General features: G+C 62.5%; 57 protein-coding genes and 1 pseudogene (2 of these 58 running past the window's edge). 24 read left to right on the top strand and 34 right to left on the bottom strand.

Features of this window, described 5'->3' with window-relative positions; translation table 11 throughout:
* The 7 genes from coaA to hisB all read right to left on the bottom strand — a co-directional run.
* Positions 1-226, bottom strand: partial view of a type I pantothenate kinase gene (coaA, locus tag ABIE49_RS21590; protein WP_192736144.1) — the start only. The gene continues 731 nt to the left of window position 1, outside the view; only the first 226 of its 957 coding nucleotides appear in the window; the start codon lies at positions 224-226; the stop codon falls past the left edge of the window.
* 15 nt (positions 227-241) lie between these two features.
* Positions 242-565 carry a phosphoribosyl-ATP diphosphatase gene (locus ABIE49_RS21585; protein ID WP_192736143.1) on the bottom strand — a complete coding sequence of 108 codons (324 nt, stop codon included), beginning with the start codon at positions 563-565 and terminating at the stop codon, positions 242-244.
* 80 nt (positions 566-645) lie between these two features.
* A complete protein-coding gene (gene hisF / locus ABIE49_RS21580; protein ID WP_192736142.1) occupies positions 646-1422 on the bottom strand; it encodes an imidazole glycerol phosphate synthase subunit HisF in 777 nt (258 codons plus the stop codon).
* A gap of 10 nt (positions 1423-1432) precedes the next feature.
* The gene (gene hisA / locus ABIE49_RS21575) at positions 1433-2182 is read right to left on the bottom strand and encodes a 1-(5-phosphoribosyl)-5-[(5-phosphoribosylamino)methylideneamino]imidazole-4-carboxamide isomerase (RefSeq protein WP_192736141.1); all 750 of its coding nucleotides are present in this window, start codon (positions 2180-2182) and stop codon (positions 1433-1435) included.
* Complete coding sequence (hisH, locus tag ABIE49_RS21570) at positions 2170-2820, bottom strand: imidazole glycerol phosphate synthase subunit HisH (RefSeq protein ID WP_192736140.1); 651 nt, start codon at positions 2818-2820, stop codon at positions 2170-2172. Before hisH ends, hisA begins: the two co-directional genes overlap by 13 nt.
* Positions 2817-3347 carry a DUF2628 domain-containing protein gene (locus tag ABIE49_RS21565; protein ID WP_192736139.1) on the bottom strand — a complete coding sequence of 177 codons (531 nt, stop codon included), beginning with the start codon at positions 3345-3347 and terminating at the stop codon, positions 2817-2819. Before ABIE49_RS21565 ends, hisH begins: the two co-directional genes overlap by 4 nt.
* A 138-nt stretch (positions 3348-3485) precedes the next feature.
* The gene (gene hisB / locus ABIE49_RS21560; protein ID WP_192736138.1) at positions 3486-4079 is read right to left on the bottom strand and encodes an imidazoleglycerol-phosphate dehydratase HisB; all 594 of its coding nucleotides are present in this window, start codon (positions 4077-4079) and stop codon (positions 3486-3488) included.
* 179 nt (positions 4080-4258) lie between these two features.
* On the opposite strand from hisB, the gene hslV reads away from it, so the two are divergent.
* The 5 genes from hslV (at position 4259) to ABIE49_RS21535 (ending at position 8549) form a co-directional block, all read left to right on the top strand.
* Positions 4259-4816 (top strand): ATP-dependent protease subunit HslV, encoded by a 558-nt coding sequence (gene hslV / locus ABIE49_RS21555; protein WP_192736137.1) that lies wholly within the window; start codon positions 4259-4261, stop codon positions 4814-4816.
* A 3-nt stretch (positions 4817-4819) separates the two neighbouring features.
* Positions 4820-5302 carry a GNAT family N-acetyltransferase gene (locus ABIE49_RS21550; protein WP_192736136.1) on the top strand — a complete coding sequence of 161 codons (483 nt, stop codon included), beginning with the start codon at positions 4820-4822 and terminating at the stop codon, positions 5300-5302.
* Positions 5299-5910: a DUF2585 domain-containing protein gene (locus ABIE49_RS21545; protein ID WP_192736135.1), complete on the top strand. Its 612-nt coding sequence runs from the start codon at positions 5299-5301 to the stop codon at positions 5908-5910. Before ABIE49_RS21550 ends, ABIE49_RS21545 begins: the two co-directional genes overlap by 4 nt.
* Positions 5911-5959: 49 nt before the next feature.
* Positions 5960-7261 (top strand): ATP-dependent protease ATPase subunit HslU, encoded by a 1302-nt coding sequence (gene hslU, locus ABIE49_RS21540; protein WP_192736134.1) that lies wholly within the window; start codon positions 5960-5962, stop codon positions 7259-7261.
* 163 nt (positions 7262-7424) lie between these two features.
* Entirely contained in the window at positions 7425-8549 is a 1125-nt protein-coding gene (locus ABIE49_RS21535; RefSeq protein WP_192736133.1) for a hypothetical protein, read from the top strand.
* A 359-nt stretch (positions 8550-8908) separates the two neighbouring features.
* Here the strand turns inward: ABIE49_RS21535 and ABIE49_RS21530 are convergent, their stop codons facing one another.
* The 4 genes from ABIE49_RS21530 to ABIE49_RS21515 form a co-directional block, all read right to left on the bottom strand.
* Positions 8909-9949: an IS110 family RNA-guided transposase gene (locus tag ABIE49_RS21530; RefSeq protein WP_192740894.1), complete on the bottom strand. Its 1041-nt coding sequence runs from the start codon at positions 9947-9949 to the stop codon at positions 8909-8911.
* Between the two features lie 176 nt (positions 9950-10125).
* A complete protein-coding gene (locus tag ABIE49_RS21525) occupies positions 10126-10683 on the bottom strand; it encodes a Smr/MutS family protein (RefSeq protein ID WP_502915921.1) in 558 nt (185 codons plus the stop codon).
* 35 nt (positions 10684-10718) lie between these two features.
* Positions 10719-12275, bottom strand: coding sequence for a murein transglycosylase A (gene mltA / locus ABIE49_RS21520; protein WP_502915920.1), 1557 nt, complete (start codon positions 12273-12275; stop codon positions 10719-10721).
* A complete protein-coding gene (locus tag ABIE49_RS21515; protein WP_192740658.1) occupies positions 12253-12957 on the bottom strand; it encodes a Tim44/TimA family putative adaptor protein in 705 nt (234 codons plus the stop codon). The genes mltA and ABIE49_RS21515 overlap by 23 nt, the downstream gene beginning before the upstream one ends.
* A 439-nt stretch (positions 12958-13396) precedes the next feature.
* Between ABIE49_RS21515 and secB the strand changes: the two genes are divergently transcribed.
* A complete protein-coding gene (secB, locus tag ABIE49_RS21510; RefSeq protein WP_192740657.1) occupies positions 13397-13885 on the top strand; it encodes a protein-export chaperone SecB in 489 nt (162 codons plus the stop codon).
* A 36-nt stretch (positions 13886-13921) separates the two neighbouring features.
* Here the strand turns inward: secB and dnaQ are convergent, their stop codons facing one another.
* The 4 genes from dnaQ to ABIE49_RS21490 form a co-directional block, all read right to left on the bottom strand.
* Positions 13922-14620, bottom strand: a complete 699-nt coding sequence (dnaQ, locus tag ABIE49_RS21505) for a DNA polymerase III subunit epsilon (protein ID WP_192740656.1) — start codon at positions 14618-14620, stop codon at positions 13922-13924.
* A gap of 93 nt (positions 14621-14713) precedes the next feature.
* Positions 14714-15313: a dephospho-CoA kinase gene (gene coaE, locus ABIE49_RS21500; protein ID WP_192740655.1), complete on the bottom strand. Its 600-nt coding sequence runs from the start codon at positions 15311-15313 to the stop codon at positions 14714-14716.
* Between the two features lie 22 nt (positions 15314-15335).
* On the bottom strand, positions 15336-15944 hold the full coding sequence (locus ABIE49_RS21495; RefSeq protein ID WP_192740654.1) for a Maf family protein: 609 nt from the start codon (positions 15942-15944) through the stop codon (positions 15336-15338).
* Between the two features lie 73 nt (positions 15945-16017).
* Complete coding sequence (locus tag ABIE49_RS21490; RefSeq protein WP_192740653.1) at positions 16018-16857, bottom strand: pyruvate, water dikinase regulatory protein; 840 nt, start codon at positions 16855-16857, stop codon at positions 16018-16020.
* 453 nt (positions 16858-17310) lie between these two features.
* Between ABIE49_RS21490 and hemJ the strand changes: the two genes are divergently transcribed.
* From hemJ to ABIE49_RS21455, 7 genes are all read left to right on the top strand, one after another.
* On the top strand, positions 17311-17757 hold the full coding sequence (gene hemJ, locus ABIE49_RS21485; protein ID WP_192740652.1) for a protoporphyrinogen oxidase HemJ: 447 nt from the start codon (positions 17311-17313) through the stop codon (positions 17755-17757).
* Positions 17758-18011: 254 nt separating this feature from the next.
* Positions 18012-19277, top strand: a complete 1266-nt coding sequence (gene rho, locus ABIE49_RS21480) for a transcription termination factor Rho (protein WP_074821153.1) — start codon at positions 18012-18014, stop codon at positions 19275-19277.
* A gap of 303 nt (positions 19278-19580) precedes the next feature.
* A complete protein-coding gene (gene mnmE / locus ABIE49_RS21475; protein ID WP_192740651.1) occupies positions 19581-20909 on the top strand; it encodes a tRNA uridine-5-carboxymethylaminomethyl(34) synthesis GTPase MnmE in 1329 nt (442 codons plus the stop codon).
* 166 nt (positions 20910-21075) lie between these two features.
* Positions 21076-22959 carry a tRNA uridine-5-carboxymethylaminomethyl(34) synthesis enzyme MnmG gene (mnmG, locus tag ABIE49_RS21470; RefSeq protein WP_192740650.1) on the top strand — a complete coding sequence of 628 codons (1884 nt, stop codon included), beginning with the start codon at positions 21076-21078 and terminating at the stop codon, positions 22957-22959.
* A gap of 227 nt (positions 22960-23186) precedes the next feature.
* Positions 23187-23852, top strand: coding sequence for a 16S rRNA (guanine(527)-N(7))-methyltransferase RsmG (gene rsmG / locus ABIE49_RS21465; protein WP_192740649.1), 666 nt, complete (start codon positions 23187-23189; stop codon positions 23850-23852).
* Positions 23852-24694, top strand: a complete 843-nt coding sequence (locus ABIE49_RS21460; protein WP_192740662.1) for a ParA family protein — start codon at positions 23852-23854, stop codon at positions 24692-24694. The genes rsmG and ABIE49_RS21460 overlap by 1 nt, the downstream gene beginning before the upstream one ends.
* Positions 24695-24836: 142 nt before the next feature.
* Entirely contained in the window at positions 24837-25721 is an 885-nt protein-coding gene (locus ABIE49_RS21455) for a ParB/RepB/Spo0J family partition protein (protein WP_192740648.1), read from the top strand.
* Positions 25722-25872: 151 nt separating this feature from the next.
* Here the strand turns inward: ABIE49_RS21455 and holA are convergent, their stop codons facing one another.
* The 3 genes from holA to leuS all read right to left on the bottom strand — a co-directional run bounded on the left by holA (position 25873) and on the right by leuS (position 30218).
* Complete coding sequence (gene holA / locus ABIE49_RS21450; RefSeq protein ID WP_192740647.1) at positions 25873-26901, bottom strand: DNA polymerase III subunit delta; 1029 nt, start codon at positions 26899-26901, stop codon at positions 25873-25875.
* A 142-nt stretch (positions 26902-27043) separates the two neighbouring features.
* Positions 27044-27595, bottom strand: coding sequence for an LPS assembly lipoprotein LptE (locus ABIE49_RS21445; protein WP_192740646.1), 552 nt, complete (start codon positions 27593-27595; stop codon positions 27044-27046).
* On the bottom strand, positions 27582-30218 hold the full coding sequence (gene leuS / locus ABIE49_RS21440) for a leucine--tRNA ligase (RefSeq protein WP_192740645.1): 2637 nt from the start codon (positions 30216-30218) through the stop codon (positions 27582-27584). Before leuS ends, ABIE49_RS21445 begins: the two co-directional genes overlap by 14 nt.
* 284 nt (positions 30219-30502) lie before the next feature.
* Between leuS and ABIE49_RS21435 the strand changes: the two genes are divergently transcribed.
* Positions 30503-31492 carry a GGDEF domain-containing protein gene (locus ABIE49_RS21435; RefSeq protein ID WP_192740661.1) on the top strand — a complete coding sequence of 330 codons (990 nt, stop codon included), beginning with the start codon at positions 30503-30505 and terminating at the stop codon, positions 31490-31492.
* On the opposite strand, the gene ABIE49_RS21430 is transcribed toward ABIE49_RS21435, so the two are convergent.
* Positions 31489-33180, bottom strand: a complete 1692-nt coding sequence (locus tag ABIE49_RS21430) for a diguanylate cyclase domain-containing protein (protein ID WP_192740644.1) — start codon at positions 33178-33180, stop codon at positions 31489-31491. The genes ABIE49_RS21435 and ABIE49_RS21430 overlap by 4 nt on opposite strands.
* Before the next feature lie 106 nt (positions 33181-33286).
* On the opposite strand from ABIE49_RS21430, the gene ABIE49_RS21425 reads away from it, so the two are divergent.
* Positions 33287-33976, top strand: coding sequence for a YggS family pyridoxal phosphate-dependent enzyme (locus ABIE49_RS21425; RefSeq protein WP_192740643.1), 690 nt, complete (start codon positions 33287-33289; stop codon positions 33974-33976).
* A gap of 46 nt (positions 33977-34022) precedes the next feature.
* Here the strand turns inward: ABIE49_RS21425 and ABIE49_RS21420 are convergent, their stop codons facing one another.
* Positions 34023-34808 (bottom strand): 2-keto-4-pentenoate hydratase, encoded by a 786-nt coding sequence (locus tag ABIE49_RS21420; RefSeq protein ID WP_192740642.1) that lies wholly within the window; start codon positions 34806-34808, stop codon positions 34023-34025.
* A gap of 24 nt (positions 34809-34832) precedes the next feature.
* Positions 34833-35402 carry a L,D-transpeptidase family protein gene (locus ABIE49_RS21415; protein WP_192740641.1) on the bottom strand — a complete coding sequence of 190 codons (570 nt, stop codon included), beginning with the start codon at positions 35400-35402 and terminating at the stop codon, positions 34833-34835.
* Positions 35403-35662: 260 nt separating this feature from the next.
* Here ABIE49_RS21415 and ABIE49_RS21410 point away from each other — a divergent pair, with 260 nt between their 5' ends.
* Positions 35663-36349 (top strand): response regulator transcription factor, encoded by a 687-nt coding sequence (locus ABIE49_RS21410; protein WP_044539278.1) that lies wholly within the window; start codon positions 35663-35665, stop codon positions 36347-36349.
* Positions 36350-36397: 48 nt separating this feature from the next.
* Entirely contained in the window at positions 36398-36838 is a 441-nt protein-coding gene (locus tag ABIE49_RS21405; RefSeq protein WP_192740640.1) for a Crp/Fnr family transcriptional regulator, read from the top strand.
* A 9-nt stretch (positions 36839-36847) separates the two neighbouring features.
* On the opposite strand, the gene ABIE49_RS21400 is transcribed toward ABIE49_RS21405, so the two are convergent.
* The 5 genes from ABIE49_RS21400 to ABIE49_RS21380 all read right to left on the bottom strand — a co-directional run bounded on the left by ABIE49_RS21400 (position 36848) and on the right by ABIE49_RS21380 (position 43812).
* Complete coding sequence (locus tag ABIE49_RS21400; RefSeq protein WP_192740639.1) at positions 36848-37663, bottom strand: exodeoxyribonuclease III; 816 nt, start codon at positions 37661-37663, stop codon at positions 36848-36850.
* Between the two features lie 151 nt (positions 37664-37814).
* Positions 37815-38597, bottom strand: coding sequence for an outer membrane lipoprotein carrier protein LolA (locus ABIE49_RS21395; protein ID WP_354067567.1), 783 nt, complete (start codon positions 38595-38597; stop codon positions 37815-37817).
* A gap of 199 nt (positions 38598-38796) precedes the next feature.
* A complete protein-coding gene (locus tag ABIE49_RS21390; RefSeq protein ID WP_192740637.1) occupies positions 38797-41253 on the bottom strand; it encodes a DNA translocase FtsK in 2457 nt (818 codons plus the stop codon).
* 12 nt (positions 41254-41265) lie between these two features.
* Entirely contained in the window at positions 41266-42492 is a 1227-nt protein-coding gene (locus tag ABIE49_RS21385) for an aminotransferase class I/II-fold pyridoxal phosphate-dependent enzyme (RefSeq protein ID WP_192740636.1), read from the bottom strand.
* Between the two features lie 912 nt (positions 42493-43404).
* Entirely contained in the window at positions 43405-43812 is a 408-nt protein-coding gene (locus ABIE49_RS21380; protein WP_192740635.1) for a GFA family protein, read from the bottom strand.
* Between the two features lie 155 nt (positions 43813-43967).
* Here ABIE49_RS21380 and ABIE49_RS21375 point away from each other — a divergent pair, with 155 nt between their 5' ends.
* Entirely contained in the window at positions 43968-44453 is a 486-nt protein-coding gene (locus ABIE49_RS21375; protein ID WP_192740634.1) for a DUF4240 domain-containing protein, read from the top strand.
* A gap of 45 nt (positions 44454-44498) precedes the next feature.
* On the opposite strand, the gene ABIE49_RS21370 is transcribed toward ABIE49_RS21375, so the two are convergent.
* The 5 genes from ABIE49_RS21370 to ABIE49_RS21350 form a co-directional block, all read right to left on the bottom strand.
* The gene (locus tag ABIE49_RS21370) at positions 44499-45311 is read right to left on the bottom strand and encodes a DUF3658 domain-containing protein (protein WP_192740633.1); all 813 of its coding nucleotides are present in this window, start codon (positions 45309-45311) and stop codon (positions 44499-44501) included.
* Positions 45312-45508: 197 nt separating this feature from the next.
* Positions 45509-46969 (bottom strand): ammonium transporter, encoded by a 1461-nt coding sequence (locus tag ABIE49_RS21365; protein WP_192740632.1) that lies wholly within the window; start codon positions 46967-46969, stop codon positions 45509-45511.
* Between the two features lie 36 nt (positions 46970-47005).
* Positions 47006-47344 (bottom strand): P-II family nitrogen regulator, encoded by a 339-nt coding sequence (locus tag ABIE49_RS21360; RefSeq protein ID WP_008142813.1) that lies wholly within the window; start codon positions 47342-47344, stop codon positions 47006-47008.
* 305 nt (positions 47345-47649) lie between these two features.
* The gene (locus tag ABIE49_RS21355; RefSeq protein ID WP_354067565.1) at positions 47650-48903 is read right to left on the bottom strand and encodes an ammonium transporter; all 1254 of its coding nucleotides are present in this window, start codon (positions 48901-48903) and stop codon (positions 47650-47652) included.
* Positions 48904-49048: 145 nt separating this feature from the next.
* A complete protein-coding gene (locus ABIE49_RS21350; protein WP_192740630.1) occupies positions 49049-49387 on the bottom strand; it encodes a P-II family nitrogen regulator in 339 nt (112 codons plus the stop codon).
* 43 nt (positions 49388-49430) lie between these two features.
* Here ABIE49_RS21350 and ABIE49_RS21345 point away from each other — a divergent pair, with 43 nt between their 5' ends.
* Together ABIE49_RS21345 and ABIE49_RS21340 are read left to right on the top strand one after the other, a co-directional pair.
* Positions 49431-49625, top strand: coding sequence for a hypothetical protein (locus tag ABIE49_RS21345; RefSeq protein ID WP_192740629.1), 195 nt, complete (start codon positions 49431-49433; stop codon positions 49623-49625).
* Between the two features lie 73 nt (positions 49626-49698).
* A complete protein-coding gene (locus ABIE49_RS21340; protein WP_192740628.1) occupies positions 49699-50613 on the top strand; it encodes a DUF4339 domain-containing protein in 915 nt (304 codons plus the stop codon).
* A gap of 20 nt (positions 50614-50633) precedes the next feature.
* Here the strand turns inward: ABIE49_RS21340 and tesB are convergent, their stop codons facing one another.
* Complete coding sequence (gene tesB, locus ABIE49_RS21335) at positions 50634-51497, bottom strand: acyl-CoA thioesterase II (RefSeq protein WP_192740627.1); 864 nt, start codon at positions 51495-51497, stop codon at positions 50634-50636.
* Positions 51498-51712: 215 nt separating this feature from the next.
* Between tesB and ABIE49_RS21330 the strand changes: the two genes are divergently transcribed.
* A complete protein-coding gene (locus ABIE49_RS21330) occupies positions 51713-52933 on the top strand; it encodes a ubiquinone biosynthesis hydroxylase (RefSeq protein WP_192740626.1) in 1221 nt (406 codons plus the stop codon).
* A gap of 107 nt (positions 52934-53040) precedes the next feature.
* Here the strand turns inward: ABIE49_RS21330 and ABIE49_RS21325 are convergent, their stop codons facing one another.
* Positions 53041-53235 (bottom strand): Trm112 family protein, encoded by a 195-nt coding sequence (locus ABIE49_RS21325; protein ID WP_192740625.1) that lies wholly within the window; start codon positions 53233-53235, stop codon positions 53041-53043.
* Between the two features lie 43 nt (positions 53236-53278).
* Positions 53279-53818 carry a TetR/AcrR family transcriptional regulator gene (locus ABIE49_RS21320; RefSeq protein ID WP_192740624.1) on the bottom strand — a complete coding sequence of 180 codons (540 nt, stop codon included), beginning with the start codon at positions 53816-53818 and terminating at the stop codon, positions 53279-53281.
* Between the two features lie 94 nt (positions 53819-53912).
* Between ABIE49_RS21320 and ABIE49_RS21315 the strand changes: the two genes are divergently transcribed.
* From ABIE49_RS21315 to ABIE49_RS21305, 3 genes and pseudogenes are all read left to right on the top strand, one after another.
* A complete protein-coding gene (locus ABIE49_RS21315) occupies positions 53913-54263 on the top strand; it encodes a hypothetical protein (protein WP_192740623.1) in 351 nt (116 codons plus the stop codon).
* Positions 54264-54339: 76 nt separating this feature from the next.
* Positions 54340-55097 (top strand): IS5 family transposase gene (locus ABIE49_RS21310; RefSeq protein WP_354066912.1). Its coding sequence is split into 2 segments (ribosomal slippage): positions 54340-54682 and positions 54682-55097, totalling 759 coding nucleotides; the frame shifts between segments, so codons are not numbered across the junction.
* Between the two features lie 192 nt (positions 55098-55289).
* A pseudogene (locus tag ABIE49_RS21305) lies at positions 55290-55479 on the top strand (enoyl-CoA hydratase); its annotated part runs 58 nt beyond the window's last position; the annotation flags it as partial.

Below are 55479 nucleotides of genomic sequence, written 5' to 3'. Positions count from 1 at the left end.
CCTGGTAGAGCCGCAAGGTCGCATCGACATAGATCGACAGCAACCGCGACAGCGGCAGGAAGATGTCCTCGACCTCCTGCAAATCGAGGCGGTCGTGCAGCGAACGCAGCCGTTCGAACTCGCCCGGCTCCAGCGTCATCGGCGTGTCGTCGCGCAATCGCGCCCACTGCTCGCGCGTGAAGATCCGGTAGGGATTGTATTGCTGGTCCGTCGCCCGAATGTCCATGGCGTCGCCTCTTGCTCAATCGCGCTTGCGCGCGGCTTTTTCTTCCAGCCCGGACTGGTTGGTACGTTGCCCGAGCGCGGTCTCGACTTCTTCCAGCGTCACGCCGCGCGCTTTGAGCAGCACCAGCAAATGAAACAGCAAATCGGCGCTCTCGGCGATCAGGTGGTCGCGATCGTTCTCGACCGCGGCGATCACGGTCTCGACCGCTTCCTCGCCCAGTTTCTTGGCGCAGTGCTCGGCGCCCTTGTCGAGCAACTTGCGGGTGTAGGACGCCTCTCCCCCCGATGCGGCCCGGGCATCGATGGTGGCGGCCAGATCATGAATGGTGAAACGTGGCATCAACTGAACTCAACACGTGCGCCGGCTGAAGGCCCGCGCCATCCCGATCACGGACTTAGCACTTTTGTGACGGGGAGTCGTCAGGGATCGAGCCGCATCGGCAGCCCGGCGCGCACCATGTGCTCCTTGGCTTGGCGAATGGTAAATTCGCCGAAGTGGAATATCGAGGCCGCCAGCACCGCGGTGGCGTGGCCCTGGCGGATGCCGTCCACGAGGTGGTCCAGGTTGCCGACGCCGCCGGACGCGATTACCGGTACGGGAACGCTGTCGGCGATGGCCTGCGTCAGCGGCAGGTCGAAGCCCTGCCTTGTGCCGTCCCGATCCATCGAGGTCAGCAGGATTTCGCCGGCGCCGAGCGAGACCACTTCCTGGGCGTATTCGATGGCGTCGATCCCGGTCGAATTGCGCCCGCCATGGGTGAAAATCTCCCAGCGGTCCGAGCCGCCGGCGCGCTTGACCCGCTTGGCGTCGATCGCGACCACGATGCACTGCTCGCCGAACTTTTCGGCGCCCTGCTTGACGAATTCGCGGTTGGAGACCGCGGCGCTGTTGATCGAAACCTTGTCGGCGCCGGATCGCAGCAGCGTCTTGATGTCCTCGATGGTCCGCACCCCGCCGCCGACCGTCAGCGGCATGAAGCAGGCCTCCGCCGTCCGCCTGACAACGTCGAGCATGGTGCCGCGGTTCTCGTGGGTGGCGGTGATGTCGAGGAAGCAGAGCTCGTCGGCGCCGGCGGCGTCATACGCGATCGCCGCTTCCACGGGATCGCCGGCGTCGCGCAGATCGACGAAGTTGACGCCCTTGACCACGCGGCCGTCCTTGACGTCGAGGCAGGGGATCACGCGGACCTTGAACATCTTGGTCTCCCTAGGCCGCGCTGCGCGCGTTGCGGATCAGCGTCAGCGCCGCGGCAGGATCGAGCCGGCCGTCATAGAGCGCGCGGCCGGCGATGGCGCCTGCGAGCTTTTTGGCGCGCGGCTCCAGCAGCGCCTTGACGTCCTCGATGGAAGCAAAGCCGCCGGAGGCGATGACGGGAATGGAGATGCTCTCGGCCAGCGCTATCGTCGCGTCGAGGTTGAGGCCCTTGAGCAGACCGTCGCGCGCGATGTCCGTAAAAATGATCGCGGCGACGCCGGCGTCCTCGAACCGCTGCGCGATTTCGAGCACGGTCACCTGCGAGGTCTCGGCCCAGCCTTCGACGGCGACCTTGCCGTCGCGGGCGTCGAGACCGACCGCGACGCGGCCGGGGAATTTTTTTGCGGCGCTCTTCACCAGTTCCGGGTCGCGCACCGCCGCGGTGCCGATGATCACGCGCGCAATGCCCTTGTCGAGCCAGGCCTCGATGGTCTTGAGGTCGCGAATGCCGCCGCCGAGCTGCACCGGCATGCTGACCGCTTTGAGCATCCCTTCGACCGCCAGCGCGTTCATCGGCTTGCCGGCAAAGGCGCCGTCGAGATCGACGACATGAAGATATTCAAACCCCTGCTCGGCGAAGGCGCGCGCCTGCGCCGCGGGATCGAGGTTGAACACGGTTGCCCGCGCCATGTCGCCCTGTTCGAGGCGCACGCACTGGCCGTTCTTCAGATCGACAGCGGGGAAAAGGATCACGGCTTCCATTTCAAAAAGTTCGAGATCAGACCCAGTCCGAAACGCTGGCTCTTCTCCGGGTGGAATTGCGTACCGATCGCGGTGTCCTTGCCGACCATCGCCGTCACCGGCCCGCCGTATTCGGCGCGCAGCAGCACATCCGCTTCATTGGAGGCGTTGAGGTGATAGGAGTGCACGAAATAGGCGTGGCGGCCCTTCGGCCCGAGCGGCAGGCGTTCCAGCACCGGATGCTCGCGCACCATGTCGAGCGTGTTCCAGCCCATGTGCGGAATTTTCAGATTCTCCTCGCGCGGCGTGATCTTTTCGACGTCACCTGCGATCCAGTTGAAGCCGTCGGTGGTGACATGCTCCTTGCCGCGCGTTGCCATCAGCTGCATGCCGACGCAGATGCCGAAGAACGGCCGCGCCTTGGACCGGACGGCTTCCGTCATCGCCTCGAGCATGCCGTCGACGGCATCGAGGCCCCTGCGGCAATCGGCGAAGGCGCCGACGCCGGGCAACACGATGCGATCGGCGCGAAACACCGCTTCGGGATCGCGCGTCACCATGATCTTCGGCGGATTCTCCATGCTCCGCGCGGCGCGCTCGAACGCCTTGGCCGCCGAGTGCAGATTGCCCGAGCCATAATCGATGATCGCAACGCTCATCGTGATCCTCCCGGCTCGGGAAACAGCCCGATGATGCCGCCCTGCGGCATCGGCGGCGGCTTCGAGAATGCCTGTCCCGGAACGTTGCGGGTCGGCGGCGGCCCGCCGCGCTCGACCGCCCATTGGTCGTTGGTGAGGCCGCGCTGCCTTGCGGTCCAGCGATCGAAGAAGCGCTGCTCGGCGGCTTCCTCATCATCGGCTACCACGATATCGAGCTGCCGCCATTTGCGCCGCGAGAACGTCCAGCGCCGCAGGCTGGCGGCTTCAAAGCCCATCAGAACCGCAATCAGGAAATTGGCGAACAGGACGGTACCAGCTCCGGCGCCGAGCGCCCTCAGGCCGAATGCGATCGCAACGGTCAGTGCGATCCAGCCGATCAGCGCCAGCCACAGACGATGCCAGACCAGCCACGGCAGGCTCACCACCGCGGCCCAGAAATGGAAGCCGTCACGGACGAAAATAAACCTGTCCGTCGCCACCAGATCGGCGCCGCCATTGACCGGGGCATGCACTGTATAGACCGGCATCGTCACTCTCCGCCGCGAACCAGATCGAGCTGATTGGTCAGTCCGATCAGCCTTTTAGTTCAAGCATGGACCGTTTCGGGAAAACCGGTTCCCACTTTTCGCCAGCGGGGCCCTCCGGGTCCAGATCATGGTCCAAAATCAGCCGCCGAGCTGACCCTTGGTGGATGGCACTTCGCCCGCGGTTTTTGGATCAATCGCAACCGCCGTCCGAAGCGCCCGGGCCAAACCCTTGAAGCAGGATTCGGCGATATGATGGCTGTTCTCGCCATATAGGGTTTCGACGTGCAAAGTCACGCCGGCGTTGGTCGTGAACGCATTGAACCATTCGCGAACCAGCTCGGTGTCGAATTCGCCGATCTTGTCGCGCGGAAAATCCACCTTGAACACCAGCACCGGCCGGCCCGAAATGTCGATCACGACGCGCGACAGCGTCTCGTCCATCGGCATGTGGATCGAGGCATAGCGGGTGATCCCGGCCATGGTGCCGAGCGCCTGCTTCACGGCCTGCCCCAGCGCGATGCCGACGTCCTCGGTGGTGTGGTGATGGTCGACATGGAGATCGCCATCCGCCTTGACCGTGATGTCGATGCGCGAATGCCGGGCCAGGAGGTCGAGCATATGGTCGAAGAAGCCGATACCGGTCGAAACCTTGGACACGCCGGTGCCATCGAGGTTTACCGCCACCTCGATGTCGGTCTCCTTGGTCTTGCGCTTGATGGTCGCTATGCGCATGAAATGTGCTTTCCTTTGCCTCTTCCCGGCCGAAAACGCGGCCCTTTTAACAGGCCAAAGTCGCCTTCGCCACTGCGGGATCGTGCTTAAAAGGCTCAACTTCCCCCTATAGTGACCAAATTCGGCCGATTGTAACGGCGCGCTCGAGCCCCTAAATCTGGTCGGACACGAGGTATTCCATGCAAGCATCCCCCAACGAGCCGTCGGTCTGGCACGGCACCACCATTTTAACGGTCCGCAAGGGCGGCAAGGTGGTGATCGGCGGCGACGGCCAGGTCTCGATCGGCCAGACCGTGATCAAATCCAACGCCAAGAAGGTCCGCAAACTCGGCAAGGGCGACGTCATCGGCGGCTTTGCCGGCGCCACCGCTGACGCTTTCACCCTGTTCGAGCGGCTGGAGAGCAAGCTGGAGCAGTATCCGGGTCAATTGACCCGCGCCGCGGTCGAACTCGCCAAGGACTGGCGCACCGACCGCTATCTGCGCCGCCTGGAAGCGATGATGATCGTCGCCGACAAGGACGTCTCGCTGGTGCTGACCGGCACCGGCGACGTGCTGGAGCCGGAGGCCGGCGTGATGGCGATCGGCTCCGGCGGAAATTATGCGCTGGCCGCCGCCCGTGCGCTGATTGATACCGACAAGGATGCCGAGGCCATCGTTCGCCGCGGGCTCGATATCGCCGCTGATATCTGCGTCTACACCAACCGCAACGTGACCATCGAGGCACTGGGCGGCTGATCGATGGCGGCTTACGTCTTTCGCCCCATGACCTCAGCGGATCTGCCGCTGACCCGGCAATGGCTCGCGCATCCCCATGTCCGGGAATGGTGGGGCGATCCGGACGAGCAATATGCGCTGGTCAGCGGCGATCTCGACGAGCCGGCCATGGATCAATTTGTCGTTTCGACAAACGGCGCCGATTTCGGCTACATCCAGTGCTATGATCTTACCGCCTGGAATTCCGGCTTCGGCACTCACCCCAAGGGCACCCGTGGCATCGATCTCTTTATTGGTGAACCCGGCATGATCGAACGCGGCCATGGCTCGGCACTGATTCGGGCCTTCGTCGACGCGCGGCTGGCGCACGGCGCGCCGCGCATGGTCACCGATCCCGACCCCGCCAACCACCGCGCTGTGCGCGCCTATGAGAAGGCCGGATTCAAAAGAGCCCATATGGTCGATACACCAGATGGTCCCGCGCTGCTGATGGTCCGCAATCCATGACCACAGGCAGCGCCGCCGCACGGCCTCCCCTCGCCAGCAGTGTTACGGCCTGGCACTGGCTGTTGATGGCCGCCGGCATCCTGGTGGTGCAGGCCTTGATCCTCTATGCGATGGGCCGCCTGCCGATCTGCGCCTGCGGCTACGTCAAGCTCTGGCACAGCGTGGTGCAGAGCTCGGAGAATTCGCAGCACATCGCCGACTGGTACACGCTGTCGCATATTCTGCACGGCTTCCTGTTTTATGGCGCGGCCCATCTTCTGTTTCCACGTCTCGCATGGCCCGCACGCCTGATACTTGCGATGCTGGTCGAAGGTGCTTGGGAACTGGTCGAGAATTCGAGTTGGATCATCGATCGCTATCGGACCGGCACCATCTCGCTGGACTATTTCGGCGACACCATCGTCAATTCGATTTCCGACAATTTCGCCATGATCGGCGGTTTCCTGTTGGCCAGGAAGCTGCCGGTCGCGGCCACTGTAGCGCTGGCATTGGCGTTCGAAATCGTGTTGGCGCTGCACATTCGCGACAATCTGGCGCTGAACATCATCATGCTGCTCTACCCCTTCGAGGCGATCAAGCAATGGCAGGCCGGGCCGCCGATAATCTAGGCGGTTTGTTCGCCTTGCCGAGAACGAGATTTCACCCTAGCTAAAGCCGATGACCAACTTTTCTCCCCGTGAAATCGTCTCCGAACTCGACCGCTTCATCGTCGGCCAGGCCGACGCCAAGCGCGCCGTCTCGATTGCGCTGCGCAACCGCTGGCGGCGGCTGCAGCTCACCGGCAGTCTGCGCGAAGAGGTGCTGCCGAAGAACATCCTGATGATCGGGCCGACCGGCGTCGGCAAGACCGAGATCGCGCGACGGCTGGCGAAATTGGCCGGCGCCCCCTTCATCAAGGTCGAAGCCACGAAGTTTACCGAGGTCGGTTATGTCGGCCGCGACGTCGAGCAGATCATCCGCGATCTCGTCGAGGTTGCGATCTCCCAGACCCGCGAGCGCAAACGGAAAGACGTGCAGGCCCGCGCTCAGCTCGCGGCCGAGGAGCGCGTGCTCGACGCACTGGTCGGGCCGGCTTCGAGTCCCGCCACCCGCGATTCCTTCCGCAAGAAGCTGCGCGCCGGCGAGCTGAACGACAAGGAAATCGAAATCGAGACGTCGTCATCGGGCGGCATGCCGATGTTCGAAATCCCGGGAATGCCCGGCGCCCAGCTGGGTGCGATTTCGATCGGCGATATCTTCGGCAAGATGGGCGGACGGACCAAGACCCGCCGCCTGACGGTCGAGAATTCACACGAGACGCTGGTGAACGAAGAATCCGACAAGCTCTTGGACAGCGATCAGCTGGTGCTGGAAGCGATCAACGCGGTCGAAAACAACGGTATCGTGTTCCTCGACGAGATCGACAAGATCTGCGTGCGCGACGGCCGCACCGGCGGCGACGTCTCGCGCGAAGGCGTGCAGCGCGACCTGCTGCCGCTGATCGAAGGCACCACCGTCTCGACCAAGCACGGCGCGGTCAAAACCGACCATATCCTGTTCATCGCGTCCGGCGCGTTCCATATCGCAAAACCGTCGGACCTGTTGCCCGAGTTGCAGGGCCGGTTGCCGATCCGCGTCGAGCTGGAAGCGCTGACCCGCGACGACATGCGCCGCATCCTGACCGAGCCGGAGGCGTCGCTGATCAAGCAATATATCGCGCTGATGCAGACCGAAGGCGTCACGCTCGACATCACCGACGGCGCCATCGACGCGCTGGCTGACGTCGCGGTGGCCGTCAACTCCACCGTGGAAAATATCGGCGCGCGGCGCCTGCAGACGGTGATGGAACGCGTGCTCGACGAGATTTCCTTTGCCGCCCCGGACCGCCACGGCGAGACCATCAAGGTCGACGCCGACTACGTGCAGAAGCATGTCGGCGATCTCGCCAAGAACGCGGATTTGAGCCGGTTTATTTTGTAGTATCAAAGCAAAGATTGTCGTCCCGGCCTCGAGCCGGGACCCATAACCCCGGTCGTCCATTGTTGAACGAAGCCATCGACCATCGTGCTAAGCAACGACGGCTGCGGCGTATGGGTCCCCCGATGCGCATTGCGCATCTGAGCTCAAGGCCGGGACGACAATGATGAATTTGCGGGTCCGGGAAAACCCCTGGCGCTTGATGCTGGCCGTCAATGCCGCCGTGTTCGTCGGGGTATTCCTGCACAAGATCGCGCTGCCCCCTTTCGTCCCCTATATCCATCTTCTCGTCGATTATCATTTCGGCTTTACCAAGCGCGCGCTGATCGGCGCCATCGTGGCGCTGTTCACCGCGAAAGTGCCGGTGTGGCTGGTGTTCGCGATCAGCGGCGCCGTCTGGCTCATCACGGCGGGCCTGTTCGTGCGACTGTTCAAACGGACATTCGGTTTCGACGACGCGCATCTGCCGCTGTTCGTGTTCATGGCCGGCTCGCCGTTCTTCCTGAAGAATTTCATGCACACGCTCGGGCATTTCGACATCTACGGATGTCTGTTCGCAATCGTCCTGTTGCTGATTCCGGCGCGCTCGCTGTTCTATGTGCTGCTCGCCACGCTGTTCTCGATGATCCTCGTGCTGATCCATCACATTCATCTCCTGATGTATGTGCCGACCATCGCGGCCATCGTGGTGCTGCGTTATTACCTGGCGCGGGAGGCAGATCGATTGGAGATCGTCACTGGCATCGCCGCGCTCGCGGCCACCGGTTTGCTGTTCGTCGCCGCACAATTTCTTGGTACCATGGCAGTGCCCGAGGCTGACTTCGTCAGCTACCTGCAGAGCCGCATGGCCGATCCCACCCGCACCAATCTGCTGAGCTTTGCCTATATCTGGTACCAGCCGCTGGCGAAGGAGGTTGCCGACACCTGGGCCCGCCTGCCGCATAATCTTCTGGGGTTTCCCGTTTTCGCGCTGTTGCTCTGGTTGCACACACCGCTGTGGCGATATTTTTCGAGTTCAATCGCAGCCCTCTCGGCCAACGTTCACCGCCGCATCGTCATCGCGGCGATCACAATCATCACGCTCGGCTATCTCGTCATGTTTGCGATGGTGTTCGACTATTCGCGCTGGATTTCGAACTGGGCGGTGTGCCTGTTCCTGCTCCTGCACGCGATAAAGACCCTGCCTGCCGCGCGCGAGGTGGCGCCGATATCGACCGATGATCGGAGGACCATGGTCTTCGGCTGGATCGTCACGCTGATCCCGCGCGTCGGCATCGTGCGGCCGTTCTGAATTCTACAGTCCGTAGCCCGGATGAAGCGAGGCGCAATCCGGGACAGGTCTGCAATCTGAGAGACAGTTCCCGGATTTCGCTTCGCTTCATCCGGGCTTCTGTAACGGGCCTCGATTAGTCAATCCCTTTTGCGTCATCCGCTCGCCGGGAACTTGCTTCTGTACGGGATCGGCGCAAGGGCCGTCGCCTGATGGGGTTCGTAAGAGGATAGGTCGGCCAATCTACGGAAGCGTGATCACATCGTTCGATGTGTCGACATCCCGGATGTCGGCCTGACCTGATCCATCGTCCCGGCGAAGGGACTTCGCTTCGGGAAGGCTGGTGTCGTGACCCGCCCGAAAACCTGTCGTTTTTGCTCCTAAGCCGTTGCAGCGTTAGCCTTGGTGGCCGGATTGAAGGGCGCACCGTCCTTGAGTATGCGATGCATGATCACGGCGAGCTTGCGGGCCAGCGCGACCTTAGCCTTGTTCATGCCGGCCCGTTTGGCGATCCGCATCGCCCAGCTCTTGAGCTGCGAACATCCCTTGATCGGCTTCGTCAGCATGATGTGAGCGGCCTGGTAGAGCGCCTCGCGCACGGAAGCGTCGCCGATCTTGCTGATCCGGCCCGATCGGTCGGTCTCGCCGGACTGGTGCTTCTTCGGCGTCAACCCAAAATGCGACCCGGCTTGCTTGGAGGATGTGAACCGCGCGGGATCATCGATCGCTGCGGCATAGGTCAGTGAGATGATTGGCCCCACCGCAGGCGTCGACATCAACAACCTGGCCTTGGCATTCATCAGCGACATCCTGCCTGCCCGCTTCTCGAAGGCCTTGAACTCGCTCAGCAGGACGGTCCGCACCTTGAGCAGCGCTTCTGCGATCACTTCCAGGTTGGGATGCCCCTTCACCAACTCGTTGATCCGTCCAGCAAAATCTGTTCCCGTCGTTTTGCCGACCTTCAGCCCAAAGCCGCGCAAGATCCCGCGCAGGCTGTTCTCGACGTCCAGAAGCTTGCTCTGAACCAGCTTGCGCGCCGTCAGCAAGGCTCTCACTTCCTGCGCCGCCACCGACTTGCAGTGAACCGGCCGGAACCAGCCCAGCCGCATCAGTTGCGCGATCCCCCGTGCGTCATTGCGGTCCGACTTCACTGGCATCGCCTTGAACGCGTCGTGCACGTGCCGCGTCTCCAACAGCTCAACTGCGAGCCCAGCCTGCTTCATCACCGCGTACAGCCATTGCGACAGCGGCCCAGCTTCCAGCCCGATCCGGCCCAGCCCGATCCCGAGCGAGGTGAACCAACCGATCAGCGCCGCCGGCTCGCTTGCCACCTTGCTCTCGCGGAAAATCTTGCCGTTCCCATCAACAACGCACACGCTTGAGCATTCCAATGACACGTCGATTCCTGCATAATACTCCATGGTCGTCTCTCCTTGATGCTTGGAGCGAGGTCCATCCTCGACTCCGTAAACACCATCCATGTGAGGGACGACCGCCCGCCTTCCAAGCAAGCCGCGCGAAGCGCGCACCCAACAGCGCCGTAGCAAGCGCGGCTTGCTTGGAAGGCAGACCGGGGCCCGTTACCCCATCTACGAAGCTAGCGAACCCTGCGTACCCGCACGTACAGCGCGCCCTCGCCGCCGTGGCCGATATGGGCCTCCTCGAATCCGACCACCAGCGAGCGGAATTCCGGCAGGCTGAGCCATTGCGGCACCTGACGGCGCAACACGCCGCGCTCGGCCTCCGAGCCGCCCACTTTGCCCTTGCCGGTGATGACGAGCACGAAGGTGAGGCCATCGCTGTGCGCGCGCTGCAGGAAGGTCAGCAGCACGCGGTGCGCGCGGATCTGCGTCATGCCGTGCAAATCGAGCCGGGCGTCGATATCTTTCCGGCCACGCGAAAGCTGTGAGCGTTCACGGCGTCCGATCGGCGCCAGCGGTGGCGGCTCCGGCCGTGACGGAGGAATGAGCCGTGGCGAAGGCATCGCCTTCGGTGATGCAACAGGCTTGGCAGCGACACTGGCTTCCGCCTCCGGCGCGGCTGCCGGCGGCTTCACGGTGCGGTGCCGCTTTCGCAGCGGCTTGACCTGCTTGGCCACGCTTTCCCACAGCGCACGATCTTCCTCGCTGAGGCCGCGCTTGCGCCGCGGCGGCATTGGTATTTCGGGGATCGAGCTCGACGTCCGGCGTTTCATTGACGGTGGTGGCGGAAGCGGCGGATGTGGCGGTGGCGGACCGGTTCGGAAGCCGGTTTGACACCGGGCCGGGCCGCCGGCAGCGGCACCGGTTTTACCACGGCGGCCTGCGCGGCGGATGTGGGTGCGGTCGCGGGCGGTGTTGCAGCGGGAGTGGCGTTCTTCGGATCCTTTAGTGGATCAACCTGCGGAAACAGCTTTGCGATTTTTTCCGACGGCCGTTCGTCCGGCACCGGCAGCTTGCGGCCCAGCGCGGAGGGATCGAGGCTCTTCGGCAACAGCATGACAAAACGCATGGGGTGGCGGAAGCGGCCTGCTACCTTGCCTGCATCGGCTCCGGCGCCGAGATAGAGATCGGCGCGGGCGGGCCCGACGATCGCAGACCCCGTGTCCTGCGCGATCATCAGCCGCCGAAACGGTGTCTTGGACTTGTCGGTTTCGATCGGCAACTCGCCCTCGATGAAGAACGGCGTGCCATAGACATGCAGCGCCTTATCAACCGCGATCGAGCGGCCCGGCGTCAGCGGCACACCCTGGGCGCCGACCGCTTCGTCCTTGTCGGAGAGGTTTACCTCGCGGAAGAACACGTAGGAACGGTTCTGGCGTCGCAACTCGTTGGCGCCATCGGGGTTCGCCGTCATCCACTCCCGGATCTTCTGCATCGACATCTGATCCCTGGGAATGATGTTGCGTTCGATCAGGATGCGGCCGACCGGCGTGTAGGGATAACCATTATGCGCATCGTAATTGATGCGAACCGTCGAGCCATCATCGAGGCTGACCCGCGCCGAACCCTGGATCTGCGAGAACAGCAGATCGGTCTGGTCCTTCAGAAAGCAGATTTCGAGGCCACGGCCCTCGATCGCACCGTCCTCGATCTCGGCGCGATCGTAATAGGGCACCAGCTTGCGGCGGCCAATCTTGCGAAACACCTTGCCCCCGTTGGGCAAACCGACCGAGCTCTGCGTGACGCCGCGAACGAACAGATTGGACGGCCGGCGATAGACCGGCACCTTGTAGACTTCGTTCTCCGTCCGCGAGCCGTCGACGATGGGCTCGTAATAGCCGGTGACAAAGCCCTCGGGCTCGCCGAGCCGCGATATCCGCAAGGGCAGAAAATGCTCCTCGAAGAACGCTTTCGCCCTGGCGCCGTCGGTTAGTTCGAGACCCCTGGCGACCCGGCAGGGATCGCGCAGCGAGGTACCAATCGCCTTCGGTTCGGATGGTGGTTTGGTTTGCGCTGCTATCGGCTTGCAGCTGTCGCGAAAGGTCTTGTAGGCGGCCAGATGGTCGTCTTCGCGCCAGCCGGTGATGTCGGACCAGGCGACCGGCGAATATTGCGTGTTGGTGATCTGTAACGGCAAATCCAGCTGCGGATACGGAAGGTGACGTTCGGATACCGGGTGCGGTGGCGGATGTGCATGCGACCGCGCCCGACGCGCGGCGGATGCGTCCAGGGGAGCCAGTGACAACGTGATAGCGATCGCAGCCAGCGCCAACCTTGCAAGAGACCTTACAAGGCTGTGCGCGCTAGCTGGCGCTTCCGGTGCCAACCAACTTCCAGTTCGGATCGCGGGAACTCGTGTCGCGGGCAAATGTCCAGACATCGGTGATATCGGCGACCTTATCCGGCGTTCCATCGACAATGGCGCCGGTCTTGTCGCGGGTGACCGAGATCATCTGCGACACGAACCGCACCGTCAGCTGTGCCGCCTTGTCGCGGGCTTCCGCACCCACCAGTTCGGCCTTGTCGATCGAAACAAACCGCGTTTCGGTTTTCTGCTCGTGCTTCTCGCGATCCTTGATCACGGCGTCGAAACTCTCATAGACCTCGCTCGACAACAGATCCTTGAGCGCGCGGCGGTCGCCATTGGCAAACGCCAGCACGATCATCTCGTAGGCGCTGCGGGCGCCGGAGAGGAAGTGACGGGGATCGAACGAGGAATCCTGCGCCACAAGCGCGTCGAGGCCTTGCGCCAGCGGCGTGCCCGCTTCCGCAATGCCCTTCCAGCGGTCGGTCGCCGGCGCAACGTCCGCGGTCGGCGCCAACGGCGTCTGATCGATCACGGCACCGGGCATCGGCACGACGTTGTTGTCCTGCGTACGCTGCACGACGTTCGGCGCGGCGCGATCATAGGGCGGCCGTTCGCTCCCAGTGCGCTGTCCGAGGACGCTGCGCAGGCGCAGGAAGATGAAGACGGCCAGCGCCAGGAAGATGATAGTGTAAATATCCACGTCGTATTCGCTTTCTGGTTCTAACGCCGGCAACGGGTCCGGCGGTCGAGGGTTCCCTCATGAGCCCGGGAACGGCAGAGATTACATCTTCAATCGAGACTGCAGCATGTAGGCATGAAACTTTGCCCGGCCAATGGCGCGTTTTGGCGCGGGTGAATTGTAGCGCGTTTTGGCCGCGAGGGGAAATCCGATCATTTCCGGAAATCACGCATATTCAATTGTTTAGGATGACCCCAAAGGGGCTCGCTGGGAGGCCGGCCGCGCGCTATTAGCCATATCTGTCACAAATGGCGGTTGGCCGGACCCGCCTTCAGGCCGTCGTCCTTGTGGAATAAGGCGGGGCTATGATAGCCACTCGCCCGGCAAAGGCATTTCCGCCCGCCGAGCGAATTCAGACGATAACCCGGGCTCCGCTCGCCAGCGTTTTTAGGAGAGTTTCATGACCAACGGTAACGGCGCGCCCGCAGAGCAGGCCCCTGCCCAGCTCAACGTATTGGCGCAGTATACCAAGGACCTGTCGTTCGAGAATCCGAACGCCCCGGGTTCGCTGGCGCCTCAGCAGCAGCAGCCGGCCATCAACATCCAGATCAATGTCGGCGCCAATAATCTTTCCGAGAGCGAGTTCGAGGTCACGCTTTCGATCGAGGGCAAGGCGGAAAATGCCGGCAAGCTCATGTTTTCGTTCGACCTCGCCTATGCGGGCGTGTTCCGCATCGTCAATGTGCCGAAGGAAAACCTGCACCCGCTGGTCATGATCGAATGCCCGCGGCTGTTGTTCCCGTTCGCACGCGAAATCATTGCCACCGCGGTACGTGACGGCGGGTTCCCCCCGCTGATGCTCGATCCCGTCGATTTCGTCGGCCTGTATCGCCAGAACATGGAGCGGCAGGCGGCAGAGCAGGCTGCCTCGGGCGCAAAGCCCAGCTAACAGGGGCGCTCAGCGGCTAAACGCCGCTGCCGCGTTTCAGGTGGCTCCCAGAAACTCGTTCCAGATCGGCTTGTCGCCCAGCGTGGCGACAAAGGCCCGGTGCGCCTCGCGGTCGGCATCCGTGATTCGGGGTGCGAGCGGCGTCTCGCGCTGCCGGCGCGGCATGTCGCCGGTCCGCTCCGCCCGCGACTCGCGGGTCTCCGAGGCCAGGATCAGCTGCGACTGCCGTGCGCCGATCAGGTCGATATAGACCTCGGCCAGCAATTCGGAATCGAGCAGCGCACCGTGCTTGGTGCGGCGGGAATTGTCGATCGAATAGCGCGAGCAGAGATCATCGAGCCTGTTGGACACGCCGGGATGCTTGCGGCGCGCCAGCAGCAACGTATCGACCAGCCGATCGCGTGCGATCGCCGGCCGTTTGATGCGGTCGAGTTCGGCATTGATGAAGCTGATGTCGAACGATGCGTTGTGGATCACCAGCGGCGCATCGCCGATGAATTCCAGGAACTCCTCGACCACTTCCGTGAACAGCGGCTTGCTGGACAGGAACTCGGCGGAGAGGCCGTGCACGGCGAACGCTTCGGCCGGCATGTCGCGCTCAGGATTGATGTAGACGTGAAACGTTTGCCCGGTCGGCATGCGGTTGTAGATTTCGATGCAGCCGATCTCGACCAGCCGGTCGCCGCGCAGCGGATCAAGGCCGGTGGTTTCAGTATCGAGAACGATTTCGCGCATGGATCTTCTCTAAAGCGTTTTCGAGCGAAGTGGGTACCGGTTCGCGTAAAGAAAACGCGTCAAACAAAAAGACCGGGCCGGAGACAGGGCGAATCAGGTCCGCCGCTGAGGCATCTTAACAACCTCGGCCAGAATGTCGCTGATACGGGCGCGCACGGGGTCGAGACCATGTGAGGTATCCACCACGAAATCGGCGCGCTTGCGCTTTTCCGCATCGGGCAGCTGTCGCGCCAGAATGGCGTCAAAACGCGCCTCGTCCATCGTGCCCCGCGCCAGCACGCGTTCTCGCTGCATTTCGGGCGTCGTCGTCACCACCACGACCGCATCGACGCGTTTCTCGCCGCCGGTCTCATACAGCAGCGGGATGTCCAACAACACCACCGGCTTGCCCGCCGCTTCCGCATCCTCGAAGAATTTTTTTCGCGACGCGCCGAGCATCGGATGGACGATCTGCTCGAGCTGCTTCATGGCGGCAGGATTGTGCACCACCTGGGCGGAGAGCCGCGCCCGATCCACCTTGCCGTCGACTGTGGTGCCGGGAAACGCGGCTTCGATCGCGGGCGCCGCCTCGCCTTCATAGATTTTGTGAACTTCGGCATCCGCGTCGTACACGGGAACGCCCGCCTCCGCGAATAACTTCGCAGTGGTGGATTTTCCCATTCCGATCGAGCCGGTCAGTCCAAGGATCAGCATTCAGATCGCCGTTGTTTGAGAGTCAAACACTAAGCAACCGCTCACCGCGCAAGAATGCGAGCAGCGGCAGCAGCGGCAGGCCGAGGATGGTAAAATGATCGCCTTCAATGCGCTCGAACAAATGCACCCCGAGCCCTTCCAGCTGATAGGCGCCGACGCTGGTCGTTACCGCCTCTCCCGCCTGGTCCAGATAGGCCTCGATCTCGCCTTTGCTTAGCGATCGCATCGTCATGTGTGCAACGCTGACATCGGCGAACAATATCTTGCCGTCGCGGGCAACGGCAAATGCCGAGTGCAATTCGTGGCGCTTGCCGGCGAGCAGGCCCAATTGCTCCGCTGCTGCGGCGCGGCCCGCGGGTTTGCTGAACAGCCGGTCTCCAAGCGCCAGCGTCTGGTCGGCGCCAACAACGTATCGGCCGGGTTTTTGCTGCGAGACCCACAGCGCCTTTTCCCGCGCCAGCAATTTAGCGATTTCGCCGGGTGCCGAAAGCCCGGAGCCCATCTGCACGGCGCGCTCATCGATATCGGCCGGAACAGCTTCAAAGGCGATACCGGCGTTGGCGAGCAGCATCTGCCGCGCGCGGCTCTGTGAAGCCAGGACTAGCGGGTCTTTTCCAAGCCAGATGCTCATGGTCGACGATCGTTGTTTTGACGCGTTTTCTTGACGCGAACCGGAGCCCACTTCGCTGGAAAACGCTTTGGTTTCATTCCGGAAGCCGTTGCCGCTGCCGGTCGGTGAAAAGTTTCAGGATCGCGGCCGCGGTTTCCTCGATCGACCGCCGCGTCACGTCGAGCTGCGCCCAACCGAACTTGGCACTGAGCCGCCGCGCGTACGCCACTTCATCGGTGACGGATTGGCGATCGATATAATCGTCATTGCCGGAATCGGCGCCCATGCTCAGGAGCCGGTTTTGCCGAACCTGAATCAGGCGCTCCGGCGTCGCATGGAGGCTGACCACCAGCGGCTTCTTCAGCGTCTCCAACTGATGCGGCGCCGGAATGCCCGGCACCAGCGGAACATTCGCCGTGCGGATGCCGCGGTTGGCGAGATAGATCGAGGTCGGCGTCTTTGACGTACGGGATACACCGACTAACACGATGTCGGCGTCTTCGAGGCCTTCCACATGCTGCCCGTCATCATGGATCATCGTGTAGTTCAGCGCGTCGATGCGCTTGAAATATTCGGCATTGAGCACGTGCTGGGCGCCGACGCGCCCCGTGGTAGCCGCACCGAGATAGGCTTCGAACAATTGCATCACCGGCCCGATGATCGACAGGCTCGGGATGTTGATGTCCTTGCACTTGGTCTCGAGCCGGCCAACCAGATCCTTTTCCAGCAGCGTGAAAAGCACGATGCCCGGCGCCTCCTCTATCTCATCGAGCACACGGTCGAGCTGCTTCTGGCTGCGCACCAGGGGATAGACATGTTCGACCGCGCTGACGTTGGCGTACTGCGCGGCCACCGCGCGCGCCACGGTGATCAGCGTCTCACCGGTCGAATCGGAGACCAGATGAAGGTGAAAATAATTGCCGGTCGTGGGCACCAAAACCCCTGTGTATCCTGTGAATCCTTGTGGACCTTAGCCCAGAGATTTGGCCCTGGATCGCCCTCTCGGGGATAACCCGGCTTTTTCTACACAGGCCTCCCAAAAGGATAAGTCAGATCCCTGATCCGAACGATAGTGAGAATATGTGGATTTGTCTCTGCATAAGCTGCCGACAATTCGGCACAAGCATTTGATGCAAGGGGCGTTATTCGAACAATCCAATTCTCTTGCGGAAATGGTGATGGATGTGAACAAGCCGGGAGAACTGCGGGACGGTTTGTTGTGAGTCCAATTCACCGCTACTTAGACTCAAACCTAAGATTCTATAAATATTAGTTTAGAGAAGCGGTGCATGAGGATATGTCTCCGTCCCACGCTGGCGGAAGCTTTCAGGGCAATGCTGAGAGCTTCTGAACGTTCCAAGCGGCGATGACGACGAGGCGACGCGCGATGTACGAATGGATCACGATCACGGCTTACCCGTGGATCAAGGCACTGCATGTGATTGCGGTCATCTCGTGGATGGCCGGCATGCTCTATCTGCCGCGGCTGTTCGTCTATCATTGCGAGGCCGAGGTCGGATCGAAGCAATCCGAGACCTTCAAGGTGATGGAACGCCGGCTGCTGAAGGCGATCATCAACCCGGCGATGATGATCACCTGGCTGGCCGGGCTGTATCTGGCCTGGCGCGGGCATTGGTACATGTCCGGCTGGTTTCACGCCAAATTCGCGCTGGTAATCGCGCTGTCCGGCGTCCACGGCTTTTTTTCGCGCTGGGTGAAGGATTTCGCCGCCGACAGGAATACGCGAGATCAGAAATTTTATCGTATTATCAATGAGGTACCGACTGTTCTGATGATCGGGATCGTAATTCTGGTCGTGGTCAAGCCGTTCTAGGCGGCCTTTTTGGCGCGAGGAGTAGTTCAGGCCTGCTTGCGGAGCGCCGGGCGATTTTCTATATTAGCCAAATCCCACCCCACGCAGGCGGATGTGGTTGTGTCCCGGTCTCCTCGTTGAGCCGGCCACCGCATCAGGTTTGAAGCCTCACCGGCGCTTTCCTCGCTTAGACCTGCGGACCTTCCGTTTTTCGTGTCCGCTTTTCCTAAAAGCCTAGCACCCCTCCTCTAGTTATTCTCCACAGGACCACCCCAATGCGGGAAATGAAACTCCAAGACCTCAAAGCAAAAACGCCGGCCGAGCTCGTCTCGTTCGCGGAAGAGAATGGGGTCGAAAACGCCAGCACCATGCGCAAGCAGGAGCTGATGTTCGCTATCCTCAAGCAGCTCGCGATCCAGGAAACCGACATTATCGGCGAGGGTGTCGTTGAGGTTCTCTCCGACGGTTTTGGCTTCCTGCGCTCGCCCGACGCCAATTACCTGCCCGGCCCGGACGATATTTACGTCTCGCCCTCGCAGATCCGCCGCTTCGGCCTTCGCACCGGCGACACCATCGAAGGCCATATCCGCAGCCCGAAAGAAGGCGAACGCTATTTCGCGCTACTCAAGGTCAACACGCTCAATTTCGAAGACCCGGAAAAATCCAAGCACAAGGTCAATTTCGACAATCTGACGCCGCTGTTTCCGGACCAGCGCTTCCGCCTCGAACTCGAGGATCCGACGCGAAAAGACCTTTCTGCAAGGGTTATCGACATTGTCGCCCCGATCGGCAAAGGCCAGCGCGCGCTGATCGTCGCGCCGCCGCGCACCGGTAAAACCGTGCTGATGCAGAACATCGCGCACTCGATCACTGCCAATCATCCTGAATGCTACCTGATCGTGCTTCTGATCGACGAACGTCCGGAAGAAGTCACGGACATGCAGCGCTCGGTGAAGGGCGAGGTCGTCTCGTCGACCTTCGACGAGCCGGCGGTGCGTCACGTCCAGGTCGCCGAAATGGTGATCGAAAAAGCAAAACGGCTGGTCGAACACGGCCGCGACGTCGTGATCCTGCTGGACTCGATCACGCGTCTGGGCCGCGCCTACAACACGGTGGTGCCGTCATCCGGCAAGGTGCTGACCGGCGGTGTCGATGCGAACGCGTTGCAGCGGCCGAAGCGCTTCTTCGGTGCCGCCCGTAACATCGAGGAGGGCGGTTCGCTCACCATCATCGCGACCGCGCTGGTCGATACCGGCAGCCGAATGGACGAAGTCATCTTCGAAGAGTTCAAGGGCACCGGTAACTCCGAACTGATCCTGGATCGCAAGGTCTCGGACAAGCGGACCTTCCCGGCGATCGACATCTCGCGATCCGGCACCCGCAAGGAAGAGCTCATCACCGATCCGCAGCTGCTCAAGAAAATGTACGTGCTGCGCCGGATCCTCAATCCGATGGGCACAATGGACGCGATCGACTTCCTGCTCGACAAGCTCCGCAACACCAAGAACAACTCGGAATTCTTCGATTCGATGAACACCTGATCCATCAGGCGAGGTTGGGGGAAGGGCGCCTCGTGCAGATGGGGCGCCCTTTTCGTTGCCCGGCATGTTGCAGCATGGTTCGCCGGGCGTCCGGGAACCGGCTTTCAATTAAGTATTTGATATTGCTTGGATTAGAAGCGGGTAGGCTACGACACCCAACCAAGCCGTCTTTCTCGCAGCAAAATTGCTGCACAAATGCTGCACCAAATCGGTTCTCGCGAGCGCTGTTTCCCCGTCCTGAGTGGATGCCGTCCCACAGCTCAAATTGCGTTGCCTTTTCAAGCACTCCTGCACAAATAGGCGATGCATCCACGGGATCAGACCATTTTTGCGCTGTCGTCGGGCCGGGCGCCCAGCGCGATCGCCATTGTGCGGGTGTCGGGGCCGGGAGCGGGTCCGGCGCTGGTCGCGTTGGGTGGCAAAATCCCGCCAGCGCGGGCGGCGACCCGGATGCTGCTCCTGGACGCCAGCGGTCAGCCATTGGACGATTCGGTGGTGCTCTGGTTCCCCGGGCCGGCCAGTGCCACCGGCGAGGACGTCGCCGAATTTCATGTCCATGGCGGACGGGCGGTGCTGGCCTCGATCTTTGCGGCGCTGGCCGCCCAGGATATGCGCCCCGCCGAACCCGGTGAGTTCACGCGGCGCGGGTTCGAAAACGGCAAGCTCGATCTGACCGAGGCCGAGGGTCTCGACGATCTCATTCACGCCGACACCGACCGGCAACGCCGCCAGGCGCTGCGCCAGCTCAAGGGCCTGCTCGGCGACAGAGCGCGCGACTGGCGTGCGCGCATCATCGAGGCGTCAGCGCTGATCGAAGCCGGCATCGATTTTTCGGATGAGGGCGATGTGCCCGCGGAATTGATCGCGCCGGCGCTGGTGAAGATCAAAACCCTTCTGGGCGAGATCAAGGAAGTCCTTGCGGCACAGGGCCAAAGTGAACGGCTGCGCGATGGTCTCGTGGTGGCGATCGCGGGTCCCCCGAATGTCGGCAAGTCAACCTTGATGAATCAGCTGGCGCGGCGCGAGGTGGCGATCGTATCGCCGCACGCGGGCACCACGCGCGATGTCATCGAGGTGCAGCTCGATCTCGACGGTTATCCGGTGACCGTCATCGACACCGCCGGCATTCGCGAGACCGACGATCCGGTGGAGCAGGAGGGTGTGCGCCGGGCGCGGGTTCGCGCCGCGGAAGCCGATCTGGTGCTGTGGCTTGCCGACCGGGCGGACGCGAGAATCGATCACGCTGGCACCGCGCCGGTCTGGCGCGTGCGCAACAAGATCGACCTGGATCCGGCCAGTCGGCCATTGGCCGAGGTTTCGGGCCGGGGCGAGTTTGCGATTTCGGCCAGGGGCGGGGATGGGCTTCCCGAACTGATCGCGGCCCTGGTCCAGTTCGCGCAGGATTATTTTGGCACCAGCGAGGGCGGATTGATCAGCCGAACCCGGCAGCGGCAGCTGCTGCAGCAGTCGGCGGTTTCATTGCAGCGCAGCATTGGTGTGGTCGGGGAGGGCGAGGAACTGGCGGCCGAGGAACTTCGCGTCGCCGCGCATTCCCTTGGGCGGTTGCTTGGGCGTGTCGATGTCGAGGACATACTCGACGTGATCTTCAGGGAATTCTGTGTAGGAAAGTAATATTTCTTTATTTTAGTATTTGGTTCATTTCATGACTGGCCTGTTTCACGTGAAACACTGGCGAGGCGCTAATGGAATCCGCTGTTTCACGTGAAACAGATCCAATCCATACAATTTCCCGCAACTTCCGCTTCCGAGATTTCTGACTCCGCGATAGAAGTCCGCCATGATTTCGCGCCCAGATTCCTTCGACGTCATCGTCATCGGCGGCGGCCATGCCGGCTGCGAGGCCGCAAGTGCCGCTGCCCGGATGGGCGCAAGGACCGCGCTGCTGACCCACAGCTTTGCGACCGTCGGCGCGATGTCCTGCAATCCTGCCATCGGTGGTCTGGGCAAGGGTCATCTGGTCCGTGAAGTCGACGCCCTCGATGGTCTGATGGGCCGGGTCGCTGATGCCGGTGGGATCCAGTTTCGGATGCTGAACCGTCGCAAGGGTCCTGCTGTTCGCGGACCGCGGGCCCAAGCCGACAGAAAACTCTATGCGGCAGCGATGCAGGCGGCGATCATCGAGACCGCCAATCTGAGCGTGATCGAAGGCGAGGCGGACGAGCTGATCGTTTCCAACGGGCGTGTCGCCGGCATTCGTCTCGGCGATGGCCGCGAGCTCGCCTGTGGTGCCGTCGTCATCACCACCGGGACCTTCCTCCGTGGTCTGATCCATCTCGGCGAAAAGAACTGGCCGGCCGGGCGGGTCGGCGAGGCGCCGGCGATAGGGCTTTCGGCTTCGTTCGAACGTGCGGGCTTTACGCTTGGTCGTCTCAAGACCGGTACGCCGCCGCGGCTGGATGGCACGACCATCGACTGGTCCGCGGTCGAAATGCAGCCCGGCGACGATCCGCCGGAGCCGTTCTCGGTGATGACCGACCGGATTACGACCCCACAGATCCAGTGTGGGATCACCCGCACGACGCCCGCGACCCATGAGGTGATCCGGGCCAATGTGCATCGCTCGCCGATGTATTCCGGCCAGATCAAGAGCAGCGGTCCGCGCTATTGCCCCTCGATCGAAGACAAGATCGTCCGCTTTGGCGACCGCGACGGCCATCAGATCTTCCTGGAGCCGGAAGGCCTGGACGACTCCACTGTCTATCCCAACGGCATCTCGACCTCGCTTCCGGAAGAGGTGCAGCTTGCGATCCTCTCGACCATTCCAGGTCTCGAGCGGGTCAGAATGGTTCGCCCGGGCTATGCCATCGAGTACGACCATGTCGACCCCCGGGAACTGGAGCCAACGCTACGGGCGAAGCGGCTGCCGGGGCTGTTCCTGGCCGGGCAGATCAACGGCACCACCGGCTATGAAGAGGCCGCGGCACAGGGGATTGTTGCGGGGCTGAATGCGGCACTGTCCGCCGGCGGCGGTGATACGATCGTTTTCGACCGTGCCGACGGCTACCTCGGCGTGATGATCGATGATCTTGTGACCCGCGGGATATCAGAACCCTATCGTATGTTCACATCACGGGCGGAGTATCGCCTGACGCTGCGGGCCGACAATGCCGACCAGAGGCTGACCGACAAGGGGATCGCCTTGGGTTGCGTAGGGCAGGCGCGTTCGCAGCGCCACGGCGCCAAGATGACGGCGCTCGAGGCCGCGAAGTCGCTGGCGAAGTCGCTGACGATCACTCCCAACGAAGCCGGCAAGCACGGCCTGGCGCTGAACCGGGACGGCCATCGCCGCTCGGCGTTTGAGCTTCTCGCCTATCCTGAGATCGAATGGTCAGCGCTGCAGGGTATCTGGCCCGAGCTATCAGCCATTGACCCATCGATCGCGGTCCACCTCGAGATCGATGCCAAATATGACGTCTATCTCAAGCGTCAGACCGCTGACGTCGACGCCTTCCGGCGCGATGAGGGCCTGGTTCTGACCGACATCGATTATTCTGACGTGCCGGGCCTTTCTAATGAGGCGCGCTCCAAGCTTGAGGCGGCCCGGCCGCGGACCATAGGGCAGGCGGGGCGGCTGGATGGTTTGACTCCGGCTGCGCTTGGTATTCTGGCGGCATATCTACGACGTGAGGCCCGGCGGAAGACTTCGAGGGCGACAGCTTAAAACGTTTCACGTGAAACGGGGGCCGCATGGTTCGAAACGCGCGGTTCCGCGCTCCTCACCATGAGGGTCTCACACCTCATCCTGAGGAGGCCGCGAAGCGGCCGTCTCGAAGGATGGGCCACGGGCTCGCCCCCTTCGCGAGGTGAATTGCTTCGCTTCGCTCGCAATGACAGCTTTAACCCGACCGCATCCAAGCGAATCGCCATGTGCCCACTCGATCGAGATCAATGACGACCTCCGACAAAGCCGCCGCCCTCGCCCTCACTCCCGTTTCACGTGAAACAGAGGAGCGGCTGGATCGCTATGTCGACCTGCTCCGGGAATGGCAGGCCAAAACAAACCTCGTGGCGCCATCGACGCTTCCACATCTCTGGACCCGTCATATCGCCGACTCGCTGCAGCTGTTGACCTTGGCCCCCAGCGCGACCAAATGGGTCGATCTCGGCAGTGGCGGCGGCTTTCCCGGCGTGGTCCTGGCCTGCGCTTTGGCGGAAACACCGGGCGCCAATATTCAACTGGTCGAACGCAACGCCAAGAAAGCCGCGTTCCTGCGCGAAGCAATTCGTGTGACTTCGGCGGCCGGGACCGTGCATCTCGCTGACATCGGGGATATCGTGGATAGAATCGCAGGGCCTGTCGATTGTGTCACTGCGCGGGCGCTGGCTCCGTTACATCAGCTCATCGGTTTCGCGGAACCGCTTGTAGGAAAGGGCGCAAAAGCGTTATTTCTAAAGGGCCAAGATGTAGAGGCTGAATTGACCGAAGCCACTAAATATTGGAATATTGAGCCACAACTTCATTCCAGCCGCACCGGCGGACACGGCTGGATCGTCGAACTCGATCGTATCGAGCGACGCAATCAGGCCGCACTGGGCACTGGGGTACGAACGTGATTGATGAGGTATATCAAGAGGATAGGGCGCCCGCAGCGGCTGGCCATCCGCGTATTTTGTCGCTTGCCAACCAGAAGGGTGGCGTCGGCAAAACTACCACAGCGATCAATCTTGGCACCGCACTCGCTGCGATTGGCGAGCGCGTGTTGATCGTCGACCTCGATCCCCAGGGCAACGCCTCCACCGGCCTCGGCATCGATCGCCGCGACCGCAATTGTTCAACCTACGATGTGCTGATCGGCGAAGCCCCGCTGCGCGAAGCTGTCGTTGTGACCGCCGTGCCGCGTCTGCATATCGCCGCTTCCACCATGGACTTGTCGGGTCTCGAATTGGAGCTGGGCACGACACCCGGCCGCGCCTTCCGCCTGCGCGACGCCATCGCGGCGCTGAACAACGATGCGGCGCCCGGCGCTGATTACACCTATGTGCTGATCGACTGTCCGCCGTCGCTCAACCTCCTCACCGTCAACGCGATGGCGGCGTCCGACGCGATCCTGGTGCCGCTGCAGTGCGAGTTCTTCGCGCTCGAAGGTCTGTCGCAATTGCTGCAGACCGTGGAGCAGGTGCGCTCGACGTTGAATCCGAATCTGTCGATCCACGGCATCGTGCTGACCATGTTCGACTCGCGCAACAATTTGTCGAACCAGGTCGTCGCCGACGTCCGGCAGTTCATGGGCGCCAAGGTCTACAACACCATGATCCCGCGCAACGTGCGCATCTCCGAGGCGCCGTCCTACGGCAAGCCGGTGCTGGTCTACGATCTCAAATGCGTCGGCAGCGATGCGTATCTGAAACTCGCAACCGAAGTGATCCAGCGCGAGCGCGAGCTCAGGACGCATTAGCGCGAAATCGTAGGATGGGTAGAGCGCAGCGAAACCCATCGCACCACGACGAGCTTGATGGGTTTCGCTGCGCTCTACCCATCCTACAAGAAAAACAGTTTCTAATTCCGGAGTAAGTTGCGTGAATCCAAGGGAGCTGGCGATGGCCGACGAAGCGCGTTCGCGACTGGGCCGCGGTCTTGCAAGTCTGATCGGCGATGTTGGCGGCGAGGCCGCGCACGTCGAACGCCCGCGCAATCAGCGCAAGGTGCCGATCGAATTTCTAAAGGCAAATCCGCGCAACCCGCGCCGGACATTTGCCGATGCCGAACTCGGTGAGCTCGCGGCTTCCGTCAAGCAGCATGGCGTGATCCAGCCGATCGTGGTGCGTCCCGTGAAGGGCGCCACCGATCGCTACGAGATCATTGCCGGCGAACGCCGCTGGCGCGCCTCGCAGCTGGCCGGGCTGCATGAAGTGCCGATCGTGCCGATCGAGGTCAGTGACAGCGACGCGCTCGAGATCATGATCATCGAGAACGTGCAGCGCGAAGACCTCAATGCGATGGAAGAGGCGCAGGGCTATCACGCGCTCGCGGAAGAATTCAAACGCAGCCAGGAAGAGATCGCCAAGGAAGTCGGCAAGAGCCGCAGCCATGTCGCCAACATGATGCGGCTGACGAAGCTGCCGGCAGAGGTGCAGGCCCTCATCTCCACGGGTGAACTGTCCGCCGGCCACGCCCGCGCGCTGATCGGCGTGCCCGATCCACTTGCCTCCGCAAAGCGTATCGTCGCCGAAGGCCTCAACGTCCGCCAGGCCGAGGCGCTGGCGCATGAAGAGGGCGTGCCGGAGCGCAAGCCGCAGAAAGCCCGCAGTAGCGGCGGCAAGACCAAGGACCCCGATACGATAGCGTTGGAGAAACGCGTCAGCGACGCACTGGGTTTGAGCGTGACCGTCAACCACCGCGATCCCGGCGGCAGCGTCCAGATCAGCTACCGCAACCTCGAGCAGCTCGACGAAGTGATGCGGCGGCTGGCGAAGGGCGGTTGAACATTATTTTGTCGTCCCGGCCAAGCGAAGCGCGAGCCGGGACCCATACGCCGCGGCCCATCGGTAAGAGCGCTGGCGTTAGAGACCTTCTGCAACAATGACTGCCGCGGTGTATGGGTCCCGGCGTTCGCCGGGACGACGAAAGAAACACTTACCCCCGCCGCTTCGCGTTCGCCGCGATCGACAGCAGCGCGCGTTGCGCGATCGCGGCTGCCAGCGTGGCCTGCTTGCGCATGTCGAATGCGGCGGTCGCGAGCTGGTCGATAATCGCGACCAGCCGCGCGGCGCTGAAATTCCGCAATGCAACTTCAACCGCGCCCTTGCGCGAAAAATGCAGCCGCGGATACCCGCTCTCCAGCAACGTCGAGACCGGCGTGCCTTCGGCTACGGCTAGCGCCGATTTGTGCAGCCATGCGGCCTGGCGTTGGGCTGCCGAAATGATCACACCGGGATAGGTGCCGGCGATCATCGCTTTGGCGAATTCGCTTTCGACCAGATCAGGCTTTCCCGCGAACGCGCCATCAACGATCGGATCGAGCTTCAGCTCGGATGCGTCAGCGACAACCGCCATCACGTCGTCGATCGACACCTCGCCCTGCCCGTGGGCGTAGAGCGCGAGCTTGCGCAATTCATTGCGCGAGGCTTGCCGGTCGCCGCCGAGCAGTGCGGTCAACACGGCGCGGGCGTCGGGCGCGATGCGCAGGTTGGACGGCCGCAATTCGTCATCGATCAGCTTGGCAAGGTCGCGTTCGGTGTCGGGATAGCAGGCGATCACGACCGCGGTCTTGGCGCGCTCGCAGGCCTTGCGCAGCGGCGATTCCGGCCGCAGCTCGCCGGCCTCGATCACGATGCGGCAATCCCTCAGCGGCATCTCCGCCAGCGTGTCGATGCCGCCGGCAAAACTGCGCGAGCCGGCACGCACGCGGATAGCGCGGCGGCCGCCGAACAGCGGCACCGTCATCGCTTCATCGACCAGCCGCGACGGTTCGGCCGACAGTTCGTCGCCGTCCATCCGCACCATTGAGAATGGATCGTTGGGATCGTCGACGGCGGACGCCAGCAATGCGTCGGCGCGTTCTCGCACCAGGCCGGCGTCCGGGCCGTACAGCAGAATGATGGGACGGCCGGAATCAGGCCGGACGAGAAAAGCGTCGATTTCTTTTCCGCGAAGCGCGACCATTGAATTTCGACCAATCCGAGCTGCGTCATCCTGAAGTGCGAGCCCTTGCGAGCCTCGAAGGATGATTGTGAGCGATGATGTGGCCATCCTTCGAGGCGCGCAAGTGCGCGCACCTCAGGATGACGTCAAGTGTGTGGAGAGATCAGGTGCCGGCGACGAAGAACGACGCCAGCCGGGTCTGGATGTTCTCGGCGATCTCGTTGGCGGAGCGATCCTCGGCGTCGCGAAAGGCGCGGGCGCGGGCGAAACGCTGCATCTGGCCCGGGATGTCATAGGACACGCGGGAGAAGGTCGTGCCTGTCATGACAGATTTGTTCGTCGCCAGATCGATCAGATTGTACTGCGCGTCGATGCCGTAATTCTCGCTCGACGGCAGCGCGGTGGCCGGATCGAGGATCAGCGACGAGCGGCTGGTGGAGAACCGCAGCACCAGCCGATGGGTCGGCGGCATGCCGGTCGCATTGCCATAAAGCTTGAACGCCAGCTGGTTGCGGATTTCGACCTGAATGCGGGCCTCGCGGGAGGCGTTGTTCTTGTCGACGGGCGGGATTTCCACGCCCATCAGCTTTTCGCGCAGGCCGGGCAAGCCGTCGGTGCGTTCGGCATACATCGGCTGAAAACAGCCGGCCGTCAGCGCCGCCAGAGCGACAACCGCCAGCAGCCGAGCGGCGATCCGGGTCCTAGCCAACGACATTCACGATCCTCATGGGAACAACAATCACCTTGCGGACGGCTTTGCCGCCCAAGGCCAGTTTTACCGCATCAAGGGCCAGAACGGCAGCCTCAATTTCCGGATTTTGGGCGCCCCGTGGCACGGTTACATCACCCCGTTTTTTGCCATTGACCTGAACCACCAGCGTCACCGTGTCTTCAACCAGCAAATCGCGTTCGATTTGGGGCCAATTGGCCTCCGAAATCAGCCCGGACTGCCCCAATACCGTCCAGCACTCCTCGGCCAGGTGGGGCATCATGGGCGCGAACAGTTGAACAAGGATGACCGCGGCCTCCCGGACCGACCAAGAAAGATCTGGGCTCAGGTCCGGCGCCGGCTGCCCCTCGCGCCCCAGCACCTCGGCCAGCGCATTGGTGAACTCGCGGATATGGGCGAGGCAGACGTTGAAATGCAGCCGCTCGATGCCGTTCGAGACCTTGTCCAGCGCGCCATGGGCCGCCTTGCGCAGGCCCAGCGCATCGTCGCCGAACGAGGCCGGCCGGGCGGCCGGGGCCGTTTTGGCGATCTCGGCCGCTTCGTTGACCAGCCGCCACAGCCGCTGCACGAAGCGCGACGCGCCCTGCACGCGCTCGTCGCTCCAGATCACGTCGCGATCGGGCGGTGAGTCCGACAGCATGAACCAGCGCGCGACGTCGGCGCCGTAGGTCGCGATGATGTCGTCGGGATCGACGGTGTTCTTCTTCGACTTCGACATCTTCTCGATCGCGCCGATGGCGACCTCTTCACCCGTCGTCAGCAGCAGGGCGCGCTTGCCATTGCCGCCGGTCTCGACCTTCACTTCGGCGGGCGTGACGTAGGAGCCGTCGGCCTTTTGGTAAGTCTCGTGCACCACCATGCCCTGCGTGAACATGCCGGCGAACGGCTCGTCCATGCCGATATGGCCGGTCGCCTTCATCGCGCGGGTGAAGAAGCGGCTGTACAGCAGATGCAGGATCGCGTGCTCGACACCGCCGATATACTGGTCGATCGGCAACATCCGGTTCACGACATCAGGCGTGGTCGGCGCGTTCTCGTTCCAGGGATCGGTGAAGCGCGCAAAGTACCAGGACGAATCCACGAAGGTGTCCATGGTGTCGGTTTCACGCTGGGCTTTGCCACCGCATTTCGGGCAGGTGACGTGCTTCCAGGTCGGATGATGGTCGAGCGCGTTGCCGGGCTTGTCGAAGGTCACGTCCTCCGGCAGCACCACCGGCAGGTCGCTGTCCGGCACCGGCACCACGTCGCATTTCGGGCAGTGGATCACCGGGATCGGACAACCCCAATAGCGCTGGCGCGAAATGCCCCAGTCGCGCAGGCGGAAGTTCACCTGCCGCTCAGCCACCGGCATGTTGCCGCGCAGTTCACTTTCCAGCCGCTTTGCGACCTCTTCCTTGGCCTGCTCGATGGTCATGCCGTCGAGGAAGCGGGAATTGATCATGCGGCCGTCACCGTCATAGGCGGTATCCGTGATCACGAACGTCTTCGGGTCCTGGCCTTCGGGACACACGACGGGCGTGACGCCGAGCGCATATTTATTGACGAAATCGAGGTCGCGCTGGTCGTGCCCGGGGCAACCGAAGATCGCGCCGGTGCCGTATTCCATCAGCACGAAGTTGGCGACATAGACCGGCAGCTTCCAGTTCGGGTCGAACGGATGCACCGCGCGGATGCTGGTGTCGAAACCCTGTTTTTCGGCGGTGTCGATGATTTCCTGGGCGGTGCCGATGCGTTTGACCTCGGCGATGAACTCCGCGAGCCTGGGATTCTTCGCCGCCGCCGCGATCGCCAGCGGATGGTCGGCCGCGATTGCCATGAACTTGGCGCCGAACAGCGTGTCGGGCCGCGTCGTGAAAATCTTCAGCTCGGACTCGCCGGCCGGCGTCGTTGCCGGATCCAGCGCGAAACGCACCAGGAGGCCCTCGGAGCGGCCGATCCAGTTGCGCTGCATCAGCCGCACCTTGTCGGGCCAGCGATCCAGCCCGTCCAGGGCGTCCAGCAGTTCCTGCGAGTATTTCGTGATCTTGAAGACCCACTGGCTCATCTCGCGCTGTTCGACCACGGCGCCGGAACGCCAGCCGCGACCGTCGATCACCTGCTCGTTGGCGAGCACGGTCATGTCGACCGGGTCCCAGTTCAGCTTGCGCTTCTCGCGCTCGGCGAGCCCGGCGCGCAGCATGTCGAGAAACATCTTCTGCTGATGCTTGTAATAGCTGGGGTCGCAGGTCGCGAATTCCCGGCTCCAGTCGAGCGACAGTCCGATCGACTGCAGCTGCTTCTTCATCGCGGCGATGTTGTCGTAGGTCCAGGCCTTTGGCGCGACCTTGCGCTCGATCGCGGCGTTTTCGGCCGGCAGCCCGAACGCGTCCCAGCCCATCGGGTGCAGCACGTTGAACCCCTTGGCGCGCATGAACCGCGCCAGCACGTCGCCCAGCGTGTAGTTGCGGACATGCCCGATATGGATGCGCCCGGACGGGTAGGGGAACATCTCGAGGACGTAGTATTTCGGCCGGGAATCGTCGTTTTTGGAGGCGAAGATCGCCTTCTGATCCCACTGGCGTTGCCAGCGCGGCTCGGAGTCACGGGCGTTGTAGCGTTCGGAGGTCATGGAATCGCTGGGCTTTTATGGATTCGGGGCCGTCTAAAAGACGGCGGACTAGGCCACAAAAGCGGTTGCGGGGTCAACGGGTTGGCGCAGATCGGCAGGTCCCCTGGTGCGTCTGGAGCCGCATGCCGGCGGGCCGGTTGAGGGGCATTTAACGAATTCATGGGAACCTGCCTATGAAAAGGGCACCAATTCACCGGTAGGAAGCCATCAAAGCCGTGACCGCGGGATTCGACGAGCTCGATTTCGAGTACGCGACGTCGGTCGCTGAAACGGCCATGCGCTCAATGGCCGAGCATCGCGTGCCGCCGACGCCGAACAATTTCCATGTCTGGTTCAATTATACGCTCGGCACGCCGCCGGTGCTCAAGCGCGCGATCGATATCCTGATCGGCAACAAGCGCAAGTTCGACGCCCAGACCAATCGCGAAATCCATGAGAGCTATATCGGATCGAAGGCCACCGACGAGGCGGTGGCCTATGAAGTCTCCCAGCAATTGCATTCGGTGATGGCGTCGGCCAAGCAGTTCCTGACCACGGCGATCGCCGACAACCGCACGCAAATGGCTGCCATCAACGATGTCACCGAGCGCACCGAGGCCGGCGTCGATCCCAAGCTGCTGATCGAGAGCCTGATGAGCGAACTCGCCAAGGCGACGACGCGCGCCACCAAGCTCGAAGTCGGCTTCGTCGAGAAATCACGCGAACTGGCGACGATCCGCGATTCCCTGGTCAAGTCCGAGGAGCGGGCCAAGACCGACACGCTGACCGGCCTGCCGAACCGCCGGGCACTGGAGGAGTTTTTCCGCAAGGCCCAGCTCGCTGCGATGGAACAGGACGATCCCGTGAGTGCGCTTCTGATCGATATCGATCACTTCAAGCGCTTCAACGACGAGTTCGGTCACGGGGTCGGCGACCAGGTGCTGCGCCTGATGGCGAAGGTGTTGCGCGAGGCCGTGCGGGACATCGATTTGCCGGCGCGCTACGGCGGCGAGGAGCTGATCGTCATCCTGCCGAACGCTGGCCTGACGACGGCTGCCACGATTGCGGAACGCATCCGGCGCCTGGTTGCGGAATGTCACATCTCCCGCCGTTCGACCGGCGAAGCGCTGCCCGGCATCACCATCTCCATCGGTGTGGCGCAGTTCCAGGGCGGCGAATCGATGTCCGACCTGATCGAGCGCTGCGACCGCGCGCTCTATCAAGCCAAGAAGACCGGCCGCAACCGGGTCGTCACCGAGGCTGAACTCGTGCCCGAGCAGCGGGTGGCGGGCTAACCCGCCAGCGCCATCCCGGCCTGATCCACCATCCGCGCAAATCCATGCTCGACCACGGTGTTGCGGCCGCGGTGTTTGGCGGCGTAGAGGGCGGCATCGGCCGCCTCGATCAGGTCGCCCGGGCGCTGGGTGTCGTTCGGCAGCGCGCCGGCCACACCGATGCTCACGGTGACGGTGTGATGGCTGCTGGTGTTGTGCGGTATTTTCAGGTCCAGCACCGCGGTGCGCACCATCTCGCCGATCGCCAGTGCCTTCAGCGAATCGGTGTTCGGCAGCAGCAGGCAGAATTCCTCGCCGCCATAGCGGCCGGCGAAGCCCATGGTGTCGGCGGCGATACCGGCCAGCGTTTCGCCGAGCCTGGTCAGGCAGGCGTCGCCCTCGGGGTGCCCATAGGTGTCGTTGTAGAGCTTGAAGTGATCGACATCGATCATCAGCAGCGACAACTGGCTGTTGTATTGCTGCGCCTTCATCCACTCGAAATCCAGACGGCTCTGAAAGCCGCGGCGGTTGGCAAGACCCGACAACATGTCGATCGATGCGATCACGGTGAGGCGGTCGTTGTTGGCAAGGAGCTCGCGCTCGCGCTGGCTGAGCTGGGCGGCCATCGCGTTGAAGGCGCGCGCCAGCGGCATGAATTCAGCAGGCAGTTTGTTGCGCGCGACGCGCGCCGACCTGTCGCCTTCGCCGAATCGCTTGGCCATGCCGGTCATCACCTCGATCGGGTTGATGATCAGCTTTTCCGCGCCGATCAGCGCGCCCAGCAGCACGAACAGGCAGACAAATCCCAATTGAAGATAAGCGTTGCGGATCTCGCGATTGATCGCTTCGGTCACCCGGGTTTCGTCGATGCTGACGATCAGGCGGGATTGCGTTCCGGAAATGCGCGAGAAACTGATCGTGCGATTCGAGCCGTCGGAGGCGGTGAATGAAAGCGAGCCGGTCGGTGCGTCGGAGCTCAAGGCCTTCTCCGCCGCGGCGGACATCAGCGGCACCGAATCCAGCGGCCGTCCGATCATGCTGGTCTGATCGGTGGGCGCGGCGAGGACGACGCCGGCGCTGTCGACCAGCAACGACGAAATTCCCGGCCGCCCGCCGAGATTGGTCATGATCTTCGACAGCCAGTCGATATTGATGCCGGCAACGACGACGGCATCTTCCTCGGGATTGATGGCAGACACCGGATAGGCCGCCATCATCATCGGCCGGCCGTTGGTCTTGCCGAACAGGTAGTCGCTGAAAACGAAGTCGCGGCTTGCCTGCGCCTTCTTGAAATATTCGCGGTCGCCGATTTGCAGTCCCACCTGAATGTTCAAGGTCGAGCACTGCACGAGGCCGTCCTTGGACGCGATCATGATGCTGCGGATCCAGGGCAGGTTGCTCGGCAGGCTGGCGCGCAGGATTTCGCAACTGCGACCGATGCCGCTGGAGGCGCGGATATAGGCCGCCGATTTCAGCATCGTCTCGACGGAGGAGACCACTTCGCGCTGGGTATCGGCGCTGTGCTGGGCGATGTTGAGGAATTCTTCGGTGGCAAGGGCGATTTGCTTTGAGCGGGCATGTTCGAGCGAACGGACGCGTTCCAGCATCAAGGGCGCCACCAGGATCAACGCCAGCAGCACCAGCCGCGTCCGGATCCCCAGAAGCTTCTTGAGTTTCACTCGGTTGCGGTTGAAAATAACGCTAGACATATTGGCCCCTACCCCGCGTGGCAGGGTAAAGCGAAGGATTCAAAAAGCCCTTCCCGAACTTGGTAAAATCCAAGGAAATGCCGTAAATGTACGAGCCACAGTTCACATGACGCCTCCGACGACCAGCTCGCTAACCGAACCTTTACCTGGCGGTCTTGCCACCGTGGAGCAGGACATCGCGCGCGCTTGCAAGGAAGCGCGCCGTGATCGGGCGACGGTACAATTGATCGCGGTGTCCAAGACGTTCGACGCGTCGGCGATTTCGCCCATTATCGACGCCGGACAGCGCGTATTCGGCGAGAATCGCGTGCAGGAAGCCAAAGCGAAATGGCCTGGGTTAATGTCCGCTTACCAGGGCCTGACGCTGCATCTGATCGGGCCGCTGCAATCCAACAAGGCGAAAGAGGCGGTGGCGCTGTTCGACGCCATTCATTCTGTCGACCGCCCGAGCATTTGCGAAGCGTTAGCCAAGGAAATCAATTACCAGAAAAAGCAGCCGGAACTGTTCGTCCAGCTCAATACCGGCGAGGAGCCGCAGAAGGCCGGCGTCGCGCCTGGCGAGGCCGATGCGTTCATTGCGAACTGCCGCGAGAAATATGGCCTGCCGATTTCCGGATTGATGTGCATTCCACCGGTCGACCAGGCGCCGGCACCGCATTTCGCACTGACCGCCAAGATCGCCGTGCGCAACGGCTTGAAGAATCTGTCGATGGGCATGAGCGCCGATTTTGCGATTGCGATCCAGTTCGGCGCCACGCATATCCGCGTCGGCTCGGCGATCTTCGGGCATCGGTAATTTGTCGTCCCGCCCTTCGCCGGGACGACACTGAGTATGAAGCCGCCTACTCGAACCCCACCGATACTTTCCCCAGCACCCCAAAATCAACCGCGCAGAAATCGCCGGCCTGGATCGGCAGCGGCGGATGGCAGGTGCCTGTGGTGACGACCCGGCCAGCTTTCAGTGTCACGCCGAGCTGGCGCAATTCGTTGGCCAGCCATGTCAGCGCCAGCCGGGGATCGCCCAGCACGTTCTTGCCATGACCGACGAATTGCTGGCCGCGTAGCGTGGTGACGGGTCGTTCCTCGACCAGATCGCGCGCGCGCCAGTCCGCCTTCGTGGCCGGGCCGAGCACGAACAAATGCGCGCAGGCGTTGTCGGCGATGATCTGGGCGTCACCGGCACTGACGAAATCCGAAAAGCGCGAATCCGGAATCTCGATCGCCGGATGCAGCGTGTCCACGGCATCGAGCACCTGGCTCACCGTGTAGGGCGTCGATCGCGACGGCAGGTCGTAGCGCATGCGAAACGCAAATTCCGGCTCGGCAACACGCATTTCGTTGCCGGCCATCGATGCCGTTCCGCCGTCTGATATCACGGTCTCGGCGAGAATGCGTCCGGCCATCGGACCATCGACATTGATGTGCTTCTGCCCGGCCTCGCTGGTGGCCGCGATCTTCCAGCCGAACAGATGGGTCGTCGAAAATCTCTCGATCGCGGCCTGGATCGCATAGGCCTCGATGCGGTCCTGTGGCCTCAGCCAGGCGTCGAGCGCGTCAAGCTTGGTGCCGGCGCGCCAATGGTCGTGCAACGTCTGCGATGCCGACGCAATCTGATGTCTGTCCTGCATAATCCCCGCATCCTGAAAAGAAGTTCATCCAATAATAATCTTGGTTTGCGGCCCCATCCGCCGCAGCAACCGAAGCATCGCAGACTTTGTCATCGAAACGCAGCCTGCCGTGGCGGAAAAATTCGTGCGCGCCAGATGGAGGAACACGGCGCTGCCGCGGCCGGCAATGCGCGGCGCGCTGTTGTGATCAATCTCGACGATGAAGTCGTAGAGGTGATCGTCGCGCGTGAGGCGGTCGCCGGCCTCCTCGCGCATGAGCCGTATCGGCTGGTTGTAGTGGCGGTCCTTCGGGTCTTCGCACCAGCCGTCCTCGGGCCGGATTGGCCGGACCGGCAGAAAGGTTGGCGGGCGCGAGTGGCGGTCGGCGCGCCACCATAATTGCAGTGGCCGGTAGGTGCCCCGCGGGGTGCCGCCATCGCCTTCGCGCTTGTTGGCGAGGATGCCGCCGCGGCCAAGTGCCACCGGGATGGTCCAGCCGTCCGCCGTCAGCCAGCCCCGGCGTGGGTCGCCGGCGGCGCGGCGAACCCTGATCGCCGAGAGCGGCCGATCACGCGCTTCTGTCTCACAAGTGATTGAAAAATTGGTGTTTCCCATGCCAAACGTCCAAATCCTGGGGTTGCGTCCCCGGCCGCAATTGCTCTATTTGACGCCCATTACAGGACATTCATCCAACAGCCCCTCGAATCTGGGATACACTGCGGTTCGCCTTGTGAAATTGTAACAATCTCCTACCTGATTCCGTACCCGATGACCGAGGTTCGCCCGCGAACCAGCTTCGTCATCGACCAACCGACCAAGACCGGCTTGAGACGCTCCCACTTGTGTCCGCCGCCTGCCTCTAGAGGATCGTACCTATGGCCAATGCCCGCAAGATCCTGATCGTGGATGACGATACCGATCTGCGCGACACGCTGGTTGAGCAATTATCACTGCATGAGGAGTTCGAAGCCTCCGCGGTCGATACCGGGGCAAAGGGCGCCAGCGCCGCCAAGGCCAATTCCCCCGATCTGGTGCTGATGGATGTCGGGCTGCCCGATACCGACGGTCGCGAAGTGGTCCGCTCCCTGCGCAAGGGGGGCTTCAAGGCGCCGATCATCATGCTGACCGGCCACGACACCGATTCGGACACCATTCTTGGCCTCGAATCCGGCGCCAATGACTACGTGGCAAAACCGTTCCGGTTCGCCGTGCTGCTGGCCCGGATCCGGGCGCAACTGCGCCAGCACGAGGCCAGCGAGGACGCGGTGTTCTCGGTCGGCCCCTACAGCTTCCGGCCCGGCTCCAAGATGCTGACCGGCGCCAACGCCCGGAAGGTGCGGCTGACCGAGAAGGAAACCGCGATCCTGCGTTTCCTGTACCGGGCCGGCCAGATGCCGGTGTCGCGCGAGACGCTGCTGCAGGAAGTCTGGGGCTATAATTCGGGTGTCACCACCCACACCCTGGAAACCCACATCTACCGGCTGCGGCAGAAGATCGAGAAAGACGCTGCCAATCCGGAGATCCTGGTCACGGAAGCCGGTGGCTACAAGCTGGTGCCGTGATACGATTCGCCCCACGAATCGTACCTCCCTGGGCATCACCGGTTCCGTATGTCGATCGAAGATGATGTAGCTCTGCTCGAGCGCGTCCCGACACTGCGCCTGTTGGGAACGACGGCGCTGCGCATGCTGGCGATCGGCTCGGAGCAGCGCGAATTCGGCCGCGGCGACCAATTGTTCAATGCCGGCGATGAGGCGGACGCGGGTTATATCGTGCAGCGCGGCGCGTTCCGGGTCGAGGACGGCGGCGCTGAAGTTATCGCAGGCCCTGGCGCCCTGATCGGCGAGCTGGCGCTGATCGTGGCGATGAAGCGGCCGTCGAGCGCGATTGCGATCGAAAATTCCACCGTGATCCGGGTGTCGCGCAGCCTGTTTCAGCGCGTGCTCGAGAGCGACCCTGCTGCGGCGCGAGCGCTGCGCGACGAACTCGCCACCCGCACCAGCCAGCTTGCCAGCGATATTCTTATGGCCGGCGCCAAGCTTTCGACCTGATGATCGCAATCAGACCTCCAGCGTCACCGTAACCGGCACGTGATCCGAGGGCCGCTCCCAGCCGCGGGCGTCGCGGGTGATGCGGAAATCGCTGACGCCATCCTTCAGCGCCCGCGAAACCCAGATGTGGTCGAGCCTGCGGCCGCGGTCGCCGACGGTCCAGTCGGCGGCGCGGTAGCTCCACCACGTGTAGACCTTCTCCGACATCGGAATGCGCTCGCGCGCGACGTCGAACCATTCGCCATGGGTCTGCGCCGCCAAGAGCTTCTCGCATTCGATCGGGGTGTGCGAGACCACCTTCAACAGCTGCTTGTGCGACCACACGTCGTTCTCATGCGGCGCCACGTTGAGGTCGCCGACCAGGATATGCCGGTCGTCGCCGCGCGGATGCAGCGGTTCGCAGGCTTTCATCTCGTCGAGAAATTTCAGCTTGTGATCGAACTTCGGATTGAGCGCGGGATCGGGGATGTCGCCGCCGGCCGGGACGTAGAAATTATGCAGCACCAGCGGTTTTGCCAGCTGGGCTTTTTCGCCGAATGCCACCGAGATGTGCCGCGAATCGATGTTGTCGCAGAAGGTGCGGATATCCTTGGTCTCGAACGGCAGTTTCGAGACGATGGCGACGCCGTGATAGCCCTTCTGTCCGTTCAGCGCGACATGCTCATAGCCAAGGCGCTTGAAGCGCTTCAGCGGGAAGGCATCGTCGATGCATTTGGTCTCCTGCAGGCAGAGCACATCAGGCCGCACCGATTTGAGGAATTTGGCGACGATGTCGATGCGCAGGCGCACCGAGTTGATATTCCACGTTGTCAGGGAAAAACGCATGAGAATGGTTTAGCAGTCTTTTCTCTCGGTCATGGCCGGGCTTGTCCCGGCCATCCACGTCTTTCTTGCTTAATGGAAGCCAAGACGTGGATGCCCGGCACAAGGCCGGGCATGACGACGTCGCTTTATCTCGACGGCATGAGGTATGAGGTTAGCCCGGCGGCACCGAATAATTGGTGAAATCGATCTTGAACAGGCCGGGATCGACCTTCTTCGACGTATCCAGATTATAGACCGCGACCGTGGTGTCGTAGCCCTGCGGGTCGGTCACGGTCCATTGCTTGAGCTGGCCGTCCTTGGTGCCGACCATCAGCATCAGCCGGCTGGTGCCGATCAGCGCCTGCTTCTCCTCGATGGTGACGCTGATGAAGACGTCATCGGCGGTGACGCTGACGACGTTGGTATCCTTCAACAGATCGATACGGTCCGACAGCAGGAACCGGAGCGGCGTCTGTGACAACGGATAGATGTCCTGGGTCGCGAGCTTCTTGTCGCGCACGGCGAGCGAGGATCCGTCGGCAACGATCGCGATCTGGCTCGGCGCGTCATATTCGAAGCGCACCTTGCCCGGCTTCTGGATCACGAAGTCGCCCTTGGTCTTGCTGCCGTCCGGCCCGACCTGGACGAAATTCCCGACCAGCGTCTGCAGCGACGACAGATACGAACTCACCCTGGCGGCCTGCGCCTTCTGGTTGGCATCGAAGGTCGCGAAAATATTGGCGGGCACGTTGCGATTTGGATCGGGGATCACGGGATTCGGCGGCGCTTGCATCGCCCCCGCCTTCGGCGGCGCCTGGGTCGCACCCGTCGTCGCCGGACCCTTCTGCGAATCCTGCGCGCTCAGCTGCACGCCGCCGTCGCGGGCCTTGGGTGCGGGCTTTGGGACCGGAACGTTCTGCGAAAAGCCTGATGTCGCTGCGCCGGCAACGGACATGGCGATCACAAGCGCCAGTCCGTAACGGACGCCGCGATGGGTAAAGTCGTGTGTCATCAGGTATTTCGAATCTCTATTCAACGGATCGTCCCACTGCCGGTGGTTTTATCGCGCTTTCGACCAAAGGAGATATCGTTTTTCCGTGAGAATTATTACGCCAAATTCAGTTCGTTAGTGGGCCCAATCGCTTGAAATCGCTCTAGAAACCGCTCTCTTCTTCCTCGACCAGAATTTCGCGTTTGCCGGCGTGGTTGGCTTGGCCGACGATGCCTTCGAGTTCCATCCGCTCCATCAATGACGCCGCGCGGTTGTAGCCTATTTGCAGCCGGCGTTGAATGTAGGATGTCGAGGCCTTGCGGTCGCGTTTGACGATCGCAACCGCCTGCTGGAACAGGTCGCCGCCGCCGTCGCCGCCCATGCCGGTGGAATCGAACACCGCGCCGTCCTCGCCCTCGGCAGGCTCTTCCGCCGTAACGGCTTCGAGATATTCAGGCTGGCCCTGCGTCTTGAGATGGCGCACCACCTTCTCGACTTCCTCGTCGGAGGCGAACGGGCCGTGCACGCGGCTGATGCGGCCGCCGCCGGCCATATAGAGCATGTCGCCCTGGCCGAGCAGTTGCTCGGCGCCCATTTCGCCGAGAATGGTGCGGCTGTCGATTTTCGACGTGACCTGGAAGGCGATGCGGGTCGGGAAGTTCGCCTTGATGGTGCCGGTGATGACGTCGACCGACGGACGCTGCGTGGCGAGGATCACGTGCAGGCCCGCGGCGCGCGCCATCTGCGCCAGCCGCTGCACCGCGCCTTCGATGTCCTTGCCGGCCACCATCATCAGGTCGGCCATTTCGTCGACGATGATGACGATGTAGGGCAGCGGTTCGAGGTCGAGCTTTTCGTCCTCGTAGATCGCCTTGCCGGTTTCCTTGTCGAAGCCGGTGTGCACCGTGCGCGTCAGCTCCTCGCCCTTGCCCTTGGCTTCGACGAGACGCTGGTTGTAGCCGTCGATGTTGCGGACGCCGAGCTTGGACATCTTCTTGTAGCGCTCTTCCATCTCGCGCACCGCCCATTTCAGCGCGACCACGGCCTTCTTCGGATCGGTCACGACGGGCGTCAGCAGATGCGGGATGCCGTCATAGACGGAGAGTTCGAGCATCTTGGGATCGACCATGATCAGCCGGCACTGATCCGGCCGCAGCCGGTAGACCAGGCTGAGGATCATGGTGTTGATGGCGACCGATTTGCCGGAGCCGGTGGTGCCGGCGATCAGCATATGCGGCGTGCGCGCCAGGTCGATGATGATGGATTCGCCGCCGATATTCTTGCCGAGGCAGAGCGGCAATTTGGCGTGCGACTCGTCCTTCAGCGACAGCAGCTCGCGCAAATAGACTTTCTCGCGGTGCGCGTTCGGCAATTCGATGCCGATGGCGTTGCGGCCGGCCACCACGGCGACGCGTGCCGACAGCGCGCTCATCGAGCGGGCGATGTCGTCGGCGAGGCCGATGACGCGCGAGGATTTGATGCCGGGCGCCGGCTCGAGTTCGTACAGCGTCACGACCGGACCGGGATTGGCCTTGACGATCTCGCCGCGGACGCCGAAGTCGCCGAGCACGCCTTCCAGCGCGCGCGAATTGGCTTCCAGTTCGCTCTTGCTGAGCGGCTGGCGATCGGAGGCTTTTGGTGCCGTGAGCATCGAGACCGCGGGCAGTTCGAACTTGTCGGATTTCCGCGGCGATGCCTTTGGCGCCGCCTTCTTGCGCGGGGCGCGGGCGACGGGGGCTTCCTCTTCCTCTTCCTCGTCTTCTTCCTCTTCCTCGTGGCCGTAATCTTCCTCGGCCTGCGGGGCAATCGATGGTGCCGGGCGGCCGCCGAGACTGGGCTCCTGCCGCTCGAACGAGGCGGTGCGGGGCTGCGGCGCGCTTGCGACCAGCGAACGGTAAGCCGTGGACATCAGCCAGCCGAGCCGGGCCTTGGCGCTCATCAGGGCATGATAGACCCAGCCGAGCGAGACCGAACTGCGATCGCGCTCTTCCTCGAACGGCGCGTCGTCGTCCTCGATCGGTGTCAGCTCTTCATCGTCGCGCGGACGCGAACCCCAGCCGCTCGCAAACAGGAAGGTGGCGCACATCGCCGCAAACAGGATGATGCCGAGCACCAGGCGGTAGATGAAACCGGCGGGCCCGAAGATTACGGCCGGCGCACGCACCAGGGCATCGCCGACAACGCCGCCAAGCCCGGTCGGCAGCGGCCATGCGCCGCCGTTCGGCCAGCAGCTGGCAAAGCCTGCCGCAATGATGGTGCAGAGGATCCAGCAGGCCAGGCGCAACGCTTCGCGGTCGAAGGTGCGATGGGTCAGCATGCGCCAACCCCACACCGCGACGGGCAGGATCAGCATGATCGCGCCGAGCCCGAGAATCTGCATCAACAGATCGGCGCCGATCGCGCCGGGATAGCCGAGAACGTTGCGGATCGCACGCGAGGTCGCGTGGCTCAAACTCGGATCCTGCACCGACCACGTCATCAGCGCCGCGGCAGCGACGCCGGAGATTGCGATCAGGCACAGGCCTGCGACCTCCCGCAGGCGCCGCGCCAGCGCGTCGCGGATCGAGGCCGGCAGATGGCCGACCAGGGGAATGACACGTTCGATCGCTGGCATGCTCATGGGGCCCTGCGATTAAGCCAAAGTTTCGACCAGGCGGTGCAACGCCTCGGCCGTTGATTCACTGTCCGATACCAGCGCCAGGCGGATATAGCCGGCGCCGGGATTGCTGCCGTCGTTTTGCGGACGCGACAGATAGGTTCCGGGGATCACGCGCACGCCGGCATCGCGATAGAGCTGCACCGTCGCAGCCTCGTCGCCGCCGCGGTCCGACACATCGAGCCAGACGCAGAAGCCGCCGGCGGGTCTGACGTAGCCGTAGCGATTGCCGAGGATCTGATCGGCGAGATCGAACTTGATGCGATAGAGCCGGCGGTTTTCCTCGACATGCGCCTCGTCGCTATAGGCGGCGACCGCGACGTGCTGCAGTGGCACCGGCACCTGCGGGGCGGCGACATTGCGCAGTTCGTGAAACACGCTGAGAAATTTCTTGTCGCCGGCCGCAAAGCCGACGCGCATGCCCGGCAGGTTCGATCGCTTCGACAGCGATTGAAACGCCACGACGTTGCTGAAATCAGATCCTGCGCATTCGAGCACGCTGCCCGGCGCCACTTTGGTGTAGATTTCCGAATAGCACTCGTCGCTCAGGATCATGAAGCCGTAGCGATCGGCGAGTTGCACCAGACGGGTGAAGTAGTCGCGCGAGGCGACCGACCCTTGCGGATTGGCCGGCGAGGCGATGAACATCGCAACCGTGCGCGCCAGCGTCGCCTCATCGAGCGCATCGAGATCCGGCAGGAAGCCGTTGGCGAGCGTGGTCGGCAGGTAGATCGGTTCGCAATTGGCGGCGCGCGCGCCGGCGCCATAGGCCGGATAGAACGGGTTCGGCATCAGGATCGCCGGCCTGCCCTTGCGCGGGCCGACATAGCGCGCGGCCGTGATCGCGGCAAAGAACAGGCCCTCGCGGCTGCCGTTCAGCACCAGAATTTCACTCTCGGGATCCATTGCCCGGGGCAGTTGGAACCGGGCCGATAGCCAGTTCGATACCGCCCGGCGGAATGGCTCGATGCCCTTGGCGATCGGATAGCGGCCGAAATCGGCGATGTGCTGGGCGAGGACCGGCCCGACGAAGGTCGGGACAGGATGCTGCGGTTCGCCTAACGACAGCGCGATCAATGGCTTACCGGGTTGATAGGGAGCCAGAAGCTCGGCGGTCCGCAGAAACGGCGAACGCTCGGCCTGACCGGCAGCGGGGACACTGCCGGCGCCCTGCGCCACGCCGGAAGAGGCGGTCATTGCCATGTCTAAAACGCCAACACTTTCAATTGCGGTCGGGGGACGGACGGAGCGACCGGCAGCGGATCAAACCACCATAGATACGGCGAGGTTAAGACGCGATTAACCATCGGCGCCAGCGTGGAATTTGGCGTGATTTTGGGGGCGGTCAGGGCGGCGGTTCGGGCCCCACCCACCGATGTCGTCACCCGCGAAAGCGGGTGACCCAGTACGCCGCGGCTTATCGGTTCAATCATTGGCGCCTCTGGAATACTGGATCACCCGCTTTCGCGGGTGATGACAGCTGAATGTGTGGCCGCGATCTCGCGACGCATTACGCCCGAGCTTTGCCAGAAACTTCCCGCCCTCTCATCAAGAGGGCGCAGGGAAGACCGGGTGCGCGCTGCACCCGCGGTCCCGTGTGCGGTTAGCACAGAAATGGCTGCACACGAGCATACAGGGCAGCGGAGAACACCCGGCCTTCCCTGCGCAATGGCTTTACGGCTTATGCCGTGATCTCCCCGGAGACGAGTTCTGGGTTGACTCCGTCGCTATCGTTTCCGCTCACGCTTCTCCGACAGCTTGACGCCGGCAACGGGCGCCAGGACCACACGGTTTTGCCGTACGCTTAATCCACGCCGTCGTCAGACGTGAACAAGCGTCCACCGCAACCCGCCCAACGTCCGTGACGACGGCCGACGCCCTTCTGACCAGGGCGGGATGGCGATAGATGCGCACTGATTTGGGTCGGCCGACTACAGAAATATTTTTGATTTACGGAAATTTTCTACTTGACACGATTTCTGAAACTCAGAACTGATTTGCCCGTCGGGTTGTTTTGTCGCAGCCTCCGTCATTGCGAGCGCAAGCGAAGCAATCCATGCCACGGCTTGGAGCAATATGGATTGCTTCGCTCCGCTCGCAATGACGATTGTTGATCTACCGCTGCGGCAACCGCTCGAAACTCGGCATGCCTTCGGGGACGTGGTGATAGGGCTGCTTGTCGACGGTGTAGATCGCGATCTGCGGGCCGTCGAACAGCGAGGGGTCGTCGAGCGTGCCGACCTTGACGACGACACCGGGCAATCCCGGTGGCCGCGTCACGACATGGGTGCCGCATTCGGCGCAGAATTCCCGCGTCACCGCGCGTTCCAGATCGGTGCGCTTGAACTGCTTGGGAGTCTCCTTGGTGTACTTGAAACCCGCGATCGGCATCACCAGGAACATGTTGGTCGAGCCGCCGGTAATATACTGGCATTCGCGGCAATGGCACTGCGCCTTCATCATCGGGTCGCCCTCGGCCTGATAGCGCACCTTGCCGCAATAGCATCCGCCTTCGAGTTTCATGACGTCCTCCCCGTTATCGTTGCGGTCAATTCTGCGCCGCGTGCAGGATTTGGCAATGCATTTTTAGCCCTGGTTTCTGTTCCATCGTGATTTCTGCCATTCCCGGATTAGTTTGTGCACGACGCCAAAGGCGATCCCACTGGCAGGAGCATGTGATGGACGAGGACGGTTTTTGGAAGATCGTGCAGCGCGCGCACGATAATTCGGGCGGCGACATGGATCAAAAATGTGATGCGCTGCGCCAGCAAATCGCAGCGCTGCCGAAGGACGAGGCGCTTGAATTTGCGCAGCACTTCGATGCGATGATGGACAAGGCTTATTGCTGGCCGCTGTGGGGCGCAGCTTACGTCATCAATGGCGGCTGCAGCGACGATACCTTCTCCGATTTTCGCGCTGCGTTGATTTCCAGGGGACGTCAGGCATTCAAGCGCGCGCTGTCGGATCCGGACTCGCTGGCGGACGACGGTTTTGATGAACTGGACTGGTTCTACGAAGGCTATCAATACGCCGTCACCGACGGCGTCGAAGCGGTTGCCGGCAATCCACCGCAGCGGAGTGCGCCGGCTCAGCCATCCGGAACCGAGTGGCAGGAAGACGAGGTCTACGACCTGTTTCCGAAACTCAGTGCGAAGTTCGGCTGACAGTTCGAGCAACGTAAGCGCTGCGGGGCTTTCGCTGCAGTTTGCCTATGGTGTTCTCGGCAGTCTCACGAGACTCTGCATTTCAAGAGCAGATTTGCCCTGAATTTCCAGCTGACCGCTCGCAGCCATGGCATCGATGCGTGCCGCCAGGACGATATCTCCGACCTGAAGGACTTCATCGTCCATCTCTGCAGCCAAAATCTCTCCGACGATCATCGCTACCTTTTGCCAGTCGTTCGTTGCGTAAGAGATCAACCGCTCGTCGAAGAAGGAGATTGGCGCCGATACAAGCTCGCCACCTTCGATCACACGCAGCGGCGCGTTTTCGAAGCGAAGCCGCTGCCAGAGATCCCGATATCGCTGCCGTTCGGTCGCCGGCAAAGGTTCGGCCAAATCCCAAAGCTTCTCTTGGCGTATCGTGTTCGCGTTGATCAAGCCGAGACTCATGGGCAAGGCGGGCGGTCGAGATAAGCCATTCTCCGGTGGGCAGGCTATTCTGACTTCGCTCAGGTCGACTACTTCGCACGGTGCGTCGTGCATTCGCCACAGCAACTCGAGAAAGCCGGCATATTCCATGGCCGATCGCCGCGACAGCCAGGCGACCTTTCGGCGGCCAGGGGAAAGCGCCTCGCGCCAGAACGCCTCTGTTTCGGGAGCGATTCTGTTCCATCCCGTCCAGCCAAGTTCATCCTCAACCCATTTCGATCGCAACGGCAATTCGAGAGGATTTATTGGCCCGAAGCTGAGGCAGTCGAACGAGGATATGACCTGATCGTCGCGGCCGGCATCTTCCAACGCCGTTCTCAGGCTCTTGGCGCCGGAAGGCGTGAAAACGACGTGGAGTAGGCCGTGCGTCATCGAGAGTCCTCGGTGGAGGCTTCCGATGCCATGGTCCGAGTTGAGCGTCCACTCAAGTTCGATTCAATTTTCAGATAGCAACAAAAAGAAAGGGGCTCCAACTTGCGCTGGAGCCCCTCAACGGTCAGGGCATTGCCGGGTATGTGCCCGAACCGGAGTTGTGGGTGCGACCCCTTGGGATCGCACCCCGGGAGAACTCACATATTGTAAGCGCGCTCGGTGTGCTCGGTGACATCGAGGCCTTCACGTTCGGTCTCGACGTTGACGCGCAGGCCGACGATGACATCGACGACCTTGAACAGGATCGCTGAACCGATGCCCGACCACACCAGCGTGGTGCAGACGCCCCAGAGCTGCGAGACCATCTGAGCTGCGAAGTCGTATTCCGCGATTTTGCCGATGGTGTAATCCATGACGCCGGTACCGCCGAGCGCCGGGTTCACCAGGATGCCGGTGCCGAGCGCGCCGACGATGCCGCCGACGCAGTGGACGCCGAACACGTCGAGCGAGTCGTCATAGCCGAGCGCATTCTTCACCACGGTGCAGAAGAACAGGCAGACGATTCCGACCACGAGACCGAGCACGATCGCGCCCATCGGACCGGAGTAGCCGGCCGCAGGCGTAACCGCCACGAGGCCCGCCACCGCACCCGACAACGCGCCGAGCACCGAGGGGTGACCCTTGACGATCCATTCCGCGAACATCCAGGCCATCGCCGCCGCTGCGGTTGCAACGAAGGAGTTGGTCATGGCGAGCGCGGCGCCGCCGGAGGCCTCTAAGTTCGATCCGGCATTGAAGCCGAACCAGCCGACCCAGAGCAGCGAAGCGCCGATCATGGTCATGGTCAGCGAGTGCGGAGCCATCAGCTCCTTGCCGTAACCGACGCGCTTGCCGATCAGGAGCGCACCAACGAGACCGGCGATGCCGGCGTTGATGTGCACCACGGTGCCGCCCGCGAAGTCGATCGCACCCTTCTTGAAGATCCAGCCCTGGTCATCCCCGAACGCGGTCTTCGCCGCATCGAAGGCGGCCTGCGCAGCGGCCTTGTCCGTCGCGGCTTCGAAGGTCTTGAGCGCGGCAGAGATCGCGTCCGGTCCAGCCCAGTACCAAACCATGTGCGCGATCGGCAGATAGATCAGGGTTACCCAGAGCGGCACGAACAGCGCGACAGCCGAGAACTTCATGCGTTCGGCGAAGGCGCCGACGATCAGTGCGGGGGTGATGCACGCGAAGGTCATCTGGAAGCAGATATAGATCAGCTCGGTGATGTTGACGTCGGCGGAGAAGGTCGCCGCCTGAGCGTCGAGGATCGTCTTGCCTTCCGGCGCGATCTTCAGGAACGCCTTGGAGAAGCCGCCGATGAAGTCCGATCCGCCGGTGAAGGCGAGGCTGTAGCCGTAGACCGCCCAGATCAGGGTGACGATGCAGACGGTGTAGAAGACCTGCATCAGGACCGAGAGCATGTTCTTGGAGCGGACCAGGCCACCATAGAACAGTGCAAGGCCGGGGATCGTCATCAACAGCACCAGCACTGTCGACGTGAGCATCCAGGCGTTGTCGCCCTTGTTGACAGTGGCTTCCGCGTAAGCGGAGGTTGCGGCGAACATGCCGACGGCCAGGGCCGTCAGTCCCGCGCTATAGGGACGTTTGAACGTCATTTGTTGTACTCCTGAGTGTCTGGGTTGAGCGCGAGATCAGAGTGCCGCGGCATCCGCCTCACCGGTGCGGATGCGAACCGCATGGTCGAGGTTGATGACGAAGATCTTGCCGTCGCCGATTTGTCCGGTTTTTGCTGCCGAGGTGATGGCGTCGATGGTCTTGTCGACCTGGTCCGAGGCCACAGCGACCTCGATCTTGATCTTGGGCAGGAAGCTCACCGCGTATTCAGCGCCGCGATAGATTTCCGTGTGGCCTTTCTGCCGACCATAGCCTTTGACTTCCGTCACCGTGAGACCGTGAACGCCAATGGCGGTCAGGGCGTCCCGGACTTCTTCGAGTTTGAATGGCTTGATGATCGCCATAACAATTTTCATGGGTCCTATCCCCGCTAGGCCCGGTTCAGACAGACCGGGCGTTCTCGACTGAGGTTCACCACGCGGAGAAGTTCACTTCGCGGGCACAGCCATGACCCTTAGAATCAAATGCCGTGCCAGAACGGCGGATTTCCCTAACGGTTTATGAATCCGGGGCTTTTCGGGGTTTCAGAGAGGGGAACCAAACTGCGCTATTCCGTCGCGCTTAAAAAATAGGCATGTCTGGTCAAGGCGCGGGCACGCCAGACTCCGGACATAATCCTGCCCAGTGCGAGGGCAGGAAGGCGGTATCCAGATGGGTAGTTCTACTGAAGCGCCTCGCCATGCTGCGAAATATCCAGGCCTTCGAGCTCCTGCTGCAGCGACACCCGCAGCGGCACGAACGCGCTCACCAGCTTGAGCAGCACAAAGGTGACGCCGCCCGACCACACCAGGGTGACGCCGATGCCGTAGAGCTGGGTCACCACCTGCTGCGGGTTGCTTTCGATCAGGCCGGCGCTGCCGCCGATGGCTGACGTTGCAAACACGCCGGCGAGCAGGGTGCCGGTCATGCCGCCGATGCCATGGACGCCGAACACGTCGAGCGAATCGTCATACTTGAAACGGTGCTTGAGCCAGGTGCAGGCCCAGAAGCAAACCAGACCCGCCACCACGCCGATGACGATGCCGTGCCACGGTGCGACGTAGCCGGAGGCCGGCGTGATCGTGCCGAGGCCGGCGATCGCGCCGGAGATCATGCCGAGCACGGAGGGTTTGCGCCGCGTCGCCCATTCGATCGCACCCCAGGTCAGCGCGCCGGCGCAGGCAGCCAGATGCGTTGCGGTGATGGCCATCACGGCGCGCGAATTCGCCGCCAGCGCCGAGCCGCCGTTGAAGCCGAACCAGCCGACCCACAGCAATCCGGTGCCGATGACGGCGAGCGACAGGTCGAACGGGGAAAGATTGTCGCTGCCATAGCCGTGACGCTGTCCCATCACCTTGGCGGCAACCAGACCGCCGATGCCGGCGGACAGATGCACGACGAGGCCGCCGGCAAAATCCAGCACGCCCATGGTGGCGAGGAAGCCGCCGCCCCACACCCAATGCGCCAGCGGCACATAGACGAACATGAACCAGCCGATCGAGAACAGCAGATAGGCCGAGAACCGCATCCGGTCGGCCACCGCGCCCGCCACCAGCGCCACCGTGATGATCGCAAACGTCATCTGGTACAGCACGAACAGTATTTCCGGAATCGTCTTCGCCGCCGGGTGGACACTGTCCATGGTGACGCCGATGAGGAACCAGCGGTCCAGCGTGCCGATCCAGGGACCTTCGCCGACGAACGCCAGCGAATAGCCGAAACACACCCAGAGGATCGAGATGATCGCGACTGCAGCGAGGCTCTGCGCCATCGTCGCCAGCACGTTCTTCTTGCGCACCATGCCGGAATAGAACAGCGCCAGGCCGGGTATCGTCATCATCAGGACGAGCGCGGTGGCGACGATCATCCACGCGGTGTCGGCGGCGTTGATGGTCGATGTCTGCGCAAGGGCCGGCGTCGCCGGCCAGACGTTCATCGCAAGAATGCTGAGCGCAGCGATCTTCGCTGCACGAATCGAGAGTGCCCCCATGGAATTTCCCCGGCCTGTTGTCGTTCTGTTGTCGTTTTTTGTTCGCGCGTCAGGCGTCGTTGCCCGCGCGCGTTGAACTGAAATGAAAACTTTAGAGCGCGTCGCTGTCGGTCTCCCCGGTGCGAATGCGAAGGGCGTGATCGATCGGCGTCACGAAGATCTTGCCGTCGCCGATCTGGCCGGTGCGCGCATGCGCGGTGATGACCTCGACCGCCTTGTCCGCGACGTCGGAGGCGACCGCGATTTCGATGCGCAGCTTGGGCAGGAAGTTCACGACATATTCGGCGCCGCGATAGATTTCGGTGTGGCCTTTCTGGCGGCCGTACCCCTTGACCTCGGTGACGGTCATGCCGTGCACGCCGATGGCCGTCAGCGCCTGGCGCACCTCGTCAAGCTTGAATGGTTTGATGATCGCGACGACGAGTTTCATGGTCAGGCCTTCATGTCTCTTGGGATGCACTCTTGGAAGTTTCTTGGACGGTCTTTTAGAGGGTGTTTTTGACGATCTTTCTGACGTTCTTTCGGCGGGTTCGGCGGGCTGGCCGCCCGGCGGCTCGCTGCCAAAATCCAAATCTGGCATCTTTCTATGCAAATGGCACAAAAAACTTGCAGGTTTAAGGGGAAAACATTTGCAGCCGGTGACCTCGGTCACTGTACAGGGAATATGATCCTCCGACAGAATGGGTTTTTCGCCAGCCGCCCCGCCGGCTTCCCCCGTTTCCACGACCAAAGGGATTAAAAATGTCGAACCGATCGTGGTTTTATGCAGCGAATGGCCAGCAACAGGGGCCCTTTCCGGAAGCCCAGCTGCGCGATCTCATTACACGGGGCACGGTCAGGGCCGACACGCTGGTCTGGTCCGAGGGAATGTCCGGCTGGCAGCGCGCGGGCGAAATTCCCGGCCTGATGCCGGCGGGCGGCGCCACGCCGCCGGTTGCTCAACCGGGCGGCCCGCCGCCGATGAGCAGCGGCGCTGGCGGTTATGCGGGCGGAGCCGGTTACGGCGGCGGTCCTCTGTCGATCGATTTCGGCATCCTGGAGTTTGTCTGGCGCAGCCTCTTGATGATTATCGGAATGGTGTTGGTGATCCCGGCGCCGTGGGTCCTGGTCTGGTACCTCAACTGGCTTGTGCCGTGCATCAAGGTGCCGGGCCGGCCGAATCTCAGCTTCACTGGCAATGCGATGACCCTCGTGCCCTGGTATTTCGGGGCGATCGTGCTTCTCATCGCGGTAGCCCTCCTGGGCAGTGACGTGCTCAGCAATCTGGCGAACCTCGTCCAGTTTGTTCTCTACTGGCTTTTCCTGAAATGGTTCATCGCGAACCTAGCGTCCAACGGGCAGCCGCTCGGGCTCAGCTTCACAGGTTCGATCTGGGCCTATCTGGGATACTCGATCCTCGGGGTGCTCGCCATCTTCACCATCATCGGCTGGGCGTGGGTTTATACAGCGATGATGCGTTGGGCTTGTCGCAATATCCAGGGCACGCAGCGTGAAGTCCTGTTCATCGGCACCGGGCTGGAATTCCTGTGGCGCGCGATCGTGGCCGGAATTGCCTCGATCTTCATCATCCCGATTCCATGGGTGTATCGATGGATGTGGCAGTGGCTGGCGTCGCAGACGGTGTTGGCCGAGCGAGGCGCGCAGCCGAACGGGTAAGGCGTGATCGCTCGAAAACGCTATGCCCGACGCTGGCGGATCGAGCCTTCCTGGGCCACCGACGCCACCAGCGTGCCGTCGGGCTTGAAGATCAGGCCGCGGGCCAACCCGCGGCCGCCCTGTGCGCTGGGTGAATCCTGCGCGTAAAGCAGCCATTCGTCGGCGCGGAACGGCCGGTGAAACCACATCGCGTGATCGAGGCTGGCCGGCATCACGTTGCTGTCGAACAGCGTGCGGCCGTAGCGCGCCATCACAGCATCGAGCAGCGAGAAATCCGACGCATAGGCCAGTGCGCACATGTGTAGTGCCGGATCGTCGGGGAGTTTTGCCGCGGTACGGATCCAGACATTGATGCGGCCGTCGTCGATCTTCTCGCCGAAATAGCGGCCGAGTTCGACCGGGCGCAACTCGATCGGCCGGTCCATCTCGTAATAGCGCCGGATGAACTCCGGCATCTCCTTGAACACCGGCTGCTTGGCGACTTCCTCGGCGGAGAGTTTTTCCGGCGGCGGCACGTCCGGCATCTTGTCCTGGTGGTTGAAGGCGCCTTCCTCCTCGGCATGGAACGAGACCATGATCGAGAAGATCGCGTTGCCATGTTGAATGGCGGTGACGCGGCGGGTCGAATAGCTCTTGCCGTCGCGTAAGCGCTCGACCTGGTAGATGATCGGGACCTGCGGATCACCCGGCAGGATGAAATAGCAATGCAGCGAATGCGGCAGCCGGCCTTCGACGGTGCGGCACGCCGCCACCATCGCCTGTCCGATCACCTGGCCGCCGAACACCCGCTGCCACGCGGTTTTCGGGCTGTTGCCGCGAAACAAATTCACCTCGATCGGTTCGATGTCGAGGATCGAAATCAGGTCGGTCACGCTTGCGGACATGGCGGCACTTTCGGTTGCTTGGGTCATTCCGGGGCGCGCGTCTTCGCGTGAACCCGGAATCCTTGGATTCCCCGATGTGCGATAGCACATCTGAGGTTCGATGCTGCGCATCGCCCCGGAATGACGGGATAAAGCCCTTGTTTCTCACCTCTGTTTCACCCAGCTAATATCAGGTAGCAAGGGTCGTCTGAGGGCGTAACCGGGTTAAGGATTGCATGCCGGCACAGCGAAGTATTGTCATCTGCGGCGGCGCCTTTGCGGGGCTGGCGCTGGCGCTGGCGCTGCGTCAGGGCCTGGGCCGCGATATTCCCGTCATCGTGGCCGATCCGGCGCTGGCCTCAAAGCCGAGCCGCGATCCGCGCGCCACCGCGATCGTCGCCGCCTGCCGGCGGCTGTTCGAGGCGCTCGGCGTCTGGGGCCAGATCGCGCCCACCGCGCAGCCGATTCTCGACATGGTCGTCACCGATTCCAAGCTTGAGGACGCCACCCGTCCGGTGTTTTTGACGTTCGCCGGCAATGTCGAGCCCGGCGAGCCCTTCGCGCATATGGTCGAGAACCGCTATCTGATCGATGCGCTGGTGGCGCGCACCGAGGCCGAGGGCATCGAGCTGCGCGCGACCGCGGTTGCCTCGTTCGATTCACGCCCTGACGGCATCGACGTGACGCTCGCGGATGGCACGATCATCGAAGCCAGCCTGCTGGTCGCCGCCGACGGCGCGCGCTCAAGACTGCGCGAGCGCGCCGGGATCGCCACCCATGGCTGGGACTATGATCAATCCGGCATCGTCGTCACCGTCGGTCATGAGCGCGATCATCACGGCCGCGCCGAAGAACATTTTCTGCCCGCGGGACCGTTCGCAATCCTTCCCTTGACCGGAAAGCGTTCGTCGCTGGTGTGGACCGAGAACCGCACCGAAGCCGCGCGCATCACCGCGCTCGACGAGGACGAATTTCACGGCGAGCTCGAGCAGCGTTTTGGTTTGCATCTCGGCGAGGTCAAGGTACTCGACAAGCCGCGCGCATTCCCGCTCGGCTATTTCGTCGCGCGCTCCTTCATCGCCGAACGCCTGGCGCTGATCGGCGACGCCGCGCATGTGATCCATCCCATCGCGGGGCAGGGTCTCAACATGGGACTGAAGGATGTCGCAGCGCTCGCCGAAGTCGTGGTCGATGCGGCGCGGCTCGGCATGGATCTCGGCCAGGCCGACGTGCTCGAACGCTACCAGCGCTGGCGCCGCTTCGACACCATGGCGATGGGAGTTGCGACCAACTCGCTGAACTTCCTGTTCTCGAACGAATCGACGCTGCTGCGCACCGTGCGCGACATCGGATTGGGCCTGGTCGATCGCGCGCCGCCGCTGAAAAGCCTGTTCATCCGCCAGGCCGCGGGATTGTCAGGTGAAGTGCCGCGGCTGCTGAAGGGCGAGGCGTTGTAGTTTCGGGTCGTCGCCCGGATGGAGCGTAGCGAAATCCGGGAAAGCCTATCACGCTCAAGACCGTCCCGGATTGCGCTGCGCTCCATCCGGGCTACGCTCAGTACACCCTAATCGATCTTCCTGGCCTCTTCCGGCAGCATGATCGGGATGCCGTCGCGGATCGGGTAGGCGAGTTTGGCGGAGCGGGAGATCAGTTCCTGGCGGGAGGCGTCGAACTCCAGCGGGCCCTTGGTGATCGGGCACACCAGGATTTCCAGCAATTTCGGATCGACGGTGCTGTCGAGGCGTTCGGTCGAATTCATTTGTGATCTCCAGCTTGGCCGGTCCCTTAGCACACCAAACTTGTCATCGCGAGGTGGCTATCCGCAGCATTTCGTCGAGCATGGCCTGTTGCTGCGCTTTCGGCAGCGGCTGGTCCGACAGGGCAAAACCGAGAAACGCCCAATAGAGGATTTGCGCGCGGGCGCGGGCCACCTCCGCGGACAATCCGGACTGCGTCAACAGGCTCTCGACATAGCCGAGCCTGCGGCGGTCGATCGCCTGCACCGCCGCCCGCGCCGCGGGATCGACGCTGGCCCAGGTGCGGACCGCGTTTTCCAGCGCCAGTCTTGCGCCGAACACCCGGCGCAGCAGCACCTCGAGCGGATTCCCGTCCTTTGATGCGGCCTCGACCCCGGCGATGATCTGTTCGGCGGCGATTTCGCGCCATTGCTTGAGGATCTCGGCATGGAACGCGGAAATATCCGCGAAATGCCAATAAAAGCTGCCGCGCGACACCCCCATCGCCTTGGCCAGCGGTTCCGCCTTTAGCGCCGTGAAACCGCTTTTCGCCAGCGTCTTCAGGCCCCGGTCGACCCAATCCTGCCCCGAGAGTTGATCGCCCATGTTCCCGTCCTGCGACATCCTTCCATACACTACTGTATTGACAGTCGCCAAGCGCCAAGTCATAACCATACATAACTGTATGGAGCTTTATCCGATGCGCGATATCATTCTGCAATGCGCCGGCGTCGCCGGAATAGCGGTGTCACTGATCCACGGCGTGCTCGGGGAAACCAAGGTGTTCGCCAAAGCGAGCATCCAGCCCGAGAGCCTGCGGACCCTGATCCGGCTGGTGTGGCAGGCCGGCACCGTGGCGTGGATCGGCGGCGCCGTGCTGCTGATCGCAGCTCCGTCCCTAGGCTCCGAGAGCGCACGGCACTGGATCGTCATTACCGTGATCGCGATCTACGCCTTTGCCGCCGCGGCGAATGCGTGGTGGTCGCGCGGACGCGGTTTTGGATGGAAGGCGCTCACCGCCGTGGTCGCACTGGCGGTGGCGGGATACTAGGGCCGATCGACATTCAGGATTCCCAAGAGGTGTAATCGCTGATTCATAGGGTTCCGTGATTTGCACGGAGCGGATGATGGCGACGAGAAGATACGAGCTGAACGAGGCGCAGTGGGTAAAGATTTCACCACTGCTGCCGGGCAAGGGTGGCGACCCTGGCCGGACGGCCGCGGATAACCGTCTGTTCGTGAACGGATGTTTGTGGGTTCTGCGCTCTGGGGCGCATTGGTGCGACCTGCCGGAGCGGTACGGCAAGTGGAAATCGGTGCACCGGCGGTTCAGCCGCTGGTGCCATGCGGGCGTCTGGGAACGTGTGTTCACAGCCCTGACGGCGGACCGTGACAATCAGTATCTGATGATCGACAGCACCATCGTTCGTGCCCATCAGCAGGCAGCGAGCGGAAAAGGGGGGCCAAAGATCAGGCGCTGGGGCGCTCCCGAGGTGGACTGACGACGAAGATCCACATGCTGGCCGACGCGCTCGGTCGCCCGCTCCGCTTCGTCATTACGGCCGGCCAGACTGGCGACGTCACCCAGGCGCCTGCCTTACTTCACGGTCAGAACGGCGATGCCGTGCTCGCCGACAAAGCCTATGACAGCAACGCCATGCGCGCGATCATCGCTGATATGGGCGCAACAGCGGTCATCCCGTCCAACCGAACCCGCAGGATCATCATCCCGCACGACACCATGGCCTACAAACAGCGCAATCGCATCGAGCGCTGCTTCTGTCGCCTCAAGCACTTCCGGCGCTTGGCCACACGCTACGACAGACGATCTTCCCACTTTGCCGGCTTCATCCACCTCGCCGCAGCAATGATTTGGGGGCAATGAATGTCGATCGGCCCTAGAGCCTTTTCCGTTCCGCTGGAATCGGAACGGGGCTCTAGATTCTTGCTTTGACGCGTTTTCCTGACGCGAACCGGTGCCCACTTCGCTGGAAAACGCTTTAGGCACCTTCCTGCACCGCCGTGGAAACGGAGATGCCCATGTTCTGGGTAGGAGCAAGGAGCAAGGAGCAGGCCCATGGATGATCGGGTCAAGGTCACCATCGAAAATGGTGTTGCCGATGTGTCCGGCGAGGGCCGCGCATTCTGTGCCGGGCTCAACGTCGAAAGAATGGCCGCGGTGGCAAACGGCGGCGCTCTGTTGCCGTTCGCCGGGCTTGACCGGCGCACGCACGGTGTCGCGAATTTCGTGCAACACATCGTCTGGC

The sequence above is a fragment of the Bradyrhizobium sp. OAE829 genome, from assembly GCF_040546575.1.
GTDB lineage: Bacteria > Pseudomonadota > Alphaproteobacteria > Rhizobiales > Xanthobacteraceae > Bradyrhizobium.
The sequence above is the reverse complement of the archived record's forward strand: the minus strand, read 5'-3'. Positions and strand labels throughout refer to the sequence as shown.

Excerpts from the sequence above, each read along its gene's own strand:
- ABIE49_RS21325 (WP_192740625.1), bottom strand. The coding sequence starts at position 53,235 with ATGAATTCGACCGAACGCCTCGACAGCACCGTCGATCCGAAATTGCTG.
- ABIE49_RS21330 (WP_192740626.1), top strand. The coding sequence starts at position 51,713 with ATGCCGGCACAGCGAAGTATTGTCATCTGCGGCGGCGCCTTTGCGGGG.
- ABIE49_RS21545 (WP_192736135.1), top strand. The coding sequence starts at position 5,299 with ATGACCACAGGCAGCGCCGCCGCACGGCCTCCCCTCGCCAGCAGTGTT.
- rsmG (WP_192740649.1), top strand. The coding sequence starts at position 23,187 with ATGACGACCTCCGACAAAGCCGCCGCCCTCGCCCTCACTCCCGTTTCA.
- rho (WP_074821153.1), top strand. The coding sequence starts at position 18,012 with ATGCGGGAAATGAAACTCCAAGACCTCAAAGCAAAAACGCCGGCCGAG.
- ABIE49_RS21360 (WP_008142813.1), bottom strand. The coding sequence starts at position 47,344 with ATGAAAATTGTTATGGCGATCATCAAGCCATTCAAACTCGAAGAAGTC.
- ABIE49_RS21445 (WP_192740646.1), bottom strand. The coding sequence starts at position 27,595 with ATGTCGTTGGCTAGGACCCGGATCGCCGCTCGGCTGCTGGCGGTTGTC.
- coaE (WP_192740655.1), bottom strand. The coding sequence starts at position 15,313 with ATGCTGATCCTTGGACTGACCGGCTCGATCGGAATGGGAAAATCCACC.
- ABIE49_RS21530 (WP_192740894.1), bottom strand. The coding sequence starts at position 9,949 with ATGGAGTATTATGCAGGAATCGACGTGTCATTGGAATGCTCAAGCGTG.
- hisH (WP_192736140.1), bottom strand. The coding sequence starts at position 2,820 with ATGAGCGTTGCGATCATCGATTATGGCTCGGGCAATCTGCACTCGGCG.
- ABIE49_RS21430 (WP_192740644.1), bottom strand. The coding sequence starts at position 33,180 with ATGTCTAGCGTTATTTTCAACCGCAACCGAGTGAAACTCAAGAAGCTT.
- hisA (WP_192736141.1), bottom strand. The coding sequence starts at position 2,182 with ATGGAAGCCGTGATCCTTTTCCCCGCTGTCGATCTGAAGAACGGCCAG.
- hisB (WP_192736138.1), bottom strand. The coding sequence starts at position 4,079 with ATGCGCATAGCGACCATCAAGCGCAAGACCAAGGAGACCGACATCGAG.
- ABIE49_RS21550 (WP_192736136.1), top strand. The coding sequence starts at position 4,820 with ATGGCGGCTTACGTCTTTCGCCCCATGACCTCAGCGGATCTGCCGCTG.
- ABIE49_RS21415 (WP_192740641.1), bottom strand. The coding sequence starts at position 35,402 with ATGGGAAACACCAATTTTTCAATCACTTGTGAGACAGAAGCGCGTGAT.
- hisF (WP_192736142.1), bottom strand. The coding sequence starts at position 1,422 with ATGTTCAAGGTCCGCGTGATCCCCTGCCTCGACGTCAAGGACGGCCGC.
- ABIE49_RS21390 (WP_192740637.1), bottom strand. The coding sequence starts at position 41,253 with ATGAGCATGCCAGCGATCGAACGTGTCATTCCCCTGGTCGGCCATCTG.
- leuS (WP_192740645.1), bottom strand. The coding sequence starts at position 30,218 with ATGACCTCCGAACGCTACAACGCCCGTGACTCCGAGCCGCGCTGGCAA.
- ABIE49_RS21405 (WP_192740640.1), top strand. The coding sequence starts at position 36,398 with ATGTCGATCGAAGATGATGTAGCTCTGCTCGAGCGCGTCCCGACACTG.
- tesB (WP_192740627.1), bottom strand. The coding sequence starts at position 51,497 with ATGTCCGCAAGCGTGACCGACCTGATTTCGATCCTCGACATCGAACCG.
- ABIE49_RS21425 (WP_192740643.1), top strand. The coding sequence starts at position 33,287 with ATGACGCCTCCGACGACCAGCTCGCTAACCGAACCTTTACCTGGCGGT.
- ABIE49_RS21385 (WP_192740636.1), bottom strand. The coding sequence starts at position 42,492 with ATGGCAATGACCGCCTCTTCCGGCGTGGCGCAGGGCGCCGGCAGTGTC.
- ABIE49_RS21565 (WP_192736139.1), bottom strand. The coding sequence starts at position 3,347 with ATGCCGGTCTATACAGTGCATGCCCCGGTCAATGGCGGCGCCGATCTG.
- ABIE49_RS21410 (WP_044539278.1), top strand. The coding sequence starts at position 35,663 with ATGGCCAATGCCCGCAAGATCCTGATCGTGGATGACGATACCGATCTG.
- mnmE (WP_192740651.1), top strand. The coding sequence starts at position 19,581 with ATGCATCCACGGGATCAGACCATTTTTGCGCTGTCGTCGGGCCGGGCG.
- dnaQ (WP_192740656.1), bottom strand. The coding sequence starts at position 14,620 with ATGCGCGAAATCGTTCTCGATACTGAAACCACCGGCCTTGATCCGCTG.
- ABIE49_RS21525 (WP_502915921.1), bottom strand. The coding sequence starts at position 10,683 with ATGCCGCCGCGGCGCAAGCGCGGCCTCAGCGAGGAAGATCGTGCGCTG.
- mnmG (WP_192740650.1), top strand. The coding sequence starts at position 21,076 with ATGATTTCGCGCCCAGATTCCTTCGACGTCATCGTCATCGGCGGCGGC.
- ABIE49_RS21395 (WP_354067567.1), bottom strand. The coding sequence starts at position 38,597 with ATGTCCGTTGCCGGCGCAGCGACATCAGGCTTTTCGCAGAACGTTCCG.
- ABIE49_RS21585 (WP_192736143.1), bottom strand. The coding sequence starts at position 565 with ATGCCACGTTTCACCATTCATGATCTGGCCGCCACCATCGATGCCCGG.
- ABIE49_RS21375 (WP_192740634.1), top strand. The coding sequence starts at position 43,968 with ATGGACGAGGACGGTTTTTGGAAGATCGTGCAGCGCGCGCACGATAAT.
- secB (WP_192740657.1), top strand. The coding sequence starts at position 13,397 with ATGACCAACGGTAACGGCGCGCCCGCAGAGCAGGCCCCTGCCCAGCTC.
- ABIE49_RS21315 (WP_192740623.1), top strand. The coding sequence starts at position 53,913 with ATGCGCGATATCATTCTGCAATGCGCCGGCGTCGCCGGAATAGCGGTG.
- holA (WP_192740647.1), bottom strand. The coding sequence starts at position 26,901 with ATGGTCGCGCTTCGCGGAAAAGAAATCGACGCTTTTCTCGTCCGGCCT.
- ABIE49_RS21340 (WP_192740628.1), top strand. The coding sequence starts at position 49,699 with ATGTCGAACCGATCGTGGTTTTATGCAGCGAATGGCCAGCAACAGGGG.
- hemJ (WP_192740652.1), top strand. The coding sequence starts at position 17,311 with ATGTACGAATGGATCACGATCACGGCTTACCCGTGGATCAAGGCACTG.
- ABIE49_RS21355 (WP_354067565.1), bottom strand. The coding sequence starts at position 48,903 with ATGAACGTCTGGCCGGCGACGCCGGCCCTTGCGCAGACATCGACCATC.
- ABIE49_RS21320 (WP_192740624.1), bottom strand. The coding sequence starts at position 53,818 with ATGGGCGATCAACTCTCGGGGCAGGATTGGGTCGACCGGGGCCTGAAG.
- ABIE49_RS21435 (WP_192740661.1), top strand. The coding sequence starts at position 30,503 with ATGGCCGAGCATCGCGTGCCGCCGACGCCGAACAATTTCCATGTCTGG.
- ABIE49_RS21365 (WP_192740632.1), bottom strand. The coding sequence starts at position 46,969 with ATGACGTTCAAACGTCCCTATAGCGCGGGACTGACGGCCCTGGCCGTC.
- ABIE49_RS21370 (WP_192740633.1), bottom strand. The coding sequence starts at position 45,311 with ATGACGCACGGCCTACTCCACGTCGTTTTCACGCCTTCCGGCGCCAAG.
- ABIE49_RS21495 (WP_192740654.1), bottom strand. The coding sequence starts at position 15,944 with ATGAGCATCTGGCTTGGAAAAGACCCGCTAGTCCTGGCTTCACAGAGC.
- ABIE49_RS21420 (WP_192740642.1), bottom strand. The coding sequence starts at position 34,808 with ATGCAGGACAGACATCAGATTGCGTCGGCATCGCAGACGTTGCACGAC.
- hslV (WP_192736137.1), top strand. The coding sequence starts at position 4,259 with ATGCAAGCATCCCCCAACGAGCCGTCGGTCTGGCACGGCACCACCATT.
- hslU (WP_192736134.1), top strand. The coding sequence starts at position 5,960 with ATGACCAACTTTTCTCCCCGTGAAATCGTCTCCGAACTCGACCGCTTC.
- ABIE49_RS21350 (WP_192740630.1), bottom strand. The coding sequence starts at position 49,387 with ATGAAACTCGTCGTCGCGATCATCAAACCATTCAAGCTTGACGAGGTG.
- ABIE49_RS21455 (WP_192740648.1), top strand. The coding sequence starts at position 24,837 with ATGGCCGACGAAGCGCGTTCGCGACTGGGCCGCGGTCTTGCAAGTCTG.
- ABIE49_RS21535 (WP_192736133.1), top strand. The coding sequence starts at position 7,425 with ATGAATTTGCGGGTCCGGGAAAACCCCTGGCGCTTGATGCTGGCCGTC.
- ABIE49_RS21400 (WP_192740639.1), bottom strand. The coding sequence starts at position 37,663 with ATGCGTTTTTCCCTGACAACGTGGAATATCAACTCGGTGCGCCTGCGC.
- ABIE49_RS21380 (WP_192740635.1), bottom strand. The coding sequence starts at position 43,812 with ATGAAACTCGAAGGCGGATGCTATTGCGGCAAGGTGCGCTATCAGGCC.